This is a genomic window from Marivita sp. (assembly GCF_022763305.1).
In the GTDB taxonomy this organism is placed as follows: domain Bacteria; phylum Pseudomonadota; class Alphaproteobacteria; order Rhodobacterales; family Rhodobacteraceae; genus Marivita.
On the sequence record NZ_JALEGT010000109.1, the window covers coordinates 1 to 50,130 of the forward strand.

49 protein-coding genes, 2 pseudogenes and 2 riboswitches are annotated in these 50,130 nt (G+C 62.5%); of the genes and pseudogenes, 35 read left to right on the forward strand and 16 right to left on the reverse strand.

The features are described 5' to 3' along the window. The first annotated feature begins 5 nt into the window (after positions 1-5). From MRY75_RS19185 to MRY75_RS19205, 5 genes are all read left to right on the forward strand, one after another. Positions 6-86, forward strand: coding sequence for an acyl-CoA dehydrogenase family protein (locus MRY75_RS19185; RefSeq protein WP_292309631.1), 81 nt, complete (start codon positions 6-8; stop codon positions 84-86). Between the two features lie 48 nt (positions 87-134). Beyond that, positions 135-701, forward strand: a complete 567-nt coding sequence (locus MRY75_RS19190; RefSeq protein WP_043753595.1) for a biotin transporter BioY — start codon at positions 135-137, stop codon at positions 699-701. Positions 702-902: 201 nt separating this feature from the next. Further along, positions 903-1,721 (forward strand): MBL fold metallo-hydrolase, encoded by an 819-nt coding sequence (locus tag MRY75_RS19195; protein WP_028288548.1) that lies wholly within the window; start codon positions 903-905, stop codon positions 1,719-1,721. A 208-nt stretch (positions 1,722-1,929) separates the two neighbouring features. Beyond that, positions 1,930-2,184 carry a hypothetical protein gene (locus MRY75_RS19200; protein ID WP_141102078.1) on the forward strand — a complete coding sequence of 85 codons (255 nt, stop codon included), beginning with the start codon at positions 1,930-1,932 and terminating at the stop codon, positions 2,182-2,184. Positions 2,185-2,291: 107 nt separating this feature from the next. After that, positions 2,292-3,038, forward strand: a complete 747-nt coding sequence (locus MRY75_RS19205) for a hypothetical protein (protein ID WP_088626515.1) — start codon at positions 2,292-2,294, stop codon at positions 3,036-3,038. A 140-nt stretch (positions 3,039-3,178) separates the two neighbouring features. Here MRY75_RS19205 and MRY75_RS19210 read toward each other — a convergent pair whose 3' ends face one another. Both MRY75_RS19210 and MRY75_RS19215 read right to left on the reverse strand, forming a co-directional pair. After that, positions 3,179-3,436, reverse strand: coding sequence for a helix-turn-helix transcriptional regulator (locus MRY75_RS19210; protein ID WP_043753586.1), 258 nt, complete (start codon positions 3,434-3,436; stop codon positions 3,179-3,181). A 156-nt stretch (positions 3,437-3,592) separates the two neighbouring features. Next, entirely contained in the window at positions 3,593-3,913 is a 321-nt protein-coding gene (locus MRY75_RS19215) for a hypothetical protein (RefSeq protein ID WP_009803471.1), read from the reverse strand. Positions 3,914-4,057: 144 nt separating this feature from the next. Here MRY75_RS19215 and MRY75_RS19220 point away from each other — a divergent pair, with 144 nt between their 5' ends. From MRY75_RS19220 to MRY75_RS19300, 17 genes are all read left to right on the forward strand, one after another. Beyond that, the gene (locus tag MRY75_RS19220; protein WP_028093938.1) at positions 4,058-4,414 is read left to right on the forward strand and encodes a hypothetical protein; all 357 of its coding nucleotides are present in this window, start codon (positions 4,058-4,060) and stop codon (positions 4,412-4,414) included. Between the two features lie 43 nt (positions 4,415-4,457). Then, positions 4,458-5,078 carry a lytic transglycosylase domain-containing protein gene (locus MRY75_RS19225; protein ID WP_071974361.1) on the forward strand — a complete coding sequence of 207 codons (621 nt, stop codon included), beginning with the start codon at positions 4,458-4,460 and terminating at the stop codon, positions 5,076-5,078. Beyond that, entirely contained in the window at positions 5,075-5,365 is a 291-nt protein-coding gene (locus MRY75_RS19230; RefSeq protein WP_071974362.1) for a TrbC/VirB2 family protein, read from the forward strand. The genes MRY75_RS19225 and MRY75_RS19230 overlap by 4 nt, the downstream gene beginning before the upstream one ends. Positions 5,366-5,377: 12 nt before the next feature. Then, the gene (locus tag MRY75_RS19235; protein ID WP_121066923.1) at positions 5,378-5,656 is read left to right on the forward strand and encodes a VirB3 family type IV secretion system protein; all 279 of its coding nucleotides are present in this window, start codon (positions 5,378-5,380) and stop codon (positions 5,654-5,656) included. Beyond that, positions 5,646-8,021, forward strand: coding sequence for a type IV secretion system protein B4 (locus MRY75_RS19240; protein ID WP_088626513.1), 2,376 nt, complete (start codon positions 5,646-5,648; stop codon positions 8,019-8,021). Before MRY75_RS19235 ends, MRY75_RS19240 begins: the two co-directional genes overlap by 11 nt. After that, the gene (locus MRY75_RS19245; RefSeq protein WP_292309619.1) at positions 8,018-8,185 is read left to right on the forward strand and encodes a hypothetical protein; all 168 of its coding nucleotides are present in this window, start codon (positions 8,018-8,020) and stop codon (positions 8,183-8,185) included. Before MRY75_RS19240 ends, MRY75_RS19245 begins: the two co-directional genes overlap by 4 nt. Then, positions 8,175-9,329 carry a lytic transglycosylase domain-containing protein gene (locus tag MRY75_RS19250; protein ID WP_088626512.1) on the forward strand — a complete coding sequence of 385 codons (1,155 nt, stop codon included), beginning with the start codon at positions 8,175-8,177 and terminating at the stop codon, positions 9,327-9,329. The genes MRY75_RS19245 and MRY75_RS19250 overlap by 11 nt, the downstream gene beginning before the upstream one ends. After that, entirely contained in the window at positions 9,329-10,156 is an 828-nt protein-coding gene (locus MRY75_RS19255; protein ID WP_223228094.1) for a type IV secretion system protein, read from the forward strand. Before MRY75_RS19250 ends, MRY75_RS19255 begins: the two co-directional genes overlap by 1 nt. Before the next feature lie 10 nt (positions 10,157-10,166). Then, on the forward strand, positions 10,167-10,823 hold the full coding sequence (locus MRY75_RS19260; RefSeq protein ID WP_088626511.1) for a virB8 family protein: 657 nt from the start codon (positions 10,167-10,169) through the stop codon (positions 10,821-10,823). Positions 10,824-10,946: 123 nt separating this feature from the next. After that, positions 10,947-11,615, forward strand: a complete 669-nt coding sequence (locus MRY75_RS19265; protein WP_292309620.1) for a TrbG/VirB9 family P-type conjugative transfer protein — start codon at positions 10,947-10,949, stop codon at positions 11,613-11,615. Continuing rightward, positions 11,612-12,988 (forward strand): TrbI/VirB10 family protein, encoded by a 1,377-nt coding sequence (locus MRY75_RS19270; protein ID WP_088626510.1) that lies wholly within the window; start codon positions 11,612-11,614, stop codon positions 12,986-12,988. Before MRY75_RS19265 ends, MRY75_RS19270 begins: the two co-directional genes overlap by 4 nt. Before the next feature lies 1 nt (position 12,989). Next, the gene (locus tag MRY75_RS19275; RefSeq protein WP_017468582.1) at positions 12,990-13,979 is read left to right on the forward strand and encodes an ATPase, T2SS/T4P/T4SS family; all 990 of its coding nucleotides are present in this window, start codon (positions 12,990-12,992) and stop codon (positions 13,977-13,979) included. Continuing rightward, on the forward strand, positions 13,976-14,167 hold the full coding sequence (locus tag MRY75_RS19280) for a hypothetical protein (protein WP_017468583.1): 192 nt from the start codon (positions 13,976-13,978) through the stop codon (positions 14,165-14,167). Before MRY75_RS19275 ends, MRY75_RS19280 begins: the two co-directional genes overlap by 4 nt. Beyond that, positions 14,164-14,568 (forward strand): hypothetical protein, encoded by a 405-nt coding sequence (locus tag MRY75_RS19285; RefSeq protein WP_088626508.1) that lies wholly within the window; start codon positions 14,164-14,166, stop codon positions 14,566-14,568. Before MRY75_RS19280 ends, MRY75_RS19285 begins: the two co-directional genes overlap by 4 nt. Before the next feature lie 6 nt (positions 14,569-14,574). Beyond that, positions 14,575-15,654 carry a type IV secretion system protein gene (locus MRY75_RS19290; protein WP_088626507.1) on the forward strand — a complete coding sequence of 360 codons (1,080 nt, stop codon included), beginning with the start codon at positions 14,575-14,577 and terminating at the stop codon, positions 15,652-15,654. A gap of 332 nt (positions 15,655-15,986) precedes the next feature. Continuing rightward, positions 15,987-16,256, forward strand: a complete 270-nt coding sequence (locus MRY75_RS19295) for a hypothetical protein (protein WP_017467932.1) — start codon at positions 15,987-15,989, stop codon at positions 16,254-16,256. Next, positions 16,249-16,812 (forward strand): hypothetical protein, encoded by a 564-nt coding sequence (locus MRY75_RS19300; protein WP_017467933.1) that lies wholly within the window; start codon positions 16,249-16,251, stop codon positions 16,810-16,812. Before MRY75_RS19295 ends, MRY75_RS19300 begins: the two co-directional genes overlap by 8 nt. 70 nt (positions 16,813-16,882) lie before the next feature. Here MRY75_RS19300 and MRY75_RS19305 read toward each other — a convergent pair whose 3' ends face one another. The 10 genes from MRY75_RS19305 to MRY75_RS19350 all read right to left on the reverse strand — a co-directional run bounded on the left by MRY75_RS19305 (position 16,883) and on the right by MRY75_RS19350 (position 31,955). After that, complete coding sequence (locus MRY75_RS19305) at positions 16,883-18,907, reverse strand: type IV secretory system conjugative DNA transfer family protein (protein ID WP_292309621.1); 2,025 nt, start codon at positions 18,905-18,907, stop codon at positions 16,883-16,885. Beyond that, entirely contained in the window at positions 18,907-21,234 is a 2,328-nt protein-coding gene (locus MRY75_RS19310; protein WP_088626504.1) for a relaxase/mobilization nuclease domain-containing protein, read from the reverse strand. The genes MRY75_RS19305 and MRY75_RS19310 overlap by 1 nt, the downstream gene beginning before the upstream one ends. Beyond that, complete coding sequence (locus MRY75_RS19315) at positions 21,221-21,814, reverse strand: helix-turn-helix domain-containing protein (protein ID WP_027264455.1); 594 nt, start codon at positions 21,812-21,814, stop codon at positions 21,221-21,223. Before MRY75_RS19315 ends, MRY75_RS19310 begins: the two co-directional genes overlap by 14 nt. A 720-nt stretch (positions 21,815-22,534) precedes the next feature. Continuing rightward, a protein-coding gene (locus MRY75_RS19320; RefSeq protein ID WP_152911574.1) for an IS3 family transposase occupies positions 22,535-23,886 on the reverse strand; the annotation gives its coding sequence in 2 pieces (ribosomal slippage) (positions 22,535-23,550 and positions 23,550-23,886; 1,353 coding nt in all). 51 nt (positions 23,887-23,937) lie between these two features. Then, positions 23,938-26,997 carry a strawberry notch-like NTP hydrolase domain-containing protein gene (locus MRY75_RS19325; protein WP_292309622.1) on the reverse strand — a complete coding sequence of 1,020 codons (3,060 nt, stop codon included), beginning with the start codon at positions 26,995-26,997 and terminating at the stop codon, positions 23,938-23,940. A gap of 112 nt (positions 26,998-27,109) precedes the next feature. Further along, positions 27,110-27,766 (reverse strand): hypothetical protein, encoded by a 657-nt coding sequence (locus MRY75_RS19330; protein ID WP_048534129.1) that lies wholly within the window; start codon positions 27,764-27,766, stop codon positions 27,110-27,112. Beyond that, on the reverse strand, positions 27,766-28,359 hold the full coding sequence (locus MRY75_RS19335; protein ID WP_043754043.1) for a hypothetical protein: 594 nt from the start codon (positions 28,357-28,359) through the stop codon (positions 27,766-27,768). The genes MRY75_RS19330 and MRY75_RS19335 overlap by 1 nt, the downstream gene beginning before the upstream one ends. Positions 28,360-28,429: 70 nt before the next feature. Continuing rightward, positions 28,430-30,403: a ParB/RepB/Spo0J family partition protein gene (locus MRY75_RS19340; RefSeq protein WP_292309623.1), complete on the reverse strand. Its 1,974-nt coding sequence runs from the start codon at positions 30,401-30,403 to the stop codon at positions 28,430-28,432. Between the two features lie 148 nt (positions 30,404-30,551). Continuing rightward, complete coding sequence (locus MRY75_RS19345) at positions 30,552-30,941, reverse strand: DUF3768 domain-containing protein (protein WP_043754039.1); 390 nt, start codon at positions 30,939-30,941, stop codon at positions 30,552-30,554. Positions 30,942-31,031: 90 nt separating this feature from the next. Beyond that, entirely contained in the window at positions 31,032-31,955 is a 924-nt protein-coding gene (locus tag MRY75_RS19350) for a zincin-like metallopeptidase domain-containing protein (protein ID WP_292309624.1), read from the reverse strand. Positions 31,956-32,382: 427 nt separating this feature from the next. Between MRY75_RS19350 and MRY75_RS19355 the strand changes: the two genes are divergently transcribed. The 6 genes from MRY75_RS19355 to panC all read left to right on the forward strand — a co-directional run bounded on the left by MRY75_RS19355 (position 32,383) and on the right by panC (position 38,685). Then, positions 32,383-32,700 carry a Dabb family protein gene (locus MRY75_RS19355; RefSeq protein WP_028288509.1) on the forward strand — a complete coding sequence of 106 codons (318 nt, stop codon included), beginning with the start codon at positions 32,383-32,385 and terminating at the stop codon, positions 32,698-32,700. 663 nt (positions 32,701-33,363) lie between these two features. Then, entirely contained in the window at positions 33,364-34,416 is a 1,053-nt protein-coding gene (gene nadA, locus MRY75_RS19360) for a quinolinate synthase NadA (protein ID WP_100160925.1), read from the forward strand. A gap of 4 nt (positions 34,417-34,420) precedes the next feature. After that, positions 34,421-35,992, forward strand: a complete 1,572-nt coding sequence (locus MRY75_RS19365; protein ID WP_100160924.1) for an L-aspartate oxidase — start codon at positions 34,421-34,423, stop codon at positions 35,990-35,992. Further along, the gene (gene nadC / locus MRY75_RS19370) at positions 35,989-36,849 is read left to right on the forward strand and encodes a carboxylating nicotinate-nucleotide diphosphorylase (RefSeq protein ID WP_292309625.1); all 861 of its coding nucleotides are present in this window, start codon (positions 35,989-35,991) and stop codon (positions 36,847-36,849) included. The genes MRY75_RS19365 and nadC overlap by 4 nt, the downstream gene beginning before the upstream one ends. A gap of 124 nt (positions 36,850-36,973) precedes the next feature. Beyond that, positions 36,974-37,801 (forward strand): 3-methyl-2-oxobutanoate hydroxymethyltransferase, encoded by an 828-nt coding sequence (gene panB, locus MRY75_RS19375; protein WP_036562971.1) that lies wholly within the window; start codon positions 36,974-36,976, stop codon positions 37,799-37,801. Next, on the forward strand, positions 37,798-38,685 hold the full coding sequence (panC, locus tag MRY75_RS19380; RefSeq protein ID WP_036562975.1) for a pantoate--beta-alanine ligase: 888 nt from the start codon (positions 37,798-37,800) through the stop codon (positions 38,683-38,685). Before panB ends, panC begins: the two co-directional genes overlap by 4 nt. Before the next feature lie 16 nt (positions 38,686-38,701). Here the strand turns inward: panC and MRY75_RS19385 are convergent, their stop codons facing one another. Beyond that, on the reverse strand, positions 38,702-39,853 hold the full coding sequence (locus MRY75_RS19385; RefSeq protein ID WP_036562978.1) for an HPP family protein: 1,152 nt from the start codon (positions 39,851-39,853) through the stop codon (positions 38,702-38,704). 99 nt (positions 39,854-39,952) lie between these two features. Beyond that, positions 39,953-40,069, forward strand: a riboswitch (TPP riboswitch). A 34-nt stretch (positions 40,070-40,103) separates the two neighbouring features. Here MRY75_RS19385 and MRY75_RS19390 point away from each other — a divergent pair. After that, entirely contained in the window at positions 40,104-40,553 is a 450-nt protein-coding gene (locus MRY75_RS19390; protein WP_292309626.1) for an NUDIX hydrolase, read from the forward strand. Beyond that, positions 40,550-41,356, forward strand: a complete 807-nt coding sequence (thiD, locus tag MRY75_RS19395; RefSeq protein ID WP_292309627.1) for a bifunctional hydroxymethylpyrimidine kinase/phosphomethylpyrimidine kinase — start codon at positions 40,550-40,552, stop codon at positions 41,354-41,356. Before MRY75_RS19390 ends, thiD begins: the two co-directional genes overlap by 4 nt. Here the strand turns inward: thiD and thiE are convergent. From thiE to MRY75_RS19410, 3 genes and pseudogenes are all read right to left on the reverse strand, one after another. Then, a complete protein-coding gene (thiE, locus tag MRY75_RS19400) occupies positions 41,345-41,983 on the reverse strand; it encodes a thiamine phosphate synthase (protein ID WP_088626495.1) in 639 nt (212 codons plus the stop codon). The genes thiD and thiE overlap by 12 nt on opposite strands. Next, positions 41,980-42,783: a hydroxyethylthiazole kinase gene (thiM, locus tag MRY75_RS19405; protein WP_292309628.1), complete on the reverse strand. Its 804-nt coding sequence runs from the start codon at positions 42,781-42,783 to the stop codon at positions 41,980-41,982. Before thiM ends, thiE begins: the two co-directional genes overlap by 4 nt. Further along, positions 42,780-43,172, reverse strand: a pseudogene (locus MRY75_RS19410) (phosphomethylpyrimidine synthase ThiC); the annotation flags it as partial. The pseudogene MRY75_RS19410 and the gene thiM, both read right to left, overlap by 4 nt. Before the next feature lie 191 nt (positions 43,173-43,363). Further along, positions 43,364-43,482, reverse strand: a riboswitch (TPP riboswitch). Positions 43,483-43,667: 185 nt separating this feature from the next. Between MRY75_RS19410 and istB the strand changes: the two are divergent. From istB to MRY75_RS19435, 5 genes and pseudogenes are all read left to right on the forward strand, one after another. Further along, a pseudogene (istB, locus tag MRY75_RS19415) lies at positions 43,668-44,054 on the forward strand (IS21-like element ISPkr1 family helper ATPase IstB); the annotation flags it as partial. Positions 44,055-44,887: 833 nt separating this feature from the next. Further along, the gene (locus MRY75_RS19420; protein WP_292309629.1) at positions 44,888-47,995 is read left to right on the forward strand and encodes an N-6 DNA methylase; all 3,108 of its coding nucleotides are present in this window, start codon (positions 44,888-44,890) and stop codon (positions 47,993-47,995) included. After that, on the forward strand, positions 47,992-48,705 hold the full coding sequence (locus MRY75_RS19425) for a Fis family transcriptional regulator (RefSeq protein ID WP_160383816.1): 714 nt from the start codon (positions 47,992-47,994) through the stop codon (positions 48,703-48,705). The genes MRY75_RS19420 and MRY75_RS19425 overlap by 4 nt, the downstream gene beginning before the upstream one ends. Positions 48,706-48,805: 100 nt before the next feature. Further along, positions 48,806-49,141, forward strand: a complete 336-nt coding sequence (locus tag MRY75_RS19430; protein WP_065818596.1) for a helix-turn-helix domain-containing protein — start codon at positions 48,806-48,808, stop codon at positions 49,139-49,141. After that, a partial coding sequence (locus MRY75_RS19435) for a type II toxin-antitoxin system HipA family toxin (RefSeq protein ID WP_292309630.1) occupies positions 49,134-50,130 on the forward strand: 997 nt, incomplete at its 3' end. The genes MRY75_RS19430 and MRY75_RS19435, both read left to right, overlap by 8 nt.

Here is a 50,130-nt window from a genome sequence, read left to right on the forward strand (position 1 = left end):
AACGCATGTCACGCGATGCCCGTGTGCAGGCCATCGGCGGCGGGGCGAGCGAAGTCATGTTGGAAGAAGTCGCCAAGCGCATGTGAGCTTACTATCCAAAAAAGTAACAATCTACAGAAACAAGGACGAAAAAGATGAATCTGGAAACCACTCAAAGCCAAACACTCGCAAAACTTACCCAAGAGATCTCGATAATTCTCGTCGGCACAATTCTTCTGACACTATCCGCCAAAATCGTGGTGCCGTTCTACCCGGTTCCCATGTCTACACAAACCCTGGTTGTCTTGGGTCTGGGCCTTTTCCTGGGGCCGGTGCGCAGTAGTCTTGTTGTTGTGACCTACCTTTTTGAAGGTCTGCTTGGCCTGCCGGTCTTCGCAGGCACGCCTCCGGCTCTGGCCGGACCGGCGTATATTGCGGGTCCCACAGGCGGATACTTGGTAGGCTTCGCACTTGCGGCGGCCGCCGCCGGGTGGATTGTTCAAGCACTGCAAGGACTTCGGCCTGCGTTCAGAGCATCTGTCGCGGTCTTTTTGGGTTCGATAGTCATGTATTGCGCAGGGCTGCTCTGGTTGGGTGGCTTTGTCGGCTATGGCGAAAAGTTGCTGAACGCCGGTCTTTACCCGTTCCTTCTCGGGGATCTGACGAAGGCGACAATTGCTGTAGTTCTGTATACTGCTTACCATAATCGCCGCGCTGTGTGACTGCCAGCCCAAGACTGTATCAAACTGTTTCAGTCTCATACGGGCCTGGTCCAATGTAAGTTGAAATGGTCCGATGCCGGATTTGACAGGCACCGGACGCCAGCCTGAGGTTTCCGGCGCCATGCGAGAGCAATGCGCAAAACTGTGCGAACCAAATTGTTCGCAATCAATACCTGGTCGCACACAATGAAAAGAAGCAGCATGTTTTTCTCAGAGCCGGAGCCTTGCCGCGCGAAGGGAGTCGAATTGGCCCCTGGAATTCTGAGGATCGTCGCGAACAATCCCGGAAAGATGACCTACCACGGGACAAATAGCTACATCATTGATACGCCTGATGGTCGGTTCATAATCGACCCCGGCCCAGCAGAAGACAGTACACATTTCGGGGCAATCATCGAAAATTTGGGGGCCAAACCATCTGGGATTCTGCTCACACACCACCATTCTGATCATTTTGGAGTCGTCCCAGCCCTGCGAGCACGGACAGACGCACCTGTTTATGCCTCACGGGCATTCCCTGACGATGCATTTCGACCTGACCGGTTTCTGGAGGACGGACAGGTCATTGCCGGTCTTACCGTCCTGCACACACCTGGTCACGCGAGCGACCACCTTTGTTTCGCGAGACCTGACGGAGTGCTCTTCACGGGCGACCACGTTATGAGTTGGAACAGTTCGATCGTCAGCCCCCCTGACGGAAACATGCACGACTACTGCGCGCAGCTACAGCGGCTGATTGAGCGCGACGATAGGATCTACTTTCCGGGGCACGGACCTATACTCCGGGATCCGCAACCTTACGTCAAACGGTTGCTTTCCAACCGCATGCGTCGCGAGGCGGAGATCCTCGCCCACCTCTCAAACACCCCGGATTCGGTCCAGAATATCGCCGCTTCCGTCTACAAGAAAACCGACCCACAAATCGCAATGGCCGCAGGACGAAACGTTGCGGCGCATCTGGAGAAGCTGTTGTCTGAGTCGCGGGTGGTACAAGATGGCGGGGTCTGGAAATTAACATAAGAAGGATTATGCGCAACATGAAATTCCCCTATTTTCAATAGGTTTCGCCCTCTACCACCTCCCTGTGGGCGAACCTCTGGCGGCACCGACGCGGTCGGTGTCGCCCCTTTTTAACGAGCCAGGAATAAGTTCAACCGAGATCAGATCACGGGAACGTCCCAGCCGAATAGGACTGAAGAACCGAAGCAGAAAAGGCGGACACGAACCGGTGAGCATCGAAAAGGAAGAAGCGGTTCCGGTCGCGCGGCTTGTTGACGGTCGCAGTGATCGAACCGTTGGTTGGGTCTATCGCTGGAATACGTCAGAACTGTCCATCCTCTGGCTCGATCCCAAACGTACGGCACACCATATCGATCCCCCGTTAAGCCGGAACACGATTGCGAATGCAAAGACTGTCACCACCGATGAGGTTACTGACCTTTTGGAGGAGCTGTCGCTCAGGGGCTCAGCCGATCTGCTTTAGCATCAAGGCGCTCCAAGACAGTTACAAAAATTCGAATTTGACCGCTCGACGATAGTATATTATCGTAATCCTCAGATTCTGCATCACAGTCAATCGAGCTCTTGGATATGCGCAATTTCCTTCGTAATTTTTTTCTCGCTGTCGTCGCGGGAACGGCCTCGCTGAGCGGAGGTGGAAACAGCGCGTCGGCGCAGACCTACCCGATCGATTGCGCCATCCTGCTCTGCCTCTCCGGCGGCTGGCCGGCATCAGAGCCCTGTTCGCGGGCACGTGCAGAGTTCATACGACGGATCACGCCATGGCCTGTCGAGCCTCCCCTCCAGATCTGGCGTTGCCCCATGGGGGCCTCCTTCGAACCTGTAGACGACCCCGGTCGCACTCGGCGTGTCATTGACATCCTCTTCTCCAACGCTTCTACCCTGCCCCAGAACCTCGCGGAATCTGACCCCGAAAAAGCTGGCGCCCTCTTGCCTGCCGTCGTGCGGTCGAAAGGCGTCGAGCCACTACCTCACCCTGACGGGTTTGCGTTACATCTGATCCAGGACCGAGCCGACATCGACATCAGTGGACCGGAGTTCAACTTCATCCGCTCGATCCGTGTCTTCGATGTTCGGTATGCGCGCCAACACGAATCCCGCGACAGCGATTGCAGCCGTTTCGAAACAGTCCTTCTCGGTTCCTATGGAATCCAGGGCGATTTTTACTGGTCTCGTTCGTCCGTCGCCGCGTTGCCCGAGGCGCATGTCGGCTTGGAACGTTGGGGCGATCATTGCCCCTCCATCTATCACCGCTCGGTGTTCGTCGACTGGCGAGACTATGAGGGCAATTACGGGTTCGAGCAGGTGAACTACTAAGACGTTGTCCTCTGCACCAAACCTGCATTAGAGACCGTGGATCGCAGCGTCCCATAACAATCCGCTGTTATCATTGCCCTTCGGTCCCACCGAGGCTTGATTTCGTCATACCATCCGAGGCGACAGCCCTTCGCCTCGTCTTAAATCCGGTGATCGAGTTCCGTCGCCGCCTCGGCCGCTGCCAGTAGCGTAACCGCATCGATCTGCAGAGCACGCGCGAGTACGATCAACTCAACTACGTCGACCCTACGCTCTCCGCTCTCCAGACGAGCGACGAAGGACTGGTGGCATCTGAGACGTAAAGCGAGCTCGGCCTGCGTTAAGCCAGCCGCCTTCCGCGCCGCAATCAAAGCGTCGCGAAGTGCCTCATGTCCCGAACTCCTGATCGTTTTCGCCACGTGTCACAAACCTCTTGTGACAGGGCTAATCTACTTTATAGATTATCTAAAAAGTGGATAGTGGGCGTTTACATGATGATAGAGACTCCGAACTGCACGCCGCCGATACGGCCAGATTTCACAAGACGGCGGCCCTTCGAAAAGGTCGCGGCCAATTCACTCGTCCATCAATTCCAGGAAGCGTCCGTAGTCCTGGCTCACCTCGCGCGCCTCTTCGAACGCCCGCGCGCGCTCAACCTCAAGGCACCGAAAGTAGCTCTGGATGTCCCGCATGTAGATCTCAAAGTCGCTGCGGATGAGATCGACATAGTCCCGCGCGGCTTGAGAATCGCTTGGCACGAACGGCCTGGGCGGCGGCAAACAGGACGCGGCGGAGACTTCGCCTGCCAGGCACGCGACCAGAAGTATAGCTTGTGCCATGATCGACACGCACAACCTGAAGGCGTCCAAGCCCCTTATTTTCTTGATCAAATGCATGGGAACCGTCTATTCGTCAATTGAGCAACAATCCGCTTGTCGCATCAAAAGTTTATCTTGTGCGCCAATACTATATGATCGTATGACTTGGTTTCAACACCTGAAGCCTGGTCATTCGCCCTATTGGAGAACGTGATCCGGGTGATGGACCTAGAAAAAGAAGCCCCGAATGTGGTCACCGAACCCAGATTCCGCGATCTGGTCGCCAGCGGCTATCGCGTCGAAGTTGTCTGCAAGGAAGACGCCTTCAAGAAAGGCCCCAACTGGCATGGGGTCTGGATCATGCGCGCTGTCAGCGACGATGGGATCGAGAAACTTCTGGTCACGGCCCGGACCCGAACCTCGCGCAACGACATCAAGATCCGCGAGATCAAGACCGTCACCGGGGTCATCTCCTTCCTGCAAGGGATCGGTTTCTCGCACGCCGACGTGCCTCTGGAAGAGGGCAAGCGGACGGTTCACAAACTCTCCAGCGAAGAGATGGCTGCCAGCCGGGCTTAGCGCCCTTTTCCTTTCCTACCTGGGCCTCCCGGCATCGGCAGACATGGTCCTGGTGATGGCGGGGGACGGTTCTCTTTCGCCGTCGCGCGCCCAGGAGCGGTTCGCGCGCAACTACAATGACGGGGTTGGCGTTGGCTCGACCTCAGAAGGGTTGCGCATCTTGGGCGAGGAGCGCCGCACTGAGCGACGTGAAGGGGTGCGCGTCGCGGCGATGATCCCTCGCGCGCTCACACCACGCCCGGATATCCTCGCCGCGATCGAGGAGACCGGACTGCGCTATGCGAGCCACCCTGGGCTCCGTGCAGCCGATATCACCGTCACGGACTGGCTCCACCTCTATCGCGCCAATATCGAGATCGAGAGTGCGTACAATCCGCACGCCGTCTCCCATGTCGGGGCGGTCGGGCTCGGGCAGTTGATGCCCGATACAGCCCGCGCTCTTGCCGTCGACCCCCATGATTGGAAACAGAACCTCGACGGCTCCGCGCGTTACCTCGCCCTGATGTTGGCCGAGTTTGGCGACGCGCGCCTCGCGCTCGCCGCCTACAATGCCGGACCCGACGCCGTGCGCGAGCATTCCGGCATTCCACCGTTTCGAGAAACCCAAAACCACGTCCAGCGGGTGCTGGCCGTCTTCAACCGGCTGGAAGGAGCGTCCCCATGAAGCCATTGACGAACCCCCTGATCACCCTTGCCGCTCTCCTCATCGTTGCGGCAGAACCGGCCCTGGCCCAGAGCATCGACCTCTCACCGATTCAGAGCTTATTACAGGGCATCGTGGACGCGCTGACCGGACCGCTTGGCGTCGTCATCGCCACCCTCGCGGTCCTCGGAGTGTTCCTCAGCTGGTTCTTCAACATCATCGATCTGCGCCAAGCCCTCTGGGTGCTGGTGGGCATCGCGGGTGTTGCGGCCGCGCCGACCATCGTTGCCGCCGTCTTCGGGTCGTGAGAGGAGGCGAACGTGGCCGAACGATCGCCGCTCTTTCTGGGCCTCGTACGCCCGCCCAAGCTCCTCGGCCTGCCGATCATGTATGCCATGATCTGGCTCTTCGGGTCGGTGCTGCTCTTCGTGTGGGTGCAGCACCTGGTTGTCCTGGGCATCGCGGCGGTTCTCTATCCGGTTCTCTGGAAAGCGGCGGATTGGGACCCGCGGTTCATCGACGTGATGATGACGTCTCTGCAGGAGACCCCACCGACGCGGAACCGGTCCATCCACGGGGGCGACAGCTATGCGCCATAGTGAAGCCCTGGGCGAGACCGTCGATGAACGCACCCTCATGCCGGATTGGTATGCGCGCGAGAAGCGCCTCGCGCATATGCTGCCCTATGTCAGTCTCGTGGACGACCACACGGTCCGCACGCGTGCCAACGAGCTCTTCCAATGCATCCGCCTGAGCGGGGTGAACAGCTACACCACGGACGATACCTATCTCGACAAGGTGACGGCGCTCTTCGCCCGGATCATCGCGCAGCTCGGGCCGGAGTTCAGCTACTACGTGCACAAGGTCTCGAAGTCGATCACCCCGGACCTGCTCCCGGTCCGGGGCGACGGCTTCGCGGCGGCGGTGGATGATGCCTGGCGCGCAAAGCTCGCCTCGGCCGGTCTCCGGGACAAGACCCTCACACTCACCATCATCCACCGCCCGCCGCCCAGAAGCTTCCTCGGCTTCGTGAACCGATCTGCGCCGGAGCGGTTTAGGGAAGAGACTGCGAAACGGATCCGTCGTCTCAAGGAGGCGGTCGGCGTCTTCACCTCCGGCCTCGCCGAACTCAAGCCCCGCATCCTTTCAGCAGCCTCTGGCGAGCTTGTCGGTTTTCTCGGCGCGCTCAACACGGGCCGCGAACTGCCGCTCTATCCCGCAAACCGCTACGGGTTCCTCGCCTATAACGTCGCCAACACCCGGGTCACGTTTCTCGAGGATCATTTCGAGCTATCGGACGGCGTTGTCGGCCACCGCTTCGGCAAGAGCTTCACCATCGGCGAATATGCCGAAGGCACGACCTGCACCATGTTCGACATGCTGAACCTGCCGGTCGACATGATCGTCACCCATTCCTTCACGCCGATCAATTCGAACCTGATGGCAGGCCGGATAAAGCGCCAGAAGCGCCAGATGCAAGCCTCCCAGGATGCCGCGCTTTCACTCCTCGAAGCGCTCGACATCGCCCATGATGATCTCGAAGCCAAGCGCCAGAGCTTCGGCGCGCACCACATGGTCGTGACCGTTTTCTGTGACAGTCTCGACGAGCTGCAGACCCTCGGAGCCGAGATCGTGAACGCCGCCGCCGCCGAGGGCGTGAAGATGATCGGCGAGCGGATGGCGGCCAAGTCGCATTATTTCAGCCAGCATCCGGGCAACCAGCCGAAACGGGTCCGCGCCAGCGCTGTCACCAACCGCAACTTTGCGGATTTCGCGGCACTTCATCGCACGCAGCTCGGCAAGGAGAAACACCAACTGCCCTGGGGCCAGGAGATCACGCTCTTTCCGACGCCGGAACAGAGCGCCTACCGGTTTTCCTATCACGAGCAAGGCTCGCCGGAGAAGGAGCCCACTGGCGGACATACTCTCATTCTCGGCCGACCCGGTTCCGGCAAATCCGTCCTCTCGGCCTTCCTCATGACGCAAGCCCGCCGGGTCGGCGCGCGCATCTTCGTCTTTGATTATCGGCTCGGGATGGAGATGGCCGTCCGCGCCAATGGCGGGCGCTACGCCTCGATCAAGGCGGGACAGGCGACAGGCCTCAACCCGCTCTGGACCGAGATTGATGAGCGCGGCACGGCATGGCTCTCGGATTGGCTCGCCTCGCTTCTTTATCGCTCGGATAAACCCCTGACCCCGGCCCAGACCAACCGCATCCAGGAGGTCGTTCGCCAGAACGCCACTGCCGGTAACCCCGCTCTTCGGAACTGGAAGGATTTCGCCTCGCTCTTTGTCTCGACCGACGACAGTGGCGACCTGCACCAACGCCTTCTCGAATGGACTGAGGACGGCCGCTACGGCTGGATCTTCGGCCAGAGCTTTGAGGACACCTTCTCCCTCGATGGCGATGTCGTGGGGTTTGACCTGACCGGCATTCTCGACAGCGAGAGCGAGAAGGAGCGCATGGCGGTGCTCTCCTATCTTTTCCGCCGCATCGAGCGGGAGATCGAGGACCGTCGCCCCACCATCATCGTGATCGACGAGGCCTGGAAGGCGCTCGACAACCCGTACTTTGCCGAACGGCTCTCGAACTGGCTGGTGACCGCCCGGAAGCAGAACACGGTCGCGGTGATGATGACGCAATATGCGAGCCAGTTAGAGCGCACGCGCACCGGCAAGACCATCGTCGAGGCGGTGCCGACCCAGATCCTGCTCCCCAACATCCGCGCTCATGCCTCGGATTACGCGATGCTGAACCTCTTCGAGAAGGAACTCGACGTGCTCCTGAACACCGGCAGCGACAGCCGTCTCGCCCTCATCCGCGACGACAGCGGCTCCGTGGTGGTCGATGCCGACCTCTCCGCCCTCGGCCCCCTCCTCACCATCCTCGGCGGCATGGAGAAGGGCGAGGCTCTCGTCGGCCCCGGCTACCGCGACAGACCTGATTTCTGGAGGCTCTCATGATCCGACCCCTCATCCTCCTCGCCGCGCTCGGCGTTCTCTCGTCCTGCGCCGGATATCGCGAACCCCAGGCCAACTGCTTCGCCTTCCGCGCCTCGCTCGACCGCGCCGAGCCGGATTGCATCTTCACACCCATCGGAAACCCGGAGGACAGCGTTGAGGTCTAGGGTCGCACATATCCTCCTGGCGGCTCTCCTGCCGGCGGCCGCGCTCGCCCAGGGCGTTCCCACCAACGATTCCGGGCTGACGGCCCGCGATATCGTCGAGACGGGCGACCGGGACGCCGACCTCGCCGTCCAGCGTGAGAAACTCATCGTCGAAGAGTTGCTGACCGAGATCGAACGGGAACAGCTCGCCACGCTGCGCGCCATCCTCGACGCGCAGACGAGCTTCGGTGGCCAGGGGCTGCCGGGCATGGTCGCAGACCTCGAGGGTGGCGGCAGCGATCCGGACCGGTCCGCGGAGGCGGTCTATGGCTCCGGCGATGTCGATCCCAATCCGGGCGGCGCGGGTATGTTCGGGGATGCGGCCGAAAACATCGAGCAGCTGATCATCCGGGTCGCCCAGGAGACCCACGGGCAACCCGGGGTCGGGCGGGCCGGTCTTTCCGTCGTGCAATGGCGCGCCCTCCTGCAGGCGCTCATCTGGCAGGAAAGCCGGTTCTCCATCGGCGCACGCTCGCCTGTGGGCGCCTTCGGCCTCACCCAGATCATGCCGGGCACCGCGAGCGATCTCGGTATCAACCCGGAATACTATGAAAGCCCCTACCTGCAGGTGACAGGCGGCGCGCGCTACCTCGCGGCGCAGCTCGCCACCTTTGACGGCAACATCGTCAACGCGCTCGCGGCCTATAACGCCGGTCCGGGCCGGGTGTTCGAATATGGCGGCGTACCGCCCTTCAAGGAGACCCGGCACTACGTCAGGGTCATCCCCGAACGCTACAATCTCTACCTCGCGCGGATCGGTGGCATCGAGGCGCTCGGCACGATCGACCCTGCGCTTCTCGCCAATGCCCATCTCTCGCTCAGCGGATTCGGGGCCGCCTTTTACGGCAGCAATTCCCCCACCGCCATCCGGCAAGCCGCCTTGCGCGTCCAGGACATCGTCACCCGGATCGGCGGCACCGAGGACCTCCAGGAGAGCATGGCGCTCAATACCTATGCCCGCGCCGAACTAGTCCGGCTGATGGCCGCACGCATTCGCCTGAAAGCCGCACGGACCCGGCCGCTCAGTGCCGCGCAACTGGCCCAGGCCGCGGCCCGCATGGTCGAGAACGAATTCATGGAGTTCACATTGGAGGATCTGGATTGATGCCCCGCAGAATGTTCATTTCAGCACCACTTCGCACGTTGACCCTGGCCAGCGTCTTGGCGCTTTGCTCGCCTTTCGTGACCAATCCCCCCGTCCTGGCCCAGGGCGTGCCGGTCGTGGACACCCAGAACATCGCCCAAAACATCCAGCAGCTCCGGCAGATGATCGAGGACGAGATCCTGCAAAACGAGCAACTCGTGCAGCTCCGCGAACAGCTTGCCACGCTTACGGAGCAGCTCGCCGAGCTACAACGAACGTATGAGGCGCTGACCCGTCTGGCAGAGCTGCCCGAGATCATCCGGACACAGATGGAGGACGAATTGAACGGTCTCCTGGACCAGGAGTTCGGCGATATCATCGCCACCATTGAGGCGATCAAGACGGGGGATTTCTCCGGGCTCACCGGATCCGGTGCCAGCGAGATCGAAACCCAGATGGACCGGGTGCTGGCCGATCTCGGCTTCGACGAGGACACGCTCTCGGAAATGGCGCGCAGCGGCAATCCCGGGGCCGAGCGCGTGGCGACACAGGCCACGACCGGCGCGCTGGTCTCGGCCGCCGCCCAGAACAGCTACGAGGATGCCGGGCAATCGCTCGAACGTGTCGACCGGCTCGTCGGGCTTATCGATGACATGGATGAGCTCAAGGAGAGCGTCGATCTCAACACGCGGGTGACGGCAGAGCTCGCCATCGCGCTCGTCGCCATGTGGCAGCTCGAAGCGATCCAGACCGTAGGAGATGGCACCGGCGGCGTGATCGATGCCGCCACCATCGCCGAAGAACAACGCTTCATGGAGTTCACACTCCCGGAACTGAATGCGGATTGAGGACTGATTGTTGGACGAAGAAACCGCCATCATCGAGGAGGAACTGGTCTACGGCGCGCTGAGACGGGAACGGCTCTGGCAGCGCCTGGGACTTTTCGGCCTCGGCTTTGGCATCCTGGGCTGCCTCAGCGCGGCCGCCGTGTCCATCCTCGATGTCGATCCGCCCCCTGTAGTGGTACCTTACGATCCCGCCACCGGCTTCGCCCTCCCCGAAGCCACCGTCGGGGCCACCACCGTCACCGAGAACCGCGCCATTATCGAGGCGGAGGTCTTCCGCTACGTGACCGACCGCGAGGTTTACAACCAGCTCGACAATGACGTGCGTATCCGCAGCGTGTTGCGCCGTTCGGACCGTGCCGCAGGGGCCTCACTGCGCCAGATCTGGAATTCGGCCAATGCCGACTATCCCCCGACCGTCTATGGACCCAACGCCCGCCTCGACGTGGAGATTCTCAGCATCAACCTGATCGGCAACAACCGGGCCACGGTGCGACTTCGCAAGCGCCTGACCTCGATCCAGGGGGTTCAGGCGGGCCTCTTCACCGCGACGCTCCTCTTCGAGTTCCGCCCCGAGGAGAGCCGCTCCATCGACCAGGTTTGGACCAACCCGTTTGGCTTCACCGTCGTCGAATATGCGATCCGCTCGGACAGATTGGAGAACCAGTAAGTGCGTTTCACCAAAAAGAATTCAGAGAACGCCTTGCCAGCGTCCCACATACGTCAGAAGCGGCAGGGCAATAACAATGCGAAACACACCGCACACGCCCGGGCGTTCGTCGCGGCCTTTTTGATGGTCTCGCTGTTTACGCCCCACGCGTCAGCCGAGGCGATCCCGCGCGGGGGACCCAACGACCACCGCGTGCGGGTCGCGTCCTACCAGGAAGGCCAGGTCTACAGGCTGAACGTTTCCCTGACCCATGTCACGACCATCGAGTTCGGGACAGGCGAGAGCATCCGCTCAATCATCGCCGGCGACACGGAAGGATTTGAGATCGACGGCGTCCCAGGTGGTCGCGCCTTTGCGATCAAACCTGTCGCCCGCGGCGTCCATACCAACGTGAACGTCTACACCAACAGACGGAGTTACTATTTCAACGTGAACGAGGTCTCGAGCCCAACCTTCTATGTCGTGCAATTCCGCTACCCGCAAGACAATCGCCGCTCGGCCGACGCCATCGCACGCGCCGCGCCAAACACCAATTACGGGGCCAGCGCACGGACGGAGTTCACGCCGACCCGGGTCTGGGACGACGGCACCTTCACCTATTTCGCCTTCCCACGGAACGCACCCGTCCCGGCGATCTTCCGTTACACGAACGGGCGCGAGCGCACGGTGAACACAGGCGCGGTCGAAGACGGTGTGATCCGTGTCTCGGGCGTGGGGCGCCAATGGGTGCTGCGTCTGGGCGAGGACGTGGTGTGTATCGAGGCGACGCCGCCCGCGGAGGCCGCCTCATGAGTGACAACAACCCGGATCTCGAACAGCGTCTTGCTGCGCTCGAACGGGGCAACCCGCGCCACGGACCCGCCCCGAAACACCGCTCACCGCTCCTCGCCCTCCTCCTCGCAGGGCTCATCCTGGCGGGCGGCTTGGTCCTCTTGCTGTTTTCGGGCCCGGGGGAAGAGGTCGCCCTGCCGACGGCCACCCCGGACGAGTTCCAAACCGAGGGTGACGGGTTCGGAGAGATCGAACCCTTCGTGCCGCCGCCCGCCCCGGAACCCGAGATCGTTCTCGTCGAACCAGAACCCAACGCCGAACTTTTGGCGCAGATCGCCGCACTCCAGGCCCAGATCGAGGAACTGCGCGACGCGCCGGACGCCGGGGCGGACAGCGCGGCAGCGGAGGCGATCGATGCCCTGACCGCACGGATCGCAGCCCTACAGGACGCCTCCGAGAATGCTCAGGAACAATTCCAGACCGAACTCGCCGCACGAGATCGGGAGCTGCAACAGCTGCGTATGGACCTGGACCTCGCGCGGCTGGAGGCCAACAAGCCGGCACCCGCCCCGCTCGGACCCACCGACGAAGAGTTGCGCGCCCGCGAAGATGAGCGGATGCGACGTGAGGAAGAGGCGCGGCGGCTGGCCGAGCTGCAACGCCGGGCCGAGGAGGAGCGTGCCTTCCAGGAACGGCGGATTTCCTCCCCCGTTATCGCCTTCGGCGGAACGGGCGGCGCCAATGCGGGCGAGACAGAACTCACCGAACGCACCTTCGGCGAGGTGACAGACTTCGTGCTGAACGGCGCGTTGCCGAGCGCCATCACACAAGCCGAAGTCATCGCAAATCCCTCGAACACGGTCATTCAGGGCACGATGATCCAGGCCGTGATGGAGACCGCACTCGACAGCTCGCTCCCCGGACAGACCCGTGCCATCATCTCCGAAGACGTCTTCAGCTATGACGGCTCACGGCTCCTGATCCCGCGCGGCTCGCGCCTTATTGGACGCTACCGCTCCGGCATCGAGATAGCCCAGAAGCGCGTCACCATCGCCTGGGACCGGATTGTCCTGCCAAACAACCAGACCGTCCAGATAAGCTCCTTCGGGGGAGACGAGTTGGGCCGTTCGGGTGTCACTGGCTTCGTCGATACCCGCTTTGACGAGCGGTTCGGCTCAGCCGCGCTGATTTCGATCATTTCGGCCGCCCCGAGTGTGGCCGCCGCCCAGGTCGAGGATGAGACCACCGCGGACGTACTTGAAGATGTGGGCGATGACTTGGCCGATGCCACCGACAGCGTGATCGGTGAATATCTCTCCATTGGCCCGGTCATCTATGTCGATCAGGGTGCCCGCGTCACCGTCATGGTCGACCGGGATCTGGAGATTTTCTGAGATGACGCTCTCCTACCTCCAGACCTCGCTCGATAAGCTGAAGGACGCCGCCCGCGATGACGCCATCGAGATATGCATCAACCCGGATGGCTCTTGCTGGGGTGAGTTCCAGGGGGACCACTTCATGCGAGCACTGGATCAGCGACTGTCGGTTACGGAGGTGCGCGATCTTGGCAACCAGATCGCCTCCTCAGCCAACACGACAATGAGCAAAGACAAGCCCATCGTCTCGGTCTCGATCACCTATCGTGATCGCCCGATCCGTGCCCAGGTCGTGACGCCACCTGCTGTGCTCGCGGGCATGTCGATCTCGCTCCGCTTTTTCTCGAGCCTGCCGCTCGATAAAATCGAACTCCGCTTCCTTTATGGCGAGGAACGCAAGCTCGACGAACTGCGCCAGGAGAAAAACCGCGCGCTGCGCGAGGTCGTCACCTCCGGTGACATCTACGCCGCCATCCGCTTCTGCGTCGAGAACAAGCTCAACATGATCGTCTCCGGCGGCACCTCGACCGGTAAGACCGTCGCGGCTCGGAAAATCCTCTCCTATGTTCCCGACGAGGAACGGATCGTCACTATCGAGGAAGCCGCAGAGTTGCTCCCGGCCCAGCCGAACGCGGTGACCCTGATCGCCAACCGGGACGCTGAGTTCCAATCCGCCGATGTGCTTCTGACCGCAACGCTGCGCATGAGGCCCGACCGGATCATCCTCGGTGAGGTCCGCGGCAAGGAGGCGATGACCTTCCTAGAGGCGATCAACACCGGCCATGGCGGTTCGATGACAACCCTCCATGCCGAAACTCCGCAGCTCGCCGTCCAGCGTCTCGCCATCGCGGCGCTCAAGACCGAGATCCCGATGACCTACCAGGACATGGTCCAATACATCGAAAGCTCGATCGACGTGATCATCCAGGCGGGCCGCGAGGACGGCCAACGCGGCATCACCGAATTCTATCTCCCCGGGACCGAATTACAGGAAAGGTGCAAGGCATGAAGCGGTTTGAGTACGACATCCTCTTCTGCAAGGTGAAGAAGCAGAAGGACTATGAAGACATGCGGCGCGCCCTGAACGAACGGGGCGCCGAAGGCTGGGAGGTGATCTCCGCCGAGGCGGGCGATTATGGCTATACCGCGTTCCTCAAGCGTGAGGTCGCGGACCGGCCGACGGAGACGGCGACATGACACGTGCTCTCGCTCTCGCCTGTTCTTTCCTTCTTATGTCGGGCACCATCGCGTCTGCCGAGCGCAACCTGGTCCCGACGCTCGACAATCAACCCGATGTCTGCCCCGATCAGCCGCCCGAGCCGGATTGGATGCGAGACACCGAGGCTCGCGACGCCTACAAGCGGCTCCTGGTCCAGCAAATCTACCGGTTTCAGAGCATGGGACGCATCGTCGACGCGCAAAGCTGCACCTGCGCCACCCGGTATCCGTCCTGGGAGGCCGCCGAAGCCGTCTATTTTGATCGCTATTCCGCGGCTGACTATTGGAGCGTGGTCGAGGCGACGTCAGACTATCGCCGACGGGCGAACGATCTCCGAAAGCAGGCCATGCCGATCTGCGAAGCGGCCGGCAACTGGTAGCGGGTCATGAGCGTCGTCGCGTATTTCGTGGAAACGGCCGAAGGCTATCTGGACTCGGCGGCGGAAACCCAGTTCGGGGCCGTGGCCGCCACGGTCGGAACGATGCTGGTCCTCGGAACGACGCTCGTGGTCATCCTCGTCTGTCTCAACATGATCTACCAATACCGGTCCATGGACGGCCGGACCGCCTTCTGGCTCGCCGTGAAGATCGGCCTGATTGGTATATTTTCGACCAACTGGGTCCAGTTCAACGCACTCGCATCCGCCATACTGAACGGGATAGACAGCATCGCCGGATCGCTGGTCGCGTCGGTCGGCGGCGGGACGCCAGGTCCGTCTGGGACTTTCGCCGAGGAATTCGATCAGCTCATCGCGGCGCTCGGGGATTACCTGAACGCAGCTGGCTCCGAGCTGAACTGGATGGCTGGCGCGCTTCTCGACACGCTCGGCGTTCTCCTGCTCTCGATCCTCGGAGGGCTGGCAGCCTTCATTGTCGTCGCCTCCAGGCTCATGATCACGCTTTTGATCGGGATAGCTCCAGTGATGATCTTCCTGACCCTCTTCGAGGTGACCAAGGATTATTTCGCGCGCTGGCTCTCGGCGCTGATCTCCTTCGCGATCTACCCCATCGTCATCGCCGGCGTTTTCGCGACGATCACCGGGGTTTCGCGCGCATTGCTCGCCGAACTTGGTGATCCGGAGGGGGCTTCGAACATTGGCGCCCTCCTGCCCTTCTTCATGATGGTCCTCATGGCCAAGGGGTTCATCATCGCCACGCCCTTCATCGTCCGGTCGGTCTCCGGAAACATCATGATGCCGGCGCTTTCGGCGGGCTTTGGCGGAAGCTTCGCCTTCGCCCGAGGCTTGGCAGGAAGTCAGCAAGTCTATAACCGATACGCCATCGGAGGCGCGACAGGCGCCGAATATGCCGCGCTTCGGGCTAGGCAGTTTCTCGGCGTACAGGCGCTCCCGACCCGCCCTAATGCCGCGGGTGGTGCGCCGGCTGCACCTTCAGGCGACTCATCTGGCACCGGTGCACACATGCTTGCGCAACTGGCACGGCTAAGCAGGCTGGGTCGACGGTAGCGCAAACCGGACGAAGCAATTCTACCGGGAACAGGCTGTCCGCGGGCAAAATCTTTGCTGCCTGCTGGGATCATGACAAACAGCATGAATGGTTTTGCGTTGGTGGCATCGTGCTGCGTCTGGGGACGCCACACTGCTATAGGATCAGGCGCTAAGGCATCAGCGCCGGTGTTGCTGTCTGGGACGTCCGTCCTGTATCCCCTTCTCAGATCAAAGCGCGTGATTGCAAGCTTCCTATGAGAAATTGCCGGTAGCGGGCAGCAAATTGCAGCGATGTTTTAGTCGAAGCATTAACTTGTCACTTGACAATTTAAGAGGGTGGAGTATCTAAGGTGCCAAGGAAGAAGCACACATCAAAGGAAATCGAGGCCGTCATCCAGGAGCTCGAAGAGCTGGGATGGAACCTTATTGAGGGCAAGGGGCACGCGTGGGGGATCCTCCGATGCCCGGCCAACGATAAGGATTGCCGCTGTGGCGAGTTTTGTCAGATGTCTGTCTGGTCGACCCCGAAGAATCCACAGCAGTTCGCGAAAAAGATCCGACAGAAGGCCCTGGCCTGCGTGAAGCTTCAGAAGAACGACGAAGGTAATGCCAATGGCTGAAGAATTCGAATTCGAACTGGTCTTTGCACTCCCCGACGGAGAGCACGATGCGTTTTCGCTCTCTGACGCGATCTTCGAGGCGGGTTTTGAAGATGCGCTCGTGGGCACCGGTCACGCCGGTCTTCTGGGTGTAGAACTGGAACTTGAAGGGGATGAGGCCGAGAGCGCGATCCTTGAAGCGGCGCGGGCTCTGATCAAGGCGCTGCCGCAAGGCACAGTCCTGCGCGAGGTCCGTCCCGACCTGGTGTCTCTCGCGGATGTCGCCGAGAAGCTCGAGATAAAGCGACAGGCGCTCCAGCAGCGCAAGATGCCCCTCCCCGTTGCGGGTGGCCTCTACCGCATCGATGAAATGATCGAGGTTCTGATGGAGGCCGCAAACCCGGCAAAGGGGCAGCGTCGTCCGCGCTTTAACCTGGCTTCCGCCGCGAAGTGGTTTCGTGCGGGCCCCGCGGCCCGCAGGGTGAACGCCCAGTTGACGATGCGTGAGATCGACCCTGCGACGATTGAGCGAGCCCCTCGACCAGAGCGCGACGACCCTGGCTTTCTTCACCCGTGACAATGGTCGGCTCAAGGCCGTGGCCACAAGACACCATCGCGACATTCTTTCGTGTCGCCCGCATGGCGGCTCAGCCAAGCCCGAATTTCTCGCCCGTCTCGCTGACGTTTGCTTCCGAACCGGACATCTCCGCCTCCAACCGCTCGAGATCACTCACGGCGTCCTGAACTCGGGCGACGTCGTTTTCGGACGCAGCCTCCACCTCCAGATCTGCCTGCCGCCCGAACTCCATCTCCATCTGCCGCTGATCATCCGCAAGAACAGCGGCGCGGCCGCGCCGAGGCGCTTGAGCCGGACCGGACTCAAGGGGTGCAATCCCTCCGCCTTCTGTTAGCCCCATCCTGGCCTCGAAATCACGTTCCGTGAGACCTGACCCCCGCGGCGCCGTGGGCATCGCCCTGACGCTCAGGGGCAATTCCCCCATCGGAGGGACCGGCCCCGTCGGGAAGGGTAGCTCCCCCTCCTGGGCGGCATGGATGCCCTTGAAGAATGGGTCCTCGAAATACACCACGCGCTTGGCCCGGACCGGCATCTGGGCGTCCACGACGACGACGATCTCGTCGAGCGGCAGGCGCCGCGCCTCATCCTCGGGCAGGAGCGACACCTCCTCCGTCCGCTCCGATTGGCTGCGGCCCTCGAACGGGTTCTTCCCGACCGCGCGGGACCGCGTGACGACGGTTTTCGTGGTCTTGCCGACCGCCTTGCTCAGCTCCTCGACGGTCTTCTCGTCGGAGGGCGTCAGGTAGAGCTTGATCCCGGCGTTGCCCTGCAAGGCGCGCCGCGTGTTCTCGCCGTAGATCTCGTCGATGGCCGGGATGGTCTGGGTCACCACCGCGAGATGCCCGCGATAGGCGCGCAGCACCTCGATGCTCTCGGCCACGATCGGCATCTTTCCGAGCCGGTTGAACTCGTCGAGCATGATCATAACCGGCCAGGGCTCGTCCGGACCCGGTTCCTTGTCCTGAAGCGCCGACAGCAGGTCCGAGAAGAAGAGCCGGATCAGAGGTGCGAGGGGTTTCACCATGAGGGGCTGGACGACGAGGTAGACGCTGAAGGGTTTCTTGCGGATCGTCCGGAAGTCGAAGTCCGAGGTCGCCGTCGCATCGTCGATCGCCGGGTTCTGCCATTGATCGAGGCCCGAGGTCATCAGGAGCGAGACATAGGATGTCAGCGTATCGTTGTTGGTGGACGCCAGCCGTGTGAAGATCAGCCGCGCCGCGGCGTTTTGGACCTCATGGGCGCGCGCGAGATATTCCTTCTGCTTCTGCCCGCCCGAGGCGGCGATGCGGTATATCTCGCCGAGCGTCGGCCTGCGGCGTTGGAACGCGAGTAGCCCGGCCGCGACGAAGAGATCGATCCCCCCTTTGAGAAGCCCCTGAACACGGTCGTTGTCGTTCTGCAGGAAGAGTGTGGCCAGGAGCTGCAACTCCATCTGCTGGCGGGCCGGGTCTTTGAGCTCATAGATGCGCAGAAGTGGGTTGTAGCGATGCGTCCGCCTGTCCTCCCAATCCGTGGGCGCGAAGCGGAACACTTCGTCACCCTGCGCCGCCCGGTGGCGGGCCGAGGCCTCGAAGCATTCTCCCTTTACGTCGAGCACCACCGCTGAGCCCTGCCAGGTCAGGAGGTTCGGAATGACGAAGCCGGTGGTCTTGCCGCGCCCGGTCGGCGCTACGATCAACGCATGGGGAAAGGTCTTGGAACACAGGAACGGCGCACGCGAGCTTGGCTTTCCAAGCTTGCCGATCACAAAGCCCGTGCCCGGCGCGCCGAAGAAGCCGTTCCGCTTCATCTCGCGGCGGGTCTGCCAATGGGTATAGCCGAACCGGGTGAGCGCCGAGCCCGACATCGCAAGGCTCATCATGAGGCCCGCCACCCCGGCCCCGCCCATGATCAGGTTGATCAGGCGGAAGTCGTCGGGACGGGCGGCCCCGATGGCGCGGTAGTTCTGCACGATATAGAAGAAGTCGACCTCGGCCCGGAAACCCAGGTCCCGGAAACTGATCACGGCCGAGGCGATGACATAGCCGATCGCGATAGCGACCAGTGTGACCAGCGCGACGCCGAGGGCGAGGCGGCCCTTCCCTACCCCTCCCATCAGTGCGTCTCCCCGCGCTCGGTCTCGCCATCGACAAGATCGGCGCGGTGGAGCTCGAACTCGCGGTCGGCGATCTCCTCGACCACGGCGCGGGTCGCCTCGCTGTTGGCGGTGGCCGCGTCCGACTGCAGGTAGGTCTTCGCGGCGTAGAGCCGATCGAGACGGTCTTCGATCTGGGTCTTCAGCACGTCGACATCCCCGTCCCGCAGCCGGTCGATCTGCGCCGCGTCGAGCTCGCGCTCGACGGCGTCGCGGTAGGTCAGTCGCTGACCGTCGTCCTGGAACGGCGACTGCAGATTGCCGGCCCGTTCATGGTCGACGACCCGCCGGATGTCCGGATCGGCGATCGGTGCCCCCTCGACAGCGTCCCCCTCGCGCGCGTCCGAAAGCCGCCCGTCGCGCAGGTCGAGCGCCACCTCCCGCAACTCGTTGTCGCGGCGGACCTGGTTGAGGGCCTCGGTGTCGCGCAGATCGGTGACGGAAGCATAGGTCGCGCCAAGCCCGCGGGCGATATGCGACGGCATATCGGGATAGCGCGCGCGGAACTCGTCCGTGACGGCATCCGCAACGGGGGTCCGCGCGTCGCGACCTTCCATGATCCGGTCGACTTCGCGGGTGATCTCGCGGGCCCGGGCCTCGTCGGTGATGCGCTCCCGGTAGGGCTCGGACCGGTCGATCACGTCGCCCGGGCGCGCGAGCAGTTCGGGATGCGCATCGAGGTAGCTGCGTTGCTCTTCTTCGATACGCCGCTCCGCGCGGGAGACGATCTCCCACTCCCGCGCCTCGATCTGGTCTTCGGTCAGACCTTCCGAACGCATGTCCTGGCGGATGGCGCGCTCCATGTCCTCAGTGGCGTCCCGATGATAATGGACCCTCTCCGTCACGGTGCGATCTTCCACGACACCGTCCTCACGCAAGACCCCTGCCCGCTCCAGCGCGACGCCGAGCTGGACATGGGCCCGGTTGAGGGTCTCGCGCGCCGTCTCCAGATCCGCGCGGCGCTCGAGGTTGAGACCGTCCCTCTCGGCCACCCGCGCCAGATCGTCAGCGATCCATTGCCGCTCGAGCGCGGCGTTCTGCGCGCCGGTTTCCATCCGGGCGACCACCACGGACGAACTGATCCCGGTCCCGCGCAGCGCGGTGTCGACCTGCGCCCGCACCTCGGGGTCTCGCAACCGGTCGAGCCGGGCCGCATCGATATTGGTCTCGGAATAGACCCCGCCCTCCGAGGGCTTTTCGGTCAATGTCACGGATCTGAGCCCTAGCGGCTGCATATGCGCGAGCCGCGACTGGATCTCGTTGAGGCTGCGCTCGAGCCGCGGCCGTTCGGCCTCCGGCTTCGCATCGATCATGCCCTGGACGCGCGCGACCTGATCGGCATAACGGGTCCTCAGATCCTCGAACGATTGCTCCTCTGCCATGTAGACGCCTCCTTCCAAAGTCAGCTTGCCGCCCTTGGCCAGAAGCTCTCCCGAGCGGAACAGGGCATCGGCGATGTCCTCGCGGTTGTCCGCAGAGGCCTCAGCGGCAAGCGAGTGATAGATGATCCGGGTGTTTGCGATCTCTTCGAGGGCGCGATCAAGATCGGCCCCGACCCGTGGCCGTGGCTCCGCGGCCCGCCCCTCAACCTTGGCCGCATAGACCTCGCGGGTGCGCGGCGGGTAGTGCACGACACCCCGATCGAGCCGCCGCGTGGCCTCCAGACGCACGCCGAACCGCTCGGCCTCTTCCACCATGGCGAGGCGGAAATCGTCGTAGTTGAACCGGTGATCGCGACCCAGGAAGAAGAACTCACCCTCCTGCGACCGGCGATTCAAAACTATATGTGCGTGGGGGTGATCGCGATCCTCATGCACCGCGATGATGTAGTCGAAATGTCCCTCTTCGGACTGAAAGAACCGCTCGGCGACATTGGCGGTGATGTCGCGCACGTCCTCGCCCCGGGTGCCGATCGGATAGGACATCAGCATATGCGTCGTCTGTCCGAGCTTGGGCTTGAACCCCGCACTCCAGCGCTTGGCGAACCGCTCCGTCAGGTCCTTGATCTCCGATCCCTCAAGCCTCGTCTTCCCGTCCAGGAACCCGCTGCTGTCCACGATATGCGAGGACTTGGTGGTGAGGTAATCAAGCTGGTTCATGAGCTGGGATTTGGTATGCGTGCCCCCGCCCCGGATCGCCTTGAAGACCGCCGCACGATGCCCCGCAGCGGCGCGCACGAGCTGCCTCTGCCGGGACGCCTGCAGCCCTTGCATCGAGCCCCGTATCCGGCTCCAGCCATCCCGGAAGATCTCTCCGGTGACGTCATGGACGGCATCATTCAGCCGCATGGGCGAACTCCCTCAGAGCGGCAGTGGCGGAGAGCCGCATCCCATCCCGACGACGGCGCAAAAGCAGGTCGATCTCGTCAGCGGAATCGAGGATGAACCGCGCCAGCGCACGCATCTGCACGAGGCGCAGTTCGGACAACTCTGCGTTCGGCGCGGAGCCTTCCCCCTGCCCCTCCCGGCTGGCTTTCATCATCTGCTTGGCGACCTGCACGACGCCGTTGCCGACCTCGTGCAAGGAGGCCCGGTAGCGCGCCATCTCAGCCGCCAGATTCGCGTCCGGAACGAACGTTCCCCCCGCCGCCTGGATCAGCCGCCGGACCCCCTCCGTGCGGGTCTCGATCCCCGCCGCGGACAGCACCTCATCCAGCGCAGCAAGCTCTTCTGGTGTCAGCTTCACCGTCACCGCGGCCGTCGCCACGGCCGCATCCTTCTGGCGTTCTTCGTCCGCCTTCAACGTGTACTGGATGGCCCGCGGCGTGACCCCGAACCGCTCCGCGAGCGCGGAAGTCCCCACACCTGCTGCGGCCTCACGGATAATCTCCGCCCGCTCCGTCTGTGTCAGTCTCTTGGTCCGGCTCATACGAAGAAAGCCCCCCTATTTCCTGCCACCTTCATTCAAGGTCGCCTTCATCATACGAAACTATATTTAACGGTCAATACAATATTATTGCAGATTGCCCCCAGGCGACCTTGAATTCCGCTTCGAGCCGAGCACCGCAGGTGCGAGGCCCGGCCCGAAGGGCCCAGAAAACCCGACCATCTCCAACCGCACCTCGGCCGCCCGTTGTCATGCCCGCGCCCGAGGGTCTGGCCGAACACGGACCCGTGTTCGGACGGAAGCGAGGGGCGGCGCATCCCTCCACCGACGGGGCTGACGGACAGGGTCAAGGGCGGCCAGATTTGGCTCGGCCCAAATCTCTGCCGGAAAAACCGGCGGGCGTAGCCCGACTGTTATTCCGGATGGCCCCCTTGAGGCTGGCCGGCAGACCTGTTCCAGGCGATCTCTGATATCCCCCGTCAGGACCGCTTGCGGTCCTGACGCCTTCCCGGGGACGCCGGCCGAAGGCAGGGGTTCCCGGGTACAGCGCAGCCTTCCCTGAAACAGGGAAAGGGCCGCCCCTAGGGCGGCCCATCTTTGAGGCGGACTATTCCTGCGGTTCCTTCGCGCTCGGCGGGAACATCACCAGCTCCTGGACCGCGACGGGGAAGTCGAGTTTGAGGCTGAAGTGTGCGTCGTCAGATAATTTGGGACATCAGAGCGTGCTTTCGTTTGGAGGCTCTGGCTCATCCTTGATTAAGTTTATGCGTTTTCAGTTTCGTGGCGCAAGCGCCGCTTGAGCATGGTTTTCCGTTTGATCTCCTCTCGCTGTTTCAGGATCTTCTCTGCGCGCCCGAAGTAGACGTCGGCGGGCGTCAGGTTTCCAAGGCTCTCGTGGTAGCGATGGTTGTTGTAATGTTCGACAAAGGTGCCGATCTGGCGCTCGAGGTCTCCGGGCAGGAAGTAATGCTCGAGCAGAACACGGTTCTTCATGGTCTGGTGCCACCGCTCGATCTTGCCCTGTGTCTGGGGGTGGTAGGGTGCGCCGCGGACATGATCCATGCCTTTGTCATCGAGGTAATCTGCCAAGTCCCCCGCGATGTAAGACGCGCCGTTGTCGCTAAGAAGTCTTGGCTTGGCGACAACGGCCGCGCAGTCACATCCTGAAGCCTCCAGCGCCAGATCGAGCGTGGCGGTCACGTCTTCGGCTTTCATCGTGGTGCAGAGCTTCCAGGCGATGATGTGGCGGCTGTAATCGTCCAGGATGGTCGACAGGTAGAACCAGCCCCAGCCCAGGACCTTCAGATAGGTAAAGTCAGTTTGCCAAAGTTCGTTGGGCCGTGTGGTCTGGTCCTTGAACTCATTGGACGCCTTCATCACGATATGCGCAGGTGCCGTGACCAGGTCTTCCGCCTTCAGGATGCGATAAACCGATGATTCTGAGACAAAATACTGCTTCTCGTCGGAGTATTTTACGGCCAGCTCGCGGGACGTCAGATCCTCATGTTCGAGCGCGAACTCGATAATGTCCGCCCGGGTCTCTTCCGGAAGGCGGTTCCACACAGACCCCGGATGGGGTGCCGTGTCCTCGAGCGCGTCAAGCCCACCCTCGGACCAGCGGTCATACCAGCGGTAATAGGTCGTGCGTGGAATGCCGAGCATGGCCAGCGTCTGACGGGCGGACAGATGCGAGGCTTCGACGGTGCGGATGATCTCCAGCTTTTCCGATGCAGGATACCTCATGCCTCGCACTCCCCATCCCCGATCATGCTTTTTTTGAGCAGACGGTTTTCCAGGGTCAGGTCGGCGACGACTTCCTTGAGCGCGGTCGATTCCGAGCGCAGCTCCTTGACCTCAGGCGATGTCGCCTGGCGGGCGGTATCCCCGGCCAGGCGTTGCTTGCCCGCCTCGAGGAATTCCTTCGACCAAGTGTAATACAGGCTCTCGCTGATACCCTCGCGTCGGCACAGCGCGGCAATGCTCTCCTCGCCGCGCAGGCCCGCCAGCACGATCCTGATCTTCTCTTCCGCCGAGTAATGCTTGCGCGTCTTGCGCTTGATCCCTTTGACCAGCTTGTCAGCCGCGTCCTTCGATGTTCCGGATTTCTTGTTCATCTTCGCTCCTTGGTGGCTGCGATGAACCAGAAATCCTCCGTTACGAAAACCTCAAATCTGTCCCATAGGCGCTGACGTCAGACACTCGCCGTGCACGTCCGAGGTGCAGACCCGGAAGAAGGGTGCTGACACTTGAGCCGAACGATGCGTGCGTCCTAGCCCCTGGATTGCCGCATCGGCCCGCCAGCCGGGCTCCAGCAGATAGTGGCGCCGCCGCTTCTGGTTCTTCGCCGTCTTTGCGGCATGATAGGACCGGCCCGTCCCGCCCGCATCGGAGAAGATGAGGATGTCCTTCTCGCCATCCATGAAGGCGCGGGTTTCCGAGGAATTGCTGTTGGCGCTGCGCTTTTCGATAAACAGGGCCCCGTCGCTGGATTTCAGGGATCGAATGGAGCGCCCGGTTACTTCGGCCACGGCCTCATCGCCGAAGGCCCAAAGGATCTGGTCGAGCGCGGCGGGAATAGGCGCAAGCGCCATCAGCTCCATCATCGCCGCATCGCGCAAGGCCTCGGCCTCGCGGGAGACGACCAGGGCACCGTTCGCATCCCGCAGCGGCTCGGCCACCATGTTTCCGTCGATCTCCACGAGCTTCTGGGCGTGGATCGGGAAAGCCTGTTCAAGATAGGACAGCACATAGTCGCGGGGCGTGAGCGCACCTTCCACCAGCTCGTCTTCGGGATCCATCGCCTCGAGGCGTCGTTTCAACAGGCTCTCGCCAGTCGAGACCACCTGGATGACGCAAGCATAGCCGTCCGCAACATCCTCTTCGATGGCGCGGATGACTGTCGGGGCTTTCATGCCCATCAGGAGGTGATTGAAGAAGCGCTGCTTGGTGCTCTCGAAGCGCGACTTCGCCGAGGCTTTCGCGGCAGAGGCGTTCGTCTGACCGGAGGCATCATTGACGCCTGTCGCGGTCAGCGCCGCTTCGAGGTTTTGGTGGATTGTCCGGAAAGCCCCGGCATAGGCATCGTAGATCTCGATCTGGGCGGGTGTGAGCGCATGTTCGAGCACGTCGTACTCAACACCGTCGAAGCTGAGCACCCGCGCGGTGTAGAACCCGAGCGTCTTCAGGTCGCGCGCCACGACTTCCATCGCAGCAACGCCCCCGGCTTCCATCGCCGAGACGAAGCTTTCGCGGCTCGGGAAGGGATATTCGGGCCCCTGGCCCCAGAGCCCGAGGCGGGAGGCATAGGCCAGGTTCTGCACGCTGGTGGCTCCCGTCGCCGAGACATAGAAGACCCGGGCCCGGGGAGCCGCGAGCTGCAGACGCAGCCCGGCGAGGCCCTGCTGGGAGGGTTTGACCCCCCTGCCCTCGTCGGACCCGGCGGCGTTCTGCATGGCATGGGCCTCGTCGAAGGCCAGCACGCCGTCGAACCCGTCGCCCATCCAGTCGAGAACCTGGCTGAGCCGGGTCCTCCCGCATTTGCCCGCCGACCGCAGCGTCGCATAGGTCACGAAAAGGATGCCGTCGCCCATCGGAATGGGTTGATCTGGCTTCCATTTGGAGAGCGGCTGGATGTCGGCGGGCGAGCCGCCGAGATCGGTCCAGTCGCGGATCGCGTCCTCGATGAGCGTGGTGGACTTCGAAATCCAAACCGCCTTGCGACGACCTGCGAGCCAGTTCACCAGGATGAGACCGGCGCATTCCCGGCCCTTGCCGCAGCCGGTACCGTCGCCAAGGAAATAGCCGAGGCGGTAGGCACACGCTTCCGGATCATCGTCGGCGCGGGTCATCCGGGTCTGGTCCTGGTCAATGGTAAACCGCCCCGGCAGGTCGCGCGCGTGGGCATCGTTCGCCATGAGGATGGTCTCGAGCTGGGCCTCGGAGAGATGGCCCTCCTCGATCAGACGGCCGGGCAGGCGCAGATCAGCGGCGGCTTCGCCGTTGGGTGCCGGAGGGGCAACCGAGGCCATGGCTATACTCTCGACCAGGGGGGTCGGATGTTCCCGGGCACCCTCAATCTCGATCCGCTGCGGACGATAGCGGGCATAGATGTCGGAGACGGGCGTGTTCTCGCGGGGGGTGTCGAGGCAGGTGAAGGCCAGCGGGATGGCGGCATGCGATTTGGGTTTGGCAGACGCCGCTTGGGCGATTGGGCGCTGACGTGCAACAGGGACACCGACCCGGCGCGACCCAGTCCGAAACTGCGCACCGGTTTGGATCGAGGGAGTGGCAGTGCGGGTTGCGGCGATATCATCGATGATTTGGCGCGCCGCGTCCAGATCGTCGACCATGGCACGGACGATCTCGATCTCCTCCTGCACCTTGTCGAAGACCATGAGCTGGGTTTCGACGGTGGTGCCGAGTTTGCGGTAAACGTGGCCCGGAATAGTGAGCGCGAGACGGGGCTTTGCGATGGCCGAGGCCCGTGCCCAATGGGCCGCGTCTCGTTTTGGCGAAAATCCCATCGGCATGATCGCCGCGAGACGTCCGCCGGGTGCCAGCCGTTTGGCAGCGCCGATCAGATGTTTCGCCGCAATGTGCTTGTCGCGCGACCGATCGACCGATGAGGCGAAGGGCGGATTCATCACGATGACACCGGGAAGCTCGGGCACCGTCAGGAGATCATCAATATGTTCGGCGTCAAAGCCGGACACCTCGCCCCCGAACACCGCCTCGAGAAGCGCCCGACGGAAGGGATCGATCTCGTTCAGCATCGGTTTGCCACCCGCGCAAACTGCAAAACCAGCCAGCGCGCCGGTCCCGGCGGAAGGTTCGAGGACGGTTTCGCCGGGGCGGATGGCGGCAGCACGGATAGCCAGCGCCGCATAGGGCAGCGGCGTCGAGAATTGCTGGAGCCGGATTTGCTCTTCGGAGCGCCGGGTCTCCGTCAGGAGCCGTGAGGCGAGCAATCTGGCCGTCGCGAGCGCGTCCGAACCGCTGTCCCGCATGATCGCCGTCACCGTGGCGGCCTGCATCAGGTCATAGGCCATGCGCCACGACCACGCGCCGCCGGCATCGCTACCGCCGAAACTCTCGCGCATGATCCGAGCGAGCGATGAGCTCTTGAGCGGTTGCTTCTCAATCTCGCTGCCGATCAGGCGAATGGCCTGCAGAAGCTGTGGTTTCGATGGGAAATCGCGTGCGAGTGCCGGGCTTCGGTTGTCCATATCGTCTGTCCTTTGAGTCAGGTTGTGGGTCCGACAGGACAGAAAGCCGCCTCAGCGCTTTCAAACGCGCGGAGGCGGCTCAAGGCTGAACAGATAGCGATGTTGCCGGCGGTCAGGAATCGTTCCCGGCGAAAAACTCGGCCAGAACCGGACTCGCCTCACTCTTCGCCGAGCCGAGGAGCTCGGACCCGGCGAGCGAGGCTTTCGACAGGCGCACGAGGCCGCCTGTCTCCTCGATGCGGTAGCAGCGACGCTTTTGCCCTCCGCGCCGGTAATGGGTGGCGGTCACGATCTGGCAGGTGCTGCCATCGGTCAGCGTTACCGGTGCGGCCAGTTTGATCTTGTCACCCTCGTCGTAGTCCGGGATCGCCGCCCAGTCGCGGCAGCGCTGACGCCAGGCATGGGCATAGCTGTCGGGATCCTTCAACTCGGAGAGCAATGCCAGAAGGCTGAGCGGCGCGCGCGACTCCACGGGCCCGGCGCTCTCCTCCATGTCCTTGTAGCCCCAGCAGCCCTCGTCATAGCGGGTGAGGAACACGGCGCCGAAGGTGATCGACCCGTCGGCATCGGTCACGTAGGTTCTGTCTTCAACCGGCGCGCCATCGATGTTGGTGAGCCTCAAAGCTGCATACCAGGTCGACCCGAGTTTGGAGGCCTTGAGCAGCACTGTCTTGCGCGTATCCGTCTCGAACGTGCAAAGCCGGGCGATTTCTGCCTTCTCGTCCGCGTAGGTTTTGACGCGGCGGTCGGTGTAGAAGAGCCAACCCACTATGCCGCCCTCCGGTCATCGATTTCGATGAGCGCATCGAGCGGCACGCGGTAAGGCAGCATATCGTCGAAATCCTCGCAATTGCCGCTATTCTGCACGAGGGCGTGGGTGTCGGTGGCGTCCTTCAGGATCACCCGGAACGTCCCGCCGAGACCGGAGGGCACGTCGTAGGTGCCGCCGATCAGGTAGTCAGCGGCGCGGCGCAGGAAAACGCAGATCGTGTGGCCATCGGTTGCCAGCCGGATAGTGTCGTGACCGCGGTCGATCAGCATCTGCACGTCATCGAGAATGTCGGTGTAGAACTGGCCCGTCAAATCGCGAAACGCCGCCTGCCGCGCCGCCATCCAATCCGGATCGCGGAACGGGTTGATGCCCTTGGCGAAGGCATATGTGGGATCGGCGCGTTCGGTGGTGACGATCCGCGTGGTCGAACCGTCGATGCCATTGGAGCGCAGATGCACACCAGTGCCGACGATCAGGATCAGGGCGGGTTTGCCCACCGGCCCGTTCCAGTTGGGAAGGAAGGTGGAGCAGCCGCGCGCATGCGCGATCTGCGCCGCGACGCTCGCGGCAGTGAAGCTAAGAAGGGACATGGGATTTACCTGTAAGATGGAGGGAAGGGTGCGACCCGCGCCGGACATGCCGAGCGGGCCGCCTGCTCGATCAGGCCGCTTTGGCGACCCCGGTTGCGTCTACGGGTGTCTCGGACTCGCCAGCATCAACCGGCTCGACACCTGCCGTCTGCATCATCGGAGGACACCAGGCCGCGACCGCCGCGCGCTGCGCCTCCGTCAGCGTGGCGAAAGGCTCCGCAAAGAGCTTTTCGCAGAATTCGACGACTTGCTTCTTGGTCGAAGAGGCCAATGTCACCGCCTCTTGTGCGAGCCCCAGCTCCTCGCCGAGAATCTTCAGAAGCCAGGCCTTCTTGAAGCGGTTGAAAAGCGCCGCATTCGGCGTCCAATGCGCCCGTATGTCCGGCATGATCTCGACTTCGAAGTCATGCATCAAGCTGTCGCGCTGCCTGTCCCGTGCGAAACAGGATTGCGTGGTCGCGGCCGTAGCGTAGGCGACGAGTTTCGCCTTCTCGCCCGCGTCAAGGGCCCGGAAGAGCGCAAACTGGTCGGCAGGGGACTTCGCGTCATCGGCCCAGGAGAGGTTGAGCGCGTCATGCGCTGCCGCCACCTGTTCGAGCGATGTGCCGTCGATCTCGTCCATCTTCGCGTGGGTGCGATACTCCTGTCGCGCGTCGACCTTGATCGCCTGGGTGACGCCCAAACCGCTGGTAAGCACATCCGTAACCAGCTTGAAGAGCGTGAGATCAAGCGTCGCCTCTGGATGCATCGCCATGGCCGCGCCGAGCGCCATTGCCCGTTCGGTCTTGAGATCCTCGGTGAGCGAGGCGGGATAGGTGATCTCATCGCCGTCTGCGGCGCCCTTGTCACTCGGTGCGCCGGTGCCTTTGCCAGACCGCTCTGTCTTGTCTTCAGGGCGCACCATCCCGACATGCAGGGAGATCTTGCCATGCGACCAGGACGCGATCACGCCGGAGCTGGCAAGATCCTCGGTGCTATAGGCCTCCCGGAGGTCCCGCGCCTCGGCTTCCAGCGCGTCCACGCGTTCGTAGAGTTCATTGTACGCCTCGTCCTCGAGTTCTTCGTTCTCCATCTCGTGTTCGAGTTTCTCAAGCTCGGCGGTGATCTCGTCGACGCGCCTCGAACCCTTCTCGTCGGGCTCGACCGGACCCGGATAGACCCGACCATAATCCGCCATGGCGGCATAGTCGTACTGAATGACCGCGTCGGCCCAGGCAAAGCCGATCTCTGCCCGAGCCTCTTCGGCGGCGGCGGCGAGTTTTTCCAGCAGGATCGTTTCGACCAGCGCGGAATCCTCGAGCACGGAATGCTCGTCCAGCAGATCGGCCGCGATGGCACCGCCGCGCGCCTCGTAGTCTTTACGCACGAAGGCCCCGATATCGTCGCTGACCTGGACACCGCGGGACTTCAGCGCGTTCCGCACGGTGTAGGCCTGGACATGGTTGTCCTCCTTGGTGAGCGCCTCGAAGACCTCGCGTTGCACCTCCTGGCTGGGATGATCGGCGAAAGCCTTCATCGTATCGAGCGTGATCGATTTGGCGCGGGCCGCGGCGCGGATGTCGGGATGGATGAGCCCATAGCGCAGACGGCCTTTGACAGCGGCGACCGTGGTACCGAAGGTCTTGGCGATGGTTTCCGGCGTCTGACCATCGACCTCCATCATCCGGGCGAAGGCCTCGAACTCGTCGATCGCGTTCATCGGGGCCTGGGTGATGTTTTCGGCGAGCGAGAGCGCGGTGGTCACATCACAATCTTCGGAGACCAGTCGGCAATCGATCTTCGTGCTGTTGGTGAAGCCCTTGGCGGCCTTGTCCGCAGCAAGTTCCAGCAGGGCCGCGTGTCGACGGCCACCGGCGAGCACCCCGAACTTGCCGTCGATCTTCTGGACGAGCAGCGGTTGCAGGAGGCCCAATACGGCGATGCTGGCCTTGAGATGCGCGATATTCTCGGAGGCGTAGGTCTCGGGGGAATTGGTCCGTACGTTTGCGGGATGGGCGACAAGATCGCCGATGGCGACGGTGGTGGGTTTGAACGACTGAGTCATGGCATGTCCTTCTCGACGTGATTGAGAGGGCCGTGAGTTTCCGTGCGACCGATCCCCGGATCCGGGAACCAACAGGACAAGAGGCCCACTTTCCCTTTCGGAGGGTCAGCGGGCCTGTCGGTGATGTAAGGTTGGGGTGCGGCCTGCCCTACCAGTCGCGCGCCATCATGATGGTAAGAACGCGCATGGTGGTTTCTGGATTGTCGGGAGCCTCGGCGCCGTAGCGGAAGTCGGAACCGGCCTCGTAGAGGTCAATTTTCCAGAACACAGTCTCGCCGCGGATCGTCACCGCCCCGAAATCGTGCCAGCCGTCAGGGTCATTGTCGGGCTCGAATGTATCGAACGCACCGGTGGCCTTCACGGCTTCCGTCACGAAACCATCGCCGGCCTCGATCAGGGACTGGGTCACGACGAGGCGGCCCTGGATCGCCTGATCCGGGGCGATGCCCAGACAGGCAAACCTGCGGAAGGCATCGTTATGGGCGGCGATGACGGTGGCGTTCGGTCGGGGATACTCTGCGGGTTCGGCATGGCTCATGGGGCTGTCCTTTCGGGATGTGTTGAAACCACCAGACCCAAAGCCAGCTTTTCCTTTCACACGCCCTACCAGCCCGGACAGCCTCGGACGTCATGCGGCCTGTTCCCCCTGCCCCGCCTCCGACACGGCGACGAGATAGTCACAGGCACGCTGCGCGTCCGCCGCATGTTTGAAGATCGCCCGCTTGTCTGAGCGGAGCACCCGGACCCAGTTGCTGAGATAGGCCGCATTCAGCTCCAGCGTATGCGCCGAAAACCCCAGCTTCTGACCCAAAAACACCGTGCAGAGCTCGGCCACAATCTCTTCGCGGGCATATGCCGTGTTCCCGAACCGAGCGTCGCCATAGCTTCGGTTCAACCGATGCCGGGGTTTCGTCCAGTGACCCAGCTCATGACCCCAGACGGCGTAGAAATTCCGCGGGTTCTCGAAGAGCTCGATCGGGGGCATGTAAATCTTGTCGAGGTTCGGGACATAACATGCTTCCCGACCAGAGAAGCTGACATTGGCACCGATTGCCTCGAAGAAGCTCTGCATATGCGGGATCGGTGCGCGTTCGGGATGAACTTCCGGTTCGGCCGCAGCGGGATGGAAGCGAGGGTCCAACCCCTCGATCTGATCGGCGTTGAAGACGCGGTAGGATTTCATGAAGGGGATGGTTTTGGGATCTTCGGTTTCCGCCTGGTCGCCGTGGGCGCTTTCGGCCTGCTCGCGCTCGGCCGTCCCGTAGTAGACGACCACCAACGATTTCGAGCCCTTGATGACTTTCGCATCGAGCTCGTTCGCCTGCCTCAACGTCATCCAGTAAGGCGAGGCGTATCCGGCCATCATGGTGCGCATAGTCAACAGGAAGTTATTGACGCCCTGGTAGGGTTCGCCGTTCAGGCGGAGCGGCACGGAACTGCCGCCGACCGTCCATGGCTTGCGCCAGGGCAGCACGCCCCGGTCAATGATGTCGATGAGTTCGTTGGTGATCGACGCTGCAGCGTCGAACTTGCGTTTGCTAGACTTGGACATGAAATATCTCCGATGTTTGGGGAGCGCGCGGCAGCCGCGCGCGGATCGGACAAGGGTGGTGAGCGACGCCGCGCGGGGGTACGGGTGCTGTCCGCATTCCCGCCAGACCCATCACTCCACCTCCGGATCCGACTTTCTCAAGGCCTGCTTTGACTTTCCGGAACCCGGTCATCCCGTGGTTGGATCGACCGTCAGAACGCGGACCGCCCGCCAGGAACCCGTCCTGATGCACCAACAGGAAGCCTTTCAGTGCGACGTAAGCGCTTCCCGCACACTTCGGCGGTGTCTCAGGGCAAAACCTGCTGATGGCGGGCAGATCGGGTTGCGGTGTCGGGCCGAAACCTTAGAAGGGCAGACGCGCGGGGCGCGTGCTATCTCGCGTGCGGCCCGGAACCGCTTCCCACCCTTAAACTCCCGGAGTATTTCAATGATCCGCCATGTAGTATTCTTCACTGTCCCAATCGACGGCAACCTCGACGCGGTTCGGAAGGGATTGCAGATCCTGACGCGGATTCCCCATGCGAAGCACCTCGAGATCGCTCTGAACCGAAAGACGGATCCGGCCAGCAAGGAAGTCGATGTTGTCGTCTACGGAGAGTTCGTGGATGACGCGGCGCTGGCCGCCTACAAGGCGCACGAGATCTACGCCGAATCCATCCGGCGCGTGAAACCCCTCCGCGAGATGCGCTTCGCGGTGGACTACGACACCTCTCAGGCCTTCGTAACGGCCGATGAAGAGGCCTGACCCCTCGAGGGTACCAGTAGAGGCCAAATCGGACGCTCACCGCCTCCTGCTGCGCGACGATTGGGCAGGCACCGAGATGCGGTTCACCGCACCTCGCGAGTTTATCTACGCCGACCATGTTGACGAGATGCCACGGGCCTTGGACCGCATGGAACGCGTGCGGACCGCGGGCCAATGGTGCGCGGGCTACGTGAGCTACGAGACAGGCTGTGGCCTTGATCCGCGCAATACAGTCCCTGCGCGCTGGAGGGACGTCCGCGTGACATCGACTGCGGGGCCATCGAATTCATAGATCCTTCTGGCCTGGTGCGCGGCAATGTCTCCATCCGTCCGCAACCTCGCCTTCCAAAAGGGCGATGAGGCCATTTTCAAAGTGTGAGGCGGCATCCTGTTCGATTCCGAGGTTCGCTCGGAATACGACGAATGCCTGCTGAAAGCCCGCTTCGCCTCTGGACCGGATCCAAAGTCTTGCCTGCGCACCGACGTCTGAGCCCATAATCGTATGACGGTGGCTTTCGGCACATGTTAGCGTGCGTCATTCAAATAAGACACCCCGCACACTTGCCCTTAGGTAAGTCGACCCGTAAACACCTCCCAGCCGACACCACCCGCGTGCGGTCGCGCCCTCCGCGGCGGCCCGAAATAACCTCAGGAACTCCGCTCTTGCTCGACCAGATCGCGCTGCGCGCCGAACTCGCCGATCACTACGATCTCGCCCCTTCAACCGACATCGCGCTGGCAAATGCTGACATTTTTGCCCGGATGGACCGTGTCGTGACGCCCCCCGACTGGGCAATCTATGCGCCCTATGTCGCGGCGATCAACAAGCTCAAGAAAGAGCGGAACGCCGTCATTCTGGCGCATAACTACATGACGCCCGAGATTTACCACGGCATCGCAGATGTGGTTGGTGACAGCCTGCAACTGGCGATCGAGGCGACCAAGGTCGAAGTCGATGTGATCGTCCAGTGCGGTGTGCATTTCATGGCCGAGACGTCCAAGATCCTGAACCCCTCCAAGACGGTGCTGATCCCCGACATGGAAGCGGGATGTTCGCTGGCCGAAAGCATCACCGCCGAGGGCATCGCCCAGATGCGCGCGCAGTACCCCGGTGCGCCCGTTGTCACCTATGTGAACACAACGGCCGAAGTGAAGGCCGCGTCCGACATCTGCTGTACCTCTTCCAACGCGGTGCAGATCGTGCGCGGGCTGGACAGCGACACGGTCATCATGACGCCCGACAAATATCTGGCACAGAACATCGCCAATCTTGTGCCGGAAAAGAACATTGTCTGGTGGGACGGGGCCTGCATCGTGCACGAACAATACACCGCACAGGACCTGAAGGATTTCCGCGAATGGAACCCCGGCACGCGCATCATCGCGCATCCCGAATGCCCGCCTGACGTGGTGGCCGAGGCGGATTTTTCCGGCTCGACCAGCGGGATCATCGACTATGTGACGCAGCAACGGCCGGAAAAGGCGATGCTGGTGACGGAATGTTCGATGGCGTCCAACATCTCGGACGCGCTACCGGAAGTGGATTTCGTCGGGCCCTGCAACATGTGCCCCTACATGAAGAAGATCACGCTGGAAAAGGTGCTGTGGTCGCTCCACACGATGGAAGGCGCGGTCGAGGTCGACCCACAGGTCGCCGACAAGGCCCGTGTTGCCGTGCAGCGCATGATCGACCTCTCAGCCAAGATGGCCGGCTAGGGCGATGTTCCCGATCGAAACGGGTCGTGTCCTTATCGTGGGCGCAGGGCTGGCGGCGCAATATGCCGCGCTGAAACTGGCCCCGCGGCCCGTGCTGATGATCTCGCCCGAGGCATTGGGAACCGGTGCGTCTTCGGCCTGGGCGCAGGGCGGCGTGGCGGCGGCGATGGATCCGGCGGACAGCGCCGATGCCCATGCCCGCGATACCGTCACCGCGGGCGCGGGCACGGTCGATCCGGGTGTGGCGGTGTCGGTCACAGCCGAGGCGCGCGATCACATCCTTGACCTGACCGGGCTGGGCACGCCCTTTGATCGCACCGCAGACGGCAACTATGTGCTCTCGCGCGAGGCGGCGCATGGCTTCGCCCGTGTGGTGCGTGTGCAGGGAGATCAGGCCGGGGCCGAGATCATGCGCGCCCTGACCGCACAGGTGCGCGAGGCGGATCATATTCAGGTGCTCGAAGGCGTGATGGCCACGGGGCTTGAGGTCTCGGGCGGCCGTGTCACCGGCGTGGCCGTCGCCCACTGTGATCAGGGGCAAAGCGCCAGCGTCACCCTGCGCGGCACCGCCGTGTTGCTGGCCGGGGGCGGATCGGGCGGGCTTTATGCCCTCACGACCAACCCGCCGCGGATCCGGGGGCAGGTGATCGGCATGGCCGCCCGCGCGGGCGCGCAGATCGCCGACGCGGAATTCGTGCAGTTCCACCCGACGGCCATGGCCTGCGGGCTGGACCCTGCCCCGCTGGCGACCGAGGCATTGCGCGGCGAAGGGGCCACGCTGGTCAACCGACGGGGCGAGCGCTTCATGCTGGACGCTCACCCCGACGCCGAACTGGCCCCGCGCGACATCGTCGCCCGCGCAGTCTATGCCCAGACGCAGGCAGGGCTGGCCCCGGCACTGGACACCCGCACCGCCCTTGGCGCAAAGATCCTCAGCGATTTCCCAGCCGTCGCCGCCGCCTGCCAGCAGGCCGGGCTGGACCCGGTGACCCAAGTGATCCCCGTGGCCGCCGCCGCGCATTACCACATGGGCGGCGTGGCGACGGATGCAGACGGGGCCAGCACCCTGCCCGGCCTTTGGGCCTGTGGAGAGGTCGCCTCGACCGGGTTGCATGGCGCGAACCGTCTGGCCTCGAACGGGCTGCTCGAGGCGCTGGTCTATGGCCGCCGCTGTGCGCTGGCGATCGACGCGGCCCTGCCCGCGCCCACGGTTGCCGCACCCGTCACCCTGCCCGACCTTCCCGCCGCCGAAACGCCCGACCCCGCGCTGGTCGCCCGGCTGCGACAGGCGATGACCGATGGCGCGGGCGTGATCCGTACCGCAGATGGCCTGAACCGGACGCTGACCGAGATCGCCGCGATCGAAGCCGCGCAACCCGCTTGCGACGCGCTTCTCAACATGACGGCCACCGCCACGCTGATCGCCGCCGCCGCGCTGTTGCGCCGCGAAAGCCGGGGCGCGCATTTCCGGTCGGACTTTCCCCACCCCGATGGCGCAACCGGCATACGGTCGCTGATGACCCTGACCGACGCGTTGGCGATCCGCGCGACCATGACCCGAAAGGAACCGGCATGAACCAGAGCGCAACAATGCCCCCCCTGCCCGACCTGATCCTTGAACCGCTGGTCCGCGCCGCGCTGATCGAGGATCTGGGCACCTACGGCGACATCACCACCCGCACCGTCATTCCTGCCGGCACCACCTATGCCGCGCGGCTGAATGCCCGCGAACCGGGCGTGGTTTCGGGTCTGCAAATGGCCGCGCTTGCGTTCCGGCTGGTCGATCCCGCGCTGCAGATCACCACGCACAAGGTCGATGGCGACGTGATCGCGCCGGGCGACCTGCTGATGGAGATCACGGGCGACGCGGCCTCGATCCTGTCGGGCGAACGGGTCGCGCTGAACTTTGCCGGGCGCATGTCCGGCATCGCCACGCTGACCGCCGCCTTCGTGGCCGAAACGCGCGGCACCGACGCCCGCGTGACCTGCACCCGAAAGACGACCCCCGGCCTGCGTATCGTGGAAAAACAGGCCGTTCTGCATGGCGGCGGGTTCAACCATCGCTTCGGCCTGTCCGACGCGATCCTGATCAAGGACAACCACATCGCGGCCGCCGGTGGCATCCGCCCCGTGCTGCAATCGGTCAAGGCGCGGGCATCCCACATGATCCGCTGCGAGATCGAGGTCGACCGCCTGGACCAGCTGGCCGAGGTCCTGGACGAGGGTGGCGCAGACGTTGTTCTGCTGGACAACATGGACACGTCAATGCTGGCGAAGGCGGTGGACATGACCGCCCGTCAGGTGGTGCTGGAGGCCTCGGGCAACATGAAGCTGGACCGCATCGCCGAGGTCGCGGCGACGGGCGTGGACTATATTTCCTCTGGCGCACTGACCCATTCGGCGCAGATCCTGGACCTTGGGCTGGACTTCTGAATCGGCAATCTACCGCGCACAGATATGACTTTTTCGTATATACAAACGCAATATTATTGCGCTGCACTTGCGAAAAGAGCCCCAAGCAGGTATCCCCTCGGAAGCCTGTCTGAGGAGGACCGACATGAGCCAATCCGCCCCGCAACGCAGCCTGACCGCGTCCGACATTCGTGCGCGCAAGGGGGCCGATCCGCTGGTCTGCCTGACGGCCTATACGACCCCCGTGGCCCAGCTGGCAGATGCGGACTGTGATCTGGTTCTGGTCGGTGACAGCGTCGGCATGGTGCTGCACGGGCTGCCCTCGACCCTTGATGTCACGATGGAGATGATGGTCATGCACGGCCGCGCCGTCGCCCGCGGGCTGAACCGCGCGCTGATGGTCGTCGACATGCCCTTTGGCAGTTACGAGGAAAGCCCGGCCCAGGCCTTCCGCAACGCCGCGCGGCTGATGGCCGAAACCGGGGCCGGTGCGGTCAAGCTGGAAGGTGGCGCGCATATGGAAGACACGATCCGTTTCATCGTCGAACGCGGCATCCCGGTCATGGCGCATATCGGTCTGACACCTCAGGCGGTGAACGCGCTTGGCGGCTACAAGGTGCAGGGGCGCGGCGCGGATGCGGACCGGATCCTGGAAGACGCCCGTGCGGTGACCCGCGCCGGGGCGTTCTCGGTCGTGCTGGAAAAGGTGCCCGCCGCTCTGGCGGATCAGATCACCGCGGGTATCGACATTCCCACGGTCGGCATCGGGGCCTCTTCAGGCTGTGACGGACAGATCCTGGTGATCGACGACATGCTGGGCCTTTTCGATGCCTTCAAGCCGAAGTTCGTCAAGCGCTATGGCGATCTTGCCAGCGACGCCCGCACCGCCATCCGCACCTACGCCCAGGAGGTTCGCGCACGCAGCTTCCCGGCCCCCGAACATGTCTTTTCGCAGGAGGAACCAGGCACATGAAGATCATCCGCACCAAGGCCGAGCTGCGCGCCCTCACGCAAAGCTGGCGTCGCGCCGGGGACAGCATCGGCGTGGTGCCGACCATGGGCGCGCTGCATGCCGGTCATCTGAGCCTGGTCGACCGCGCCTGCGACGAGAATGACCGCGTGATCGTGACGCTTTTCGTGAACCCCAGGCAGTTCAACAGCCCCGAGGATCTTGCGAAATACCCCCGGACCGAAGACAGCGATGCCGAAAAGCTGACGCCCTATGGCGCGGATGTCCTTTATGTGCCCGACGGCCCGCAGATGTATCCCGACGGCTTTGCCACGACGATTTCGGTGACCGGTGTCAGCGCGGGCCTGTGCGGCGGGGCGCGGCCCGGGCATTTCGACGGCGTGGCCACGGTGGTGACCAAGCTTTTCCTGCAATGCGATGCCGACCGCGCGTATTTCGGTGAAAAGGATTACCAGCAACTTCAGGTGGTGATCCGGCTGGCCGAGGATCTGGATCTGAAGACCGAGATCGTCGGCTGTCCGACCGTGCGCGAGGACGACGGCCTCGCCATGTCGTCGCGCAACCTCCGGCTCGGGCCCGGGCCACGCGAAATTGCGCCGGTGATCGCCCAGGTCCTGGACGACGCCGCGCGTGTCATCTCCCGCGGCGGACAAGTCGCGCAGGCCCTCGATAACGCCAGGGCGGCGCTGCTCACTGCCGGGTTCGACACGATCGACTACCTGGAGTTGCGCAGCGATCCCGACCTCAAGCTGATGAACAGGGCAGACCGCCCCGGTCGCCTCTTCCTGGCCGCCTGGCTCGATGGCGTGCGCCTGATCGACAATGTCCCTGTCGCGGGTCTCGCAAGCGTCCCGGCTCCCGAAGATCACCCGCTCGAGCCGGCCTGACCCGGGCCGCCGCCTCTCAGTCCTGGGCTCGCAAACCGGACCGCGCGAGGGCGGCGATGAGATCCGTCCTGGTGACGATGCCGACGATCCGGCCCTTTTCAAGGACCGGCACCGCATCGACATCACCATCGGCCATCATCGGCAGGAGCACTCCGACCGGAGTCGCCGGTACCGCCCGAGGCCCGGCGACGCTCATGATGTCCTTGGCTCGGACCGGCTGCGTACGATCCTGGTCGATCAGGCGCCGAAACGCCGCGAGATAGCCACGGTCGAGCCGAAGCGCATCCTCGCGCGCTCGGTCGATCAGGTGAATCTGGAAGATCACGCCAAGATAATGCCCCTCGACCCCGGTCACCGGAAGCGATGTGAAGCGATGATGTCTGAACAGGTCCGCAATCTTTGACAGCGGAGTGTCTGGGCCAATGGTCACCAGATTACGCGACATGACGTCGGTCGCGAGAAGCGGACCTGTCCGGTGCGCGGCGGCCTGCAACTCGGCCGCGCCGATCAACCGCGCCAGGTCTTCGACACCCAGATTGAACGACTGGCGATACCGGTCCAGCAGCTCTTTCAGTTCTTCTCGGGACAGCCCGATGCGCTTGGCGGGATCGGGATCTTCGGTGCGGTGGCGACTTGGCTCATCGAACTGGCGGAATGGATATCTGCGCCCCGTGAGCCGGGCGTAGATCGCAGCACAGACGACCAGCGCGAGGGTGCCTGTGGCGACGGGCGCGATCGCGAACCAGAGTCCAAGTCGCTCGACCGCCTCCGGGCTCATCGCCGCTGTCATGGCGACCGCACCCGCCGGGGGATGGATCGCGCGACACAGGATGCCGACCGTAATCGTCAGCCCGACCGCAAGGGCGATCCGCAGGACAGGGTCAGCGACCGCGGAACAGACCACCACACCGACCAGTGCCGCGAGAGTGTTGCCCACCACCGCCGACCACGGCTGCGCCAACGGGCTGTTGGGCATTGCGAACAGCAGAACCGACGTCGCACCGAACGGGGCAATCAGGTAAAGGCCGAGCGTCAGGTCGACCACGGGCGACAACAGGAATGCGCCCGTCACCCCAAGCCCGATCAGGGCGCCGATCCCGGCGCGAAGGGCCTCGGCTGGCGAGGGGCGGCCAATAACCGGGCCAAGCGAACGGAACAGGGACTCCATGACTGCTGCCTTGTCTGTTTTGCCTAAAGTTTCAGCAAGCGACGGCAGGCGCAAGCACATCCGCCCGGCATTGAACCGGGCGCTCAGCCTGATAAGCTGCCGCTCACCTAGGGGTGTCCCGACAAGGGGCTGAGATATCGCTGGCGATTGCAGCGCGGTGACCCTTTGAACCTGATCCGGATCATGCCGGCGAAGGGACAGGATCGCAGCGCTCTCTTGCCCTTGCCGGCCTCAGCATGACGAGGCCGCCTTGCCATATCAACCGACAGACCCACGCCCGATCCCGGCGGCCATCGCCGTAGTCGTGCGCGACACCCAGGTGCTTCTCGTGCGTCGCGCCAATCCGCCCGATGCGGGCCTTTGGGGATTTCCCGGCGGCAGGATTGACCCGGGCGAACCCCTGTTCGACGCAGCCATCCGCGAACTGGCCGAGGAGACCGGCGTTTCCGCAGACCCGCTGCGGGTGATCACGGCGCTCGACGCCTTTGATCACGACGGCACCGGCACCTTGCGCCGCCATTTCATCCTGGTCGCCGTCCTGTGCCGCTGGACCGCCGGAGACCCGATTGCCGCAGATGACGCGCTCGAGGCCCGCTGGATCGAGATCACGGCGCTGAAGGAAGGCCACCTCCCGCTCAGCCGCGATGTGGCCGAGCTTGCGGATCACGCGGCCGCCCTGATGGCAGAGGTGCCGGCATGATCCCCAATGTTCTGAGCATTGCAGGCACCGATCCCTCGGGCGGCGCGGGTATTCAGGCCGATATCAAGACCTTCTCCGCGCTTGGCACCTATGCCTGTTCGGTCGTCATCGCCGTGGTTGCGCAGAACACCTGCGGCGTGCGGTCGTTTCAGGCGCTCGATCCCGCTTTCGTGGCCGACCAGATCGACGCGGTCTTCGACGACGTGCGCATCGACGCGGTGAAGATCGGCATGATCGCCAACGCCGGGATCGACCGCGCGGTGTCCGACCGGCTGCGCCATCACGCGGCGCGCAACATCGTGCTGGACCCGGTGATGGTGGCGAAAAGCGGTCATGCCCTTCTGGACCCGCCGGCGGTTTCGGCACTGCGCGAGGCGCTGGTGCCTCTGGCAGCAGTCATCACACCGAACCTGCCCGAGGCCGCCGTCCTGCTGAACCGTCCCGACGACTGGACCGCCGTGACCATGACCGCCGCCCTGCCTGAACTCCTGTCTCTCGGGTCCGACTACGTTCTGCTCAAGGGCGGGCACCTGTCGGGCGCGGACAGTACCGACCTGCTGGCCGGCCCCGAAGGTACGCAGACGCTGCGCGCGCCCCGTATCACCACGACCAACGATCACGGCACGGGCTGTACCTTGTCCTCGGCCATTGCCGCGCTGTTGCCCTATCACGACATGCCCGGGGCCGTGACCCGCGCCAAGGCTTATCTGCATGCCGCGCTGGCCCAAAGCGATGCACTGGACGTGGGTCACGGACACGGGCCGGTGCATCATTTCCACGCACTCTGGGCGTCAGACGGTTAGCGCGTCGATCCTGTCCCTCAGGGCGCGGGCGGCGGCCTTGGGGTCGGGCTGGCCGCAGATGGCAGAAACCACGGCGACGCCCTGCGCCCCGGCCTTCAGGACCTGCGCCACGTGCTCGGCCTTCAGCCCGCCGATCGCCACGGCGGGCACCGGGCTGGCCGCAACCTGCGCCGCCAGCCCGTCAAAGCCCACGGGGGCCTTGTGATCCGGCTTGGAAGGCGTGGCAAAGACCGGCCCGGCCCCGATGTAATCGACCAGCGCCGGATCGACCGATGCCGCCAGCGCCGGCGTCTCGACCGAGAAACCCAGCACCATCGTCGCACCGATCCGGGCGCGGGCCTCGGCCACGGCCATGTCGCCCTGGCCGATGTGCAGCCCGTCTGCGCCAATCGCAATGGCGGCCTCCACGTCGTCATTCACGATCAGCACCGCGCCGGTCCCCGCCAGCGCCGCCTTCAGCATGCGGCCCGTCTCGATCATCCGTTCCGTATCGGCCGCTTTGTCCCGCAGCTGCACCACCGTCGCCCCGCCCGCCACAGCGGCGCGGGCCGTGGCGATCACGCCGACCCCGGCGCAGAGGCCGGGATCGAGCACGAGGTAAAGCGAGAGGTCGGGGCAGCACCTCACGCGAGCACCGCCGCATCGCGGATCGCCGCCCGCGCCAGCGCCTCCGGCGTGACCGCAGCCAGAGCATCGAGGAACAGTGGCGCAAAGCTTCCCGGCCCTGCCGCGCCTTCACCCGCCTTCGCCCCGGCTACGGCGAAATGCGCCAGCGCCGCGACGGTGGCGTCAAAGGCGTCGTCGGCCACCGCAGCATAGGCCCCGCAAAGGCAGGTCAGCGAACAGCCCAGGGCGGTGTTCATCGGCATGAAAGGCGAACCACCCTCGACCCGCACTGCGCGGGTGCCGTCGGTGACATAATCGACCTCGCCCGTCACCGCGACAACCGCACCGCTGGAGCGCGCCAGCCGACGCGCCCCCTCTTCCGCCGCCGCGACTGGATCACGCCCGTCGACGCCCTGCCCCCGGCTGGCTTCCCCGGCGAGCGACAGGATTTCCGAGGCATTGCCCCGGATGATCGTCTGGCGTTCGGCCACCAGCGCCTGCACGACCTCGCGCCGATAGGCCGTCGCCTGGCAGGCCACCGGATCCAGCACCCAGGGCCGCCCCGCGCCCCGCGCCCCCCGGATCGCTGCCTGCATTCCGGCGACGAAGGGCGGCGACAGGGTGCCGATGTTCACGGTCACGGCTCCGGCAATCCCGGCGAATTCCTCGGCCTCTTCCACGTCCGAAACCATGGCGGGGCTGGCCCCCGCTGCAAGCATCACATTTGCGGCGATGTTCATGGCGACGTAGTTGGTGACGCACTGCACCAGCGGCGGCGTGGCGCGCAGCGCGGTCAGAAGGGTGTTCGGTGCCTGGCTCATGCCTTGTCCTCCAGTGGGATATAAAGCGCTCCGCCGTCGCGGAATTTCTCGGCCATGCGCGCCATGCCGTCCTTCTGCGCTTCGGCGCGGATATCGTGAGAAATCCGCATGGAGCAGAATTTCGGCCCGCACATGGAGCAGAAATGCGCGACCTTATGGGCCTCCTTCGGCAGGGTTTCGTCATGCATCGAACGCGCAGTTTCGGGATCGAGCGAAAGGTTGAACTGGTCTTCCCACCTGAATTCGAACCGCGCGCGGCTGAGCGCGTCGTCGCGGATCTGCGCCGCCGGATGCCCCTTGGCCAGGTCCGCCGCATGGGCCGCGATCTTGTAGGTGATGACCCCCACCTTCACGTCGTCGCGGTCGGGCAGGCCGAGGTGTTCTTTGGGCACGCGGATGTCGGGGTGACGAGTGCCCGCGTGCCAGACACGGCGCGAAGCGGGCAGCGGGCCCGTGGTGACGGTTGGGGTGAGGTCTTTCATCGGTCGTAGGCTCCATAGCTCAAAGCGTTGGAGACCCAGTTCCGCGCCGAATGGGATTGCCGGCGTGGGAATAGCCCTCCACGAAAGTGGTCGGGGCCCGCGCGGCCAGTGCACCATCCCTACGCCAGTGTGAACTGGATCAGGTTCATCGGGTCACTGCGCTGCACAGGTGCCAGCAGTATCTCAGCCTCTTGTCGAGACCCCCCGGGTGAGTGCCCGCAGGCTGTTCTGGGCGCGCGCAAATGTCAACGCACGATAAGAGGGGCCATTATCGTTACCGCTCCAGCGGATGATTTCGGCGGGGCGATCCATCTGTGCTGAACTGGCTGAACTCAACCAAAGGAGTTCAGCATGTCCCGCTTCGATCATACCGCCATCGTCAATTCGCGCCGCCGTCAGCGCAGCCTCGGCCACCACGCGCTGCGGGCCTATGCCCAGGAACGGGGGCGCTTCTTCAATGTCGTGGACCTGGTGAACAAGCTCGATGCCGAAGCCCGTGCCGACCGACAGGGGCGCACAGCAGACCTGCTCTGCCGCCTCGACTTCCTGATACTCGACGAGCTCGGCTATCTCCCCTTCGCGCAAACTGGCGGCCAGCTGCTGTTCCATCTCATCAGCCGGCTCTACGAGCGCACCTCGATCATCGTGACGACCAATCTCGACTTCGGGGAATGGCCTTCGGTCTTCGGCGACGCGAAGATGACCACTGCGCTGCTCGACCGCCTGACCCATCACTGCGACATCGTCGAAACCGGCAACGAGAGCTGGCGCTTCAAGACCCGAGAATGACCGACACTCACGCTCCAAGGGGGTCATTTTTGGACGCCGATAAGGGGTCAAGATTGTGTGCCGATTGACAGATAGCGTGCTCAGCAGGGCAAAGGACTCTAGATGAGAGCCTGCTTGAGAGAGGAACCGGAGTCTTTACTGAGAAGAACGGGCATGATACCCGTTCTCTAGTCAAGATCGGGTATGGTGCCCATTCTCGGGGAGGGTCCCACTGCGATACGTCCCGACACAAGTGGCGTCCGAACTAACTGGCCTTTCGACGGATAAACTTCGCGAGTGGACCAGTAGGCGTGCACTGATACCAGCCGATGTCCGACCAAAGAAGAAGGGTTCCCCTGCCAAATTCACTTGGCAGACGATTCTAGTGTTGAGAATTGCGGTGCTTCTGCGTGAGAGATTCCATCTTGAACTGCAAGCGCACAGAACATCTTTCATCAATTTGCGGTCCGATCTGCGAAAGCGATCCTTCATTACATTGTGGGGACATCGGGTGGCTATGACCCCGGACCAATGGACGATCCTTGATGAGGAAGACCTGATAGCACAAGATGATGCGCTACTGATCCGCCTTGACCCACACTTGCGCGTACTGCGAACTGGGTTTGCGCTCCCTGATGTCGCCGCAGGCCGCGGACAACTCGACCTCTTTTCTCTGGCGAACCTGCACCGCGCTGAAGGCTCGAAAGCACCAGCCAAAGCAGCTGAGTCTGACCAGAGGCGTTCTGCATGAGGGCTGGCGGAAATCTGCCAAAGTCGATTTGGCAAACCCCTTTGTTAAACTTGTTTGTTCCTGTTATGTTCTCGCTTGGCGAGACTTTAGATGAGCAATAGCTATGAGCGCGGAATCGATGCAGAATTGGCTGGAGAGGCTCGGCTACAATGCTGAACCTGCCGTCTTGCATCGTCGCGGCGATGACGTTCCCGAAACTCATCCATATGCACTTGAACTCAAGACCCTCCTGAGACCGGAAGGTCCAATACGTGCTCACGCGGTCTTTGACGTGGAGGGGGTGCCTACCGTCGTGTTCGTAGGAGAAGATGGAGATCCTCTTTCGTCTCAAGCGCTCGACGAAATCCGCAAACGTGTTTGGAATCAAAATCTTGCTACTATAGTCATTGAAATCAAAGGCGACACAGCCCTAGCTGTGCCTGCCCGAAAGCTGCGTAACGCAGGCCAACAGCTTATCCTTGATGACGCCCGACCGGACGGTCCTTTCTCTGCGCTCGACATAGCCTCTGCCAATGTCTCCCGGCGCGTTCCCAACTGGTTTGATGTAAAGGCGCGAGTCGACCGAAAGTTGCTCGCGAACCTCTCCGTTGTCGTCTCACAGCTTGCCGATCAGGGCCTCTCGGGAGCATCGAAGGATCACGATCGCCGTCATCTGGCCGAGCTGCTTATGGGCCAGATTCTGTTCGTCTCCTATTTGGAACATCGCGAGATAGTCGGCGCCACTTACCGCGATCGCCGCCAAGTCTCTCAACTCCATCATCTGATCGCCGAGAAAGATCGGGCTGGACTCAGAACACTGATTGACGCGCTTCGATCGGATTTCAATGGCGACTTCATGGGAGATGATCGCCACGATCCCTGGACCAAACTTACGGATGACGGCTTTAACCTGATCAATCGCTTTCTACAGCGCACTGATATGCGAACCGGCCAAGGTGATTTTTGGAACTACGATTTCAGCTATATTCCGGTCGAGTTACTTTCTGGTCTCTACGAGTCTTTCTTATCGGATGAACAGCAGGCTAAGGACGGCGCGTATTACACGCCACGTCACCTTGCTATGCTCGCGGTCGACCAGGCGTTCACGAATTCATCCGACCCACTCTCTGAAACGATTTTTGACGGTGCATGCGGCTCCGGCATACTCCTGACCACGGCCTATCGTCGGCTGATCGCGCTGTCAGAAGCACGCGAAGGGCGTCAACTGAGTTTCCGCGAACGCGCAGACCTGCTCCGAGGTCGTATTTTTGGCGGCGACATCAATTTTATGGCCTGCCGTGTCACAGCGTTCAGTCTCTATTTGTCGCTCCTGGAAGGCCTAAATCCTGCCGACATCATGGAAGCGCAGGAACGAGAGGGGACGAAACTGCCGTCATTGAACGGCTCAAACCTTACCTATGGTGAGGACGCAGCAGACTTTTTCCGCGATGATCATGCTTTCAGCGGTAAGCGCTTCTCGCTCATTATCTCGAATCCGCCATGGGCCGAACCTGAAGGCTCCTCTAAGACGAGCGCAGACGCTTGGGCAGAACGTGCCGAAGCTCCATTTGTGCGCCGCCAGATAGCCGGCGCGTATGCGTTGCGCGCGATAGACTTTCTGCAGGCGGGGGGGCAAATCTGTCTCATCTTGCCAATTGGGCAGTTTCTCGGACCGTCCAGTACGGGGTTCGTTTCGCATCTGCTAGAACAGTATCAGCCGTCACGATTGATCAATTTTGGTGATCTCCAGGGACTTCTTTTCCCCACTGCAGAGAATACCTGTCATGTCTTCCTTGGCATTGTACGGCCAGAACGGCTTCCGAGCAGAATCCCCTTCGATGAGAATTTCGAATACTGCGTGCCTAAAGCAGATATGAGTCTTGCTCTTGGCCGGCTGACAATGCAGTCCGCCGACAAACATCATCTTCAAACGCGCTCAGTGGCGGAAGACCCCCAACTTCTCGTGACTATGATGTGGGGCGATGCAAACGACCTTTCAATTTGGGCGCGTCTGTCCGCACACGGCACATTTTCTGATTTCTGGCGCGGACCTCACGAATATCGTCGCTGGATATACCGAAAGGGGATCCATCTAAACGACAGGAGTCGCGAGCCGGTCAACGCCGGACCGCTCCGCGACAAGCCGTTTATACCGATAGCTGCGCTGAGCGCTGGTTCACCTGTCTTGCACTCAGACTTACTTACATCGTGGCCAAAGGGCCAGGACACTGTTGTCGGTCTAAACGAGTCGGTGCTGAGTGTATTCGATGGCCCGCGCGTCTTGTTCCCGGATGGGTTTTCTAGGGAGCAGTTAAATGTCCGAGCGGTCTACTATGATGGACCCGCAGCTTTTACCCACAGCATCGGCGTGATCTCCGGACCGAAGGAGGACGCTGAACTTCTCAGCTTCGTTGCCGTATATCTACGCTCAAGTCTTGCGCGCTACTTCCTGATGATGCGTGGCTGGAAGATGCTGTGCGAACGCAATGGTGTTCACCTCAAGGACGTCGAGACGTTTCCGTTCTTTATGCCGGAGAATGCTCCCGACGGGGCAGTTGCAGCCGAAGCGCTGTCGAGCGTCTCTCGCCATGTGTCCGAAATCACCGAACTCCCTGAACTTGAACAAAGCGCGCGCTATGAAGAATTGAGGCCAAAGCTGGATCGGGCAGTGTTTTCCTATTTTGGCCTTGGCTCCGAGGAGCAGAAGCTTGTCCGTGAAACAGTCGATGTTTTCATGCCGTCCATCCGGCCACGTGGTTTCAAGAGCCTCGACACACCAGCACAGCACACTGCTCAGCGCAGTGACTTCAAGACTTACGCTCGTGCACTTGCAACATCACTTACGGATTGGCGAGCCAAAACGCATGGCAAGGGACGCTTCCACGTCGATGTGGTAACCAGCGATCCTAGGCGAGCTGGTCCATCTGGAATCGTTCGCATCTCATACAAGGAGAAGCCTACCTCGGCGCCCGTCGTGGAGACGCAAGTAAGCGATGCGCTTGTCCTGCAAACACTCGAGCAATTGCGCATTTCAGGTCTGAGAGCCATTCCTCTAGGAGATTCCCTGACGCTGGTCCCGGATGCCCATATCTGGATCGATCAATCGCTTTACCTCGTGCGACCGCTTACCAAACGCAACTGGACCATACGGCAAGCACTCCGTGATGCTGAACAAATTGTAAGAACGGTACAAGCCCGCGCTGCATCCGGAAAACGGGGAGTGTCCGCGTGACAGCAGCCGACGATTGGTTTGCGGCATTCCCCATTCAGCCAGCGACCGAAGCCGTTGAAGCGCTTTGCCAAGCATGGACCGAGTTGGCTGAACGGCCACGGCCTGACTTCAACCCCAAAACTAATGAAGCAGCGCTAACGAAGCGACTTAAGGTCTACATAGAAAATTACACAGCACGCGAGCGTGGCCTACTCGGCATGTGGGCAGCTGAGGATATCATTGGCGAGATAGATCCTGCGACGGGCGCAATGATCGAAGAACGCCGAACCGATATTGTCTATGGCTGGAACGACTCCACCCAGGATCTAAAGTTCGTCTTCGAGTTTAAGCGCCTAGGAAGGCAGAAACGACACCGAGACCACTATCTACGCGAAAATGGCTTGGCTCGTTTTGTCACTGGAATTTATAGTCGGCGTCAAGCAGTTGCTGCCATGGTTGGTGTTCTTCTTGATCCCGAGCCGGATGTAGTTCCCCCCATTCGGGAAATGCTGAGTCAGGAAGAAATGGTCGCCGAACTCAAGCTCCGGCCTGCTGCGGACGGCTTAGCCGTTATCCAACCATCCGCTTTGTTTAGCGCCGCCGACTTCGACACAGAGCATGAGAGAGACCCCACCTTGGCGCCCTCTCACGGCCACATACGTGTTGCCCATTTCTTTCTGCCGTTCGGGTATCCGACGACGACGAAAAAGCCGAAAGGTCCAAAAGTATAACAACAAGGGACCGAGGATGAGGAGCGGGCCGGCGGTAATGGACATTTTGTAGGCTTCGTGCTACATAATCAGTAAATCTGTAGCGCGAAGGCTTCAAATTATGCCGACTCCACACCATCCCTCTGTTGCCGTGCGACGCACGCTCCGCAAGTTGGGGTCAGACATCCGCGACGCACGACGTCGACGCAAACTGCCCATGGCGGTCGTGGCAGAACGCGCCTTCACGTCCCGCTCGACCCTTCAGAAGATCGAGGCGGGCGACTCGAACGTCGGAATCGGGATTTACGCCTCTGTTCTGCAAGCTCTCGGCCTGCTGGATGGCCTTGGCGGCATCGCTGACATCAGCCGTGATGAAATAGGTCAGTCTCTCGCAAGCGCAAACCTACCCCGACGGGTTCACCTCAAAAACAAGTCAGGGCGGTCCTCCCGTGAGTGATATAGAAGTTCATATCGATCTTCATGGACAAACCCGACCGATCGGGATCGCCCACGCCAACCTAGTTCGCGGGAGCGAAACCGTTGTGTTCGAATATATCGAGGGCTGGCTCAATGACCCTGAGCGCTTCTCAATCGAGCCCGCCCTCGCATTGACACGCGGCGGCTTTGCACCACCGCAAGGCCAAGCCATTTTCGGATCACTCGGTGACTCAGCCCCGGATACCTGGGGGCGTCGCTTGATGCAGCGTGCGGAGCGTCGACTCGCTGACCGCGAAGGCAGACAGGTCCACACACTTACGGAAACCAATTACTTGCTCGGCGTAGCTGATGAGACCCGCCTAGGTGCACTGCGCTTTCGACGCGTGGGCGCAGAAGAGTTCCAAGCTCCCATTCGGGCGGGCGTTCCAGCCGTCATCGAACTCGGCCGCTTGCTACAGGTCACCGAACGCATCCTACGAGACGAGGAGACCGATGAGGACCTGCAACTAATCTTTGCGCCAGGATCTTCACTCGGAGGCGCGCGCCCTAAGGCGTCGATCATCGACCAACATGGTCATCTGTCCATCGCGAAGTTTCCGAAAGAAACGGATGAATACAGCATGGAGACCTGGGAGGAGATCGCGCTTCGGCTTGCCGAACGTGCCGGGATCAACACCCCCAGTCACGAACTCGTCGAGGTCGCCGGTAAGGCCGTGCTCCTTTCGAGGCGTTTTGACAGGGAGGGCAACAAACGAATTCCGTTCCTTTCCGCCATGTCTATGACCGGTTCGAGAGATGGGGAACGCGGTAGTTACCCTGAGATCGTCGACGCTTTGGGAGGGCAAGGCGCGCATGCAAAGACGGATGCCGCTGAGCTCTACAGGCGCGTTGCTTACTGTGTTCTGATCTCGAACGTGGACGACCATCTCCGTAATCATGGGTTCCTATGGGCGGGAAGGGTGGGCTGGACACTCTCGCCAGCTTACGACTTGAATCCAACGCCAGTCG

What these genes read in the sequence shown, in the direction of transcription:
- MRY75_RS19185 (WP_292309631.1), top strand. Translation starts at nt 6, where the DNA reads ATGTCACGCGATGCCCGTGTGCAGGCCATCGGCGGCGGGGCGAGCGAA.
- MRY75_RS19190 (WP_043753595.1), top strand. Translation starts at nt 135, where the DNA reads ATGAATCTGGAAACCACTCAAAGCCAAACACTCGCAAAACTTACCCAA.
- MRY75_RS19195 (WP_028288548.1), top strand. Translation starts at nt 903, where the DNA reads ATGTTTTTCTCAGAGCCGGAGCCTTGCCGCGCGAAGGGAGTCGAATTG.
- MRY75_RS19205 (WP_088626515.1), top strand. Translation starts at nt 2,292, where the DNA reads ATGCGCAATTTCCTTCGTAATTTTTTTCTCGCTGTCGTCGCGGGAACG.
- MRY75_RS19215 (WP_009803471.1), bottom strand. Translation starts at nt 3,913, where the DNA reads ATGCATTTGATCAAGAAAATAAGGGGCTTGGACGCCTTCAGGTTGTGC.
- MRY75_RS19220 (WP_028093938.1), top strand. Translation starts at nt 4,058, where the DNA reads ATGGACCTAGAAAAAGAAGCCCCGAATGTGGTCACCGAACCCAGATTC.
- MRY75_RS19225 (WP_071974361.1), top strand. Translation starts at nt 4,458, where the DNA reads ATGGTCCTGGTGATGGCGGGGGACGGTTCTCTTTCGCCGTCGCGCGCC.
- MRY75_RS19230 (WP_071974362.1), top strand. Translation starts at nt 5,075, where the DNA reads ATGAAGCCATTGACGAACCCCCTGATCACCCTTGCCGCTCTCCTCATC.
- MRY75_RS19240 (WP_088626513.1), top strand. Translation starts at nt 5,646, where the DNA reads ATGCGCCATAGTGAAGCCCTGGGCGAGACCGTCGATGAACGCACCCTC.
- MRY75_RS19245 (WP_292309619.1), top strand. Translation starts at nt 8,018, where the DNA reads ATGATCCGACCCCTCATCCTCCTCGCCGCGCTCGGCGTTCTCTCGTCC.
- MRY75_RS19255 (WP_223228094.1), top strand. Translation starts at nt 9,329, where the DNA reads ATGCCCCGCAGAATGTTCATTTCAGCACCACTTCGCACGTTGACCCTG.
- MRY75_RS19265 (WP_292309620.1), top strand. Translation starts at nt 10,947, where the DNA reads ATGGTCTCGCTGTTTACGCCCCACGCGTCAGCCGAGGCGATCCCGCGC.
- MRY75_RS19270 (WP_088626510.1), top strand. Translation starts at nt 11,612, where the DNA reads ATGAGTGACAACAACCCGGATCTCGAACAGCGTCTTGCTGCGCTCGAA.
- MRY75_RS19275 (WP_017468582.1), top strand. Translation starts at nt 12,990, where the DNA reads ATGACGCTCTCCTACCTCCAGACCTCGCTCGATAAGCTGAAGGACGCC.
- MRY75_RS19280 (WP_017468583.1), top strand. Translation starts at nt 13,976, where the DNA reads ATGAAGCGGTTTGAGTACGACATCCTCTTCTGCAAGGTGAAGAAGCAG.
- MRY75_RS19285 (WP_088626508.1), top strand. Translation starts at nt 14,164, where the DNA reads ATGACACGTGCTCTCGCTCTCGCCTGTTCTTTCCTTCTTATGTCGGGC.
- MRY75_RS19290 (WP_088626507.1), top strand. Translation starts at nt 14,575, where the DNA reads ATGAGCGTCGTCGCGTATTTCGTGGAAACGGCCGAAGGCTATCTGGAC.
- MRY75_RS19300 (WP_017467933.1), top strand. Translation starts at nt 16,249, where the DNA reads ATGGCTGAAGAATTCGAATTCGAACTGGTCTTTGCACTCCCCGACGGA.
- MRY75_RS19305 (WP_292309621.1), bottom strand. Translation starts at nt 18,907, where the DNA reads ATGGGAGGGGTAGGGAAGGGCCGCCTCGCCCTCGGCGTCGCGCTGGTC.
- MRY75_RS19310 (WP_088626504.1), bottom strand. Translation starts at nt 21,234, where the DNA reads ATGCGGCTGAATGATGCCGTCCATGACGTCACCGGAGAGATCTTCCGG.
- MRY75_RS19315 (WP_027264455.1), bottom strand. Translation starts at nt 21,814, where the DNA reads ATGAGCCGGACCAAGAGACTGACACAGACGGAGCGGGCGGAGATTATC.
- MRY75_RS19325 (WP_292309622.1), bottom strand. Translation starts at nt 26,997, where the DNA reads ATGGACAACCGAAGCCCGGCACTCGCACGCGATTTCCCATCGAAACCA.
- MRY75_RS19335 (WP_043754043.1), bottom strand. Translation starts at nt 28,359, where the DNA reads ATGTCCCTTCTTAGCTTCACTGCCGCGAGCGTCGCGGCGCAGATCGCG.
- MRY75_RS19340 (WP_292309623.1), bottom strand. Translation starts at nt 30,403, where the DNA reads ATGACTCAGTCGTTCAAACCCACCACCGTCGCCATCGGCGATCTTGTC.
- MRY75_RS19345 (WP_043754039.1), bottom strand. Translation starts at nt 30,941, where the DNA reads ATGAGCCATGCCGAACCCGCAGAGTATCCCCGACCGAACGCCACCGTC.
- MRY75_RS19350 (WP_292309624.1), bottom strand. Translation starts at nt 31,955, where the DNA reads ATGTCCAAGTCTAGCAAACGCAAGTTCGACGCTGCAGCGTCGATCACC.
- MRY75_RS19355 (WP_028288509.1), top strand. Translation starts at nt 32,383, where the DNA reads ATGATCCGCCATGTAGTATTCTTCACTGTCCCAATCGACGGCAACCTC.
- MRY75_RS19365 (WP_100160924.1), top strand. Translation starts at nt 34,421, where the DNA reads ATGTTCCCGATCGAAACGGGTCGTGTCCTTATCGTGGGCGCAGGGCTG.
- nadC (WP_292309625.1), top strand. Translation starts at nt 35,989, where the DNA reads ATGAACCAGAGCGCAACAATGCCCCCCCTGCCCGACCTGATCCTTGAA.
- panB (WP_036562971.1), top strand. Translation starts at nt 36,974, where the DNA reads ATGAGCCAATCCGCCCCGCAACGCAGCCTGACCGCGTCCGACATTCGT.
- panC (WP_036562975.1), top strand. Translation starts at nt 37,798, where the DNA reads ATGAAGATCATCCGCACCAAGGCCGAGCTGCGCGCCCTCACGCAAAGC.
- MRY75_RS19385 (WP_036562978.1), bottom strand. Translation starts at nt 39,853, where the DNA reads ATGGAGTCCCTGTTCCGTTCGCTTGGCCCGGTTATTGGCCGCCCCTCG.
- thiD (WP_292309627.1), top strand. Translation starts at nt 40,550, where the DNA reads ATGATCCCCAATGTTCTGAGCATTGCAGGCACCGATCCCTCGGGCGGC.
- thiM (WP_292309628.1), bottom strand. Translation starts at nt 42,783, where the DNA reads ATGAGCCAGGCACCGAACACCCTTCTGACCGCGCTGCGCGCCACGCCG.
- MRY75_RS19420 (WP_292309629.1), top strand. Translation starts at nt 44,888, where the DNA reads ATGAGCGCGGAATCGATGCAGAATTGGCTGGAGAGGCTCGGCTACAAT.
- MRY75_RS19430 (WP_065818596.1), top strand. Translation starts at nt 48,806, where the DNA reads ATGCCGACTCCACACCATCCCTCTGTTGCCGTGCGACGCACGCTCCGC.